Annotated in this window: 56 protein-coding genes and 1 tRNA gene (2 of these 57 only partly in view); 31 read left to right on the top strand and 26 right to left on the bottom strand. The window is 71.9% G+C overall.

Going from position 1 to position 55,391, the window contains the following annotated elements; all coding sequences use genetic code 11:
• On the top strand, positions 1–897 hold the 3' portion of the coding sequence (locus tag CXR44_RS14595; protein WP_101786540.1) for an MBL fold metallo-hydrolase. Its footprint begins 30 nt before the window's first position; 897 of the gene's 927 nt are visible here — the last part of the coding sequence; the start codon falls outside the window, past its left edge; its stop codon occupies positions 895–897.
• 195 nt (positions 898–1,092) lie between these two features.
• On the opposite strand, the gene CXR44_RS14590 is transcribed toward CXR44_RS14595, so the two are convergent.
• From CXR44_RS14590 to CXR44_RS14580, 3 genes are read right to left on the bottom strand one after another with little or no spacing between them, the layout of a single operon-like run.
• The gene (locus CXR44_RS14590; RefSeq protein ID WP_245899143.1) at positions 1,093–3,417 is read right to left on the bottom strand and encodes a xanthine dehydrogenase family protein molybdopterin-binding subunit; all 2,325 of its coding nucleotides are present in this window, start codon (positions 3,415–3,417) and stop codon (positions 1,093–1,095) included.
• Positions 3,414–4,391, bottom strand: a complete 978-nt coding sequence (locus CXR44_RS14585) for an FAD binding domain-containing protein (RefSeq protein ID WP_101786539.1) — start codon at positions 4,389–4,391, stop codon at positions 3,414–3,416. The genes CXR44_RS14590 and CXR44_RS14585 overlap by 4 nt, the downstream gene beginning before the upstream one ends.
• A complete protein-coding gene (locus CXR44_RS14580; RefSeq protein ID WP_101786538.1) occupies positions 4,388–4,900 on the bottom strand; it encodes a 2Fe-2S iron-sulfur cluster-binding protein in 513 nt (170 codons plus the stop codon). Before CXR44_RS14580 ends, CXR44_RS14585 begins: the two co-directional genes overlap by 4 nt.
• A gap of 126 nt (positions 4,901–5,026) precedes the next feature.
• Between CXR44_RS14580 and CXR44_RS14575 the strand changes: the two genes are divergently transcribed.
• From CXR44_RS14575 to CXR44_RS14565, 3 genes are all read left to right on the top strand, one after another.
• Positions 5,027–6,193 (top strand): DUF418 domain-containing protein, encoded by a 1,167-nt coding sequence (locus tag CXR44_RS14575; RefSeq protein ID WP_245899142.1) that lies wholly within the window; start codon positions 5,027–5,029, stop codon positions 6,191–6,193.
• 102 nt (positions 6,194–6,295) lie between these two features.
• Positions 6,296–6,856: a TetR/AcrR family transcriptional regulator gene (locus tag CXR44_RS14570; RefSeq protein ID WP_245899141.1), complete on the top strand. Its 561-nt coding sequence runs from the start codon at positions 6,296–6,298 to the stop codon at positions 6,854–6,856.
• Positions 6,857–6,949: 93 nt separating this feature from the next.
• On the top strand, positions 6,950–8,152 hold the full coding sequence (locus tag CXR44_RS14565) for a cytochrome P450 (RefSeq protein WP_101786536.1): 1,203 nt from the start codon (positions 6,950–6,952) through the stop codon (positions 8,150–8,152).
• A 151-nt stretch (positions 8,153–8,303) separates the two neighbouring features.
• Here CXR44_RS14565 and CXR44_RS14560 read toward each other — a convergent pair.
• Positions 8,304–8,377, bottom strand: a tRNA-Pro gene (locus CXR44_RS14560).
• Positions 8,378–8,438: 61 nt separating this feature from the next.
• The gene (locus tag CXR44_RS14555) at positions 8,439–9,302 is read right to left on the bottom strand and encodes a metallophosphoesterase (RefSeq protein ID WP_101786535.1); all 864 of its coding nucleotides are present in this window, start codon (positions 9,300–9,302) and stop codon (positions 8,439–8,441) included.
• Between the two features lie 89 nt (positions 9,303–9,391).
• Between CXR44_RS14555 and CXR44_RS14550 the strand changes: the two genes are divergently transcribed.
• Complete coding sequence (locus tag CXR44_RS14550; RefSeq protein ID WP_101786619.1) at positions 9,392–9,847, top strand: GatB/YqeY domain-containing protein; 456 nt, start codon at positions 9,392–9,394, stop codon at positions 9,845–9,847.
• Between the two features lie 200 nt (positions 9,848–10,047).
• On the opposite strand, the gene CXR44_RS14545 is transcribed toward CXR44_RS14550, so the two are convergent.
• Positions 10,048–12,258, bottom strand: a complete 2,211-nt coding sequence (locus CXR44_RS14545; RefSeq protein ID WP_342748545.1) for a transglycosylase domain-containing protein — start codon at positions 12,256–12,258, stop codon at positions 10,048–10,050.
• Positions 12,259–12,536: 278 nt separating this feature from the next.
• Between CXR44_RS14545 and CXR44_RS14540 the strand changes: the two genes are divergently transcribed.
• Positions 12,537–12,833, top strand: a complete 297-nt coding sequence (locus CXR44_RS14540; RefSeq protein ID WP_036326687.1) for a WhiB family transcriptional regulator — start codon at positions 12,537–12,539, stop codon at positions 12,831–12,833.
• Between the two features lie 40 nt (positions 12,834–12,873).
• Here CXR44_RS14540 and bagB read toward each other — a convergent pair whose 3' ends face one another.
• On the bottom strand, positions 12,874–14,001 hold the full coding sequence (gene bagB, locus CXR44_RS14535; protein WP_101786533.1) for an ATPase BagB: 1,128 nt from the start codon (positions 13,999–14,001) through the stop codon (positions 12,874–12,876).
• A complete protein-coding gene (gene bagA / locus CXR44_RS14530) occupies positions 13,998–14,999 on the bottom strand; it encodes an ATPase BagA (protein WP_180903398.1) in 1,002 nt (333 codons plus the stop codon). Before bagA ends, bagB begins: the two co-directional genes overlap by 4 nt.
• A 77-nt stretch (positions 15,000–15,076) precedes the next feature.
• On the opposite strand from bagA, the gene sp36 reads away from it, so the two are divergent.
• Genes sp36 through CXR44_RS14515 form a run of 4 tightly spaced genes read left to right on the top strand, consistent with a single transcriptional unit; the run spans position 15,077 to position 17,319 of the window.
• Positions 15,077–15,232, top strand: coding sequence for a Sp36 family protein (sp36, locus tag CXR44_RS40900; protein ID WP_165959776.1), 156 nt, complete (start codon positions 15,077–15,079; stop codon positions 15,230–15,232).
• Positions 15,229–15,687 carry a RidA family protein gene (locus tag CXR44_RS14525; RefSeq protein ID WP_101786531.1) on the top strand — a complete coding sequence of 153 codons (459 nt, stop codon included), beginning with the start codon at positions 15,229–15,231 and terminating at the stop codon, positions 15,685–15,687. The genes sp36 and CXR44_RS14525 overlap by 4 nt, the downstream gene beginning before the upstream one ends.
• A gap of 28 nt (positions 15,688–15,715) precedes the next feature.
• Complete coding sequence (locus CXR44_RS14520) at positions 15,716–16,531, top strand: NUDIX hydrolase (RefSeq protein ID WP_101786530.1); 816 nt, start codon at positions 15,716–15,718, stop codon at positions 16,529–16,531.
• Entirely contained in the window at positions 16,528–17,319 is a 792-nt protein-coding gene (locus tag CXR44_RS14515) for an MBL fold metallo-hydrolase (protein ID WP_101786529.1), read from the top strand. The genes CXR44_RS14520 and CXR44_RS14515 overlap by 4 nt, the downstream gene beginning before the upstream one ends.
• A 9-nt stretch (positions 17,320–17,328) precedes the next feature.
• Here the strand turns inward: CXR44_RS14515 and CXR44_RS14510 are convergent, their stop codons facing one another.
• Positions 17,329–18,009 (bottom strand): Crp/Fnr family transcriptional regulator, encoded by a 681-nt coding sequence (locus CXR44_RS14510; protein WP_101786528.1) that lies wholly within the window; start codon positions 18,007–18,009, stop codon positions 17,329–17,331.
• A 62-nt stretch (positions 18,010–18,071) separates the two neighbouring features.
• Between CXR44_RS14510 and nth the strand changes: the two genes are divergently transcribed.
• Together nth and CXR44_RS14500 are read left to right on the top strand one after the other, a co-directional pair.
• A complete protein-coding gene (gene nth / locus CXR44_RS14505; RefSeq protein ID WP_101786527.1) occupies positions 18,072–18,773 on the top strand; it encodes an endonuclease III in 702 nt (233 codons plus the stop codon).
• 148 nt (positions 18,774–18,921) lie between these two features.
• Positions 18,922–19,458 (top strand): NUDIX hydrolase, encoded by a 537-nt coding sequence (locus tag CXR44_RS14500; protein WP_425437418.1) that lies wholly within the window; start codon positions 18,922–18,924, stop codon positions 19,456–19,458.
• Here the strand turns inward: CXR44_RS14500 and CXR44_RS14495 are convergent.
• A complete protein-coding gene (locus CXR44_RS14495; protein ID WP_101786526.1) occupies positions 19,455–19,982 on the bottom strand; it encodes a HEAT repeat domain-containing protein in 528 nt (175 codons plus the stop codon). The two genes, CXR44_RS14500 and CXR44_RS14495, sit on opposite strands and share 4 nt — an antisense overlap.
• A gap of 82 nt (positions 19,983–20,064) precedes the next feature.
• Between CXR44_RS14495 and CXR44_RS14490 the strand changes: the two genes are divergently transcribed.
• Positions 20,065–21,255: a MarP family serine protease gene (locus CXR44_RS14490; protein ID WP_101786525.1), complete on the top strand. Its 1,191-nt coding sequence runs from the start codon at positions 20,065–20,067 to the stop codon at positions 21,253–21,255.
• Here CXR44_RS14490 and CXR44_RS14485 read toward each other — a convergent pair.
• The 7 genes from CXR44_RS14485 to acs form a co-directional block, all read right to left on the bottom strand.
• Complete coding sequence (locus tag CXR44_RS14485) at positions 21,252–22,163, bottom strand: hypothetical protein (RefSeq protein WP_219601793.1); 912 nt, start codon at positions 22,161–22,163, stop codon at positions 21,252–21,254. The genes CXR44_RS14490 and CXR44_RS14485 overlap by 4 nt on opposite strands.
• Positions 22,163–22,483, bottom strand: coding sequence for a hypothetical protein (locus tag CXR44_RS14480; RefSeq protein ID WP_101786523.1), 321 nt, complete (start codon positions 22,481–22,483; stop codon positions 22,163–22,165). Before CXR44_RS14480 ends, CXR44_RS14485 begins: the two co-directional genes overlap by 1 nt.
• A gap of 4 nt (positions 22,484–22,487) precedes the next feature.
• Positions 22,488–22,718: a hypothetical protein gene (locus tag CXR44_RS14475; protein ID WP_101786522.1), complete on the bottom strand. Its 231-nt coding sequence runs from the start codon at positions 22,716–22,718 to the stop codon at positions 22,488–22,490.
• 69 nt (positions 22,719–22,787) lie between these two features.
• Positions 22,788–23,249, bottom strand: a complete 462-nt coding sequence (locus tag CXR44_RS14470; RefSeq protein WP_101786521.1) for a DUF309 domain-containing protein — start codon at positions 23,247–23,249, stop codon at positions 22,788–22,790.
• A gap of 66 nt (positions 23,250–23,315) precedes the next feature.
• Positions 23,316–24,236, bottom strand: a complete 921-nt coding sequence (locus CXR44_RS14465) for an alpha/beta fold hydrolase (RefSeq protein WP_101786520.1) — start codon at positions 24,234–24,236, stop codon at positions 23,316–23,318.
• Entirely contained in the window at positions 24,226–24,666 is a 441-nt protein-coding gene (locus CXR44_RS14460; RefSeq protein ID WP_101786519.1) for a phage holin family protein, read from the bottom strand. Before CXR44_RS14460 ends, CXR44_RS14465 begins: the two co-directional genes overlap by 11 nt.
• A gap of 282 nt (positions 24,667–24,948) precedes the next feature.
• The gene (acs, locus tag CXR44_RS14455) at positions 24,949–26,922 is read right to left on the bottom strand and encodes an acetate--CoA ligase (protein WP_101786518.1); all 1,974 of its coding nucleotides are present in this window, start codon (positions 26,920–26,922) and stop codon (positions 24,949–24,951) included.
• A gap of 286 nt (positions 26,923–27,208) precedes the next feature.
• Between acs and CXR44_RS14450 the strand changes: the two genes are divergently transcribed.
• From CXR44_RS14450 to CXR44_RS42165, 8 genes are all read left to right on the top strand, one after another.
• Positions 27,209–27,988, top strand: a complete 780-nt coding sequence (locus CXR44_RS14450) for a Fic family protein (protein WP_101786517.1) — start codon at positions 27,209–27,211, stop codon at positions 27,986–27,988.
• A gap of 820 nt (positions 27,989–28,808) precedes the next feature.
• On the top strand, positions 28,809–29,852 hold the full coding sequence (gene ssd / locus CXR44_RS14445; protein ID WP_101786516.1) for a septum site-determining protein Ssd: 1,044 nt from the start codon (positions 28,809–28,811) through the stop codon (positions 29,850–29,852).
• A 59-nt stretch (positions 29,853–29,911) separates the two neighbouring features.
• On the top strand, positions 29,912–31,072 hold the full coding sequence (locus CXR44_RS14440) for a TadA family conjugal transfer-associated ATPase (protein WP_101786515.1): 1,161 nt from the start codon (positions 29,912–29,914) through the stop codon (positions 31,070–31,072).
• 334 nt (positions 31,073–31,406) lie between these two features.
• Positions 31,407–32,117, top strand: coding sequence for a type II secretion system F family protein (locus tag CXR44_RS14435; protein WP_101786514.1), 711 nt, complete (start codon positions 31,407–31,409; stop codon positions 32,115–32,117).
• 175 nt (positions 32,118–32,292) lie between these two features.
• On the top strand, positions 32,293–33,222 hold the full coding sequence (locus tag CXR44_RS14430; protein ID WP_245899140.1) for a type II secretion system F family protein: 930 nt from the start codon (positions 32,293–32,295) through the stop codon (positions 33,220–33,222).
• A 265-nt stretch (positions 33,223–33,487) separates the two neighbouring features.
• Positions 33,488–33,970 carry a DUF4244 domain-containing protein gene (locus tag CXR44_RS41935; RefSeq protein WP_342748544.1) on the top strand — a complete coding sequence of 161 codons (483 nt, stop codon included), beginning with the start codon at positions 33,488–33,490 and terminating at the stop codon, positions 33,968–33,970.
• Positions 33,967–34,344, top strand: a complete 378-nt coding sequence (locus tag CXR44_RS40130) for a TadE family type IV pilus minor pilin (RefSeq protein WP_101786513.1) — start codon at positions 33,967–33,969, stop codon at positions 34,342–34,344. Before CXR44_RS41935 ends, CXR44_RS40130 begins: the two co-directional genes overlap by 4 nt.
• Positions 34,345–34,581: 237 nt before the next feature.
• The gene (locus tag CXR44_RS42165; protein WP_425437415.1) at positions 34,582–34,944 is read left to right on the top strand and encodes an Rv3654c family TadE-like protein; all 363 of its coding nucleotides are present in this window, start codon (positions 34,582–34,584) and stop codon (positions 34,942–34,944) included.
• Positions 34,945–35,238: 294 nt separating this feature from the next.
• Here the strand turns inward: CXR44_RS42165 and CXR44_RS14410 are convergent, their stop codons facing one another.
• Complete coding sequence (locus CXR44_RS14410) at positions 35,239–37,497, bottom strand: DEAD/DEAH box helicase (RefSeq protein ID WP_245899138.1); 2,259 nt, start codon at positions 37,495–37,497, stop codon at positions 35,239–35,241.
• 408 nt (positions 37,498–37,905) lie between these two features.
• Between CXR44_RS14410 and CXR44_RS14405 the strand changes: the two genes are divergently transcribed.
• From CXR44_RS14405 to CXR44_RS14390, 4 genes are all read left to right on the top strand, one after another.
• Entirely contained in the window at positions 37,906–38,256 is a 351-nt protein-coding gene (locus tag CXR44_RS14405) for an STAS domain-containing protein (RefSeq protein WP_101786510.1), read from the top strand.
• Between the two features lie 2 nt (positions 38,257–38,258).
• Complete coding sequence (locus CXR44_RS14400; protein ID WP_101786509.1) at positions 38,259–38,690, top strand: ATP-binding protein; 432 nt, start codon at positions 38,259–38,261, stop codon at positions 38,688–38,690.
• Positions 38,691–39,975: 1,285 nt separating this feature from the next.
• On the top strand, positions 39,976–42,258 hold the full coding sequence (locus CXR44_RS14395; protein ID WP_101786508.1) for a sodium-translocating pyrophosphatase: 2,283 nt from the start codon (positions 39,976–39,978) through the stop codon (positions 42,256–42,258).
• 639 nt (positions 42,259–42,897) lie between these two features.
• Positions 42,898–43,365 carry a SixA phosphatase family protein gene (locus CXR44_RS14390; protein WP_245899137.1) on the top strand — a complete coding sequence of 156 codons (468 nt, stop codon included), beginning with the start codon at positions 42,898–42,900 and terminating at the stop codon, positions 43,363–43,365.
• 13 nt (positions 43,366–43,378) lie between these two features.
• On the opposite strand, the gene serB is transcribed toward CXR44_RS14390, so the two are convergent.
• From serB to CXR44_RS14375, 3 genes are all read right to left on the bottom strand, one after another.
• Entirely contained in the window at positions 43,379–44,596 is a 1,218-nt protein-coding gene (serB, locus tag CXR44_RS14385) for a phosphoserine phosphatase SerB (RefSeq protein ID WP_101786506.1), read from the bottom strand.
• 75 nt (positions 44,597–44,671) lie between these two features.
• Complete coding sequence (locus CXR44_RS14380) at positions 44,672–45,808, bottom strand: S-adenosylmethionine:tRNA ribosyltransferase-isomerase (RefSeq protein WP_101786505.1); 1,137 nt, start codon at positions 45,806–45,808, stop codon at positions 44,672–44,674.
• A complete protein-coding gene (locus CXR44_RS14375) occupies positions 45,805–46,461 on the bottom strand; it encodes an SDR family oxidoreductase (protein ID WP_101786504.1) in 657 nt (218 codons plus the stop codon). Before CXR44_RS14375 ends, CXR44_RS14380 begins: the two co-directional genes overlap by 4 nt.
• A gap of 124 nt (positions 46,462–46,585) precedes the next feature.
• On the opposite strand from CXR44_RS14375, the gene CXR44_RS14370 reads away from it, so the two are divergent.
• The 3 genes from CXR44_RS14370 to CXR44_RS14360 all read left to right on the top strand — a co-directional run bounded on the left by CXR44_RS14370 (position 46,586) and on the right by CXR44_RS14360 (position 48,792).
• Positions 46,586–47,701: a GAF domain-containing sensor histidine kinase gene (locus CXR44_RS14370; protein WP_101786503.1), complete on the top strand. Its 1,116-nt coding sequence runs from the start codon at positions 46,586–46,588 to the stop codon at positions 47,699–47,701.
• Positions 47,698–48,321 (top strand): response regulator, encoded by a 624-nt coding sequence (locus CXR44_RS14365; protein WP_101786501.1) that lies wholly within the window; start codon positions 47,698–47,700, stop codon positions 48,319–48,321. Before CXR44_RS14370 ends, CXR44_RS14365 begins: the two co-directional genes overlap by 4 nt.
• Positions 48,322–48,399: 78 nt before the next feature.
• Positions 48,400–48,792, top strand: a complete 393-nt coding sequence (locus CXR44_RS14360) for a hypothetical protein (RefSeq protein ID WP_101786500.1) — start codon at positions 48,400–48,402, stop codon at positions 48,790–48,792.
• A 54-nt stretch (positions 48,793–48,846) separates the two neighbouring features.
• Here the strand turns inward: CXR44_RS14360 and CXR44_RS14355 are convergent, their stop codons facing one another.
• Complete coding sequence (locus CXR44_RS14355) at positions 48,847–49,575, bottom strand: hypothetical protein (protein WP_101786498.1); 729 nt, start codon at positions 49,573–49,575, stop codon at positions 48,847–48,849.
• Positions 49,576–49,644: 69 nt separating this feature from the next.
• Between CXR44_RS14355 and CXR44_RS14350 the strand changes: the two genes are divergently transcribed.
• The 3 genes from CXR44_RS14350 to CXR44_RS14340 all read left to right on the top strand — a co-directional run bounded on the left by CXR44_RS14350 (position 49,645) and on the right by CXR44_RS14340 (position 51,500).
• Complete coding sequence (locus CXR44_RS14350) at positions 49,645–50,433, top strand: ABC transporter ATP-binding protein (RefSeq protein WP_101786496.1); 789 nt, start codon at positions 49,645–49,647, stop codon at positions 50,431–50,433.
• Between the two features lie 62 nt (positions 50,434–50,495).
• Positions 50,496–51,251, top strand: coding sequence for a sulfite exporter TauE/SafE family protein (locus CXR44_RS14345; RefSeq protein ID WP_101786494.1), 756 nt, complete (start codon positions 50,496–50,498; stop codon positions 51,249–51,251).
• A 30-nt stretch (positions 51,252–51,281) separates the two neighbouring features.
• The gene (locus CXR44_RS14340) at positions 51,282–51,500 is read left to right on the top strand and encodes a hypothetical protein (RefSeq protein ID WP_101786492.1); all 219 of its coding nucleotides are present in this window, start codon (positions 51,282–51,284) and stop codon (positions 51,498–51,500) included.
• 13 nt (positions 51,501–51,513) lie between these two features.
• Here the strand turns inward: CXR44_RS14340 and CXR44_RS14335 are convergent, their stop codons facing one another.
• From CXR44_RS14335 to CXR44_RS14320, 4 genes are all read right to left on the bottom strand, one after another.
• Positions 51,514–52,335, bottom strand: coding sequence for an NAD(P)H-binding protein (locus tag CXR44_RS14335; protein ID WP_101786490.1), 822 nt, complete (start codon positions 52,333–52,335; stop codon positions 51,514–51,516).
• An 18-nt stretch (positions 52,336–52,353) separates the two neighbouring features.
• Positions 52,354–53,244, bottom strand: coding sequence for a Rieske (2Fe-2S) protein (locus tag CXR44_RS14330; protein ID WP_101786488.1), 891 nt, complete (start codon positions 53,242–53,244; stop codon positions 52,354–52,356).
• Positions 53,245–53,307: 63 nt separating this feature from the next.
• Positions 53,308–53,910, bottom strand: coding sequence for an HD domain-containing protein (locus CXR44_RS14325; protein ID WP_245899136.1), 603 nt, complete (start codon positions 53,908–53,910; stop codon positions 53,308–53,310).
• Between the two features lie 28 nt (positions 53,911–53,938).
• Positions 53,939–55,391, bottom strand: partial view of a molybdopterin-dependent oxidoreductase gene (locus tag CXR44_RS14320; protein WP_101786484.1) — the 3' portion only. Its footprint extends 719 nt past the window's final position; the window shows 1,453 of its 2,172 coding nt (coding positions 720–2,172); the start codon falls outside the window, past its right edge; it ends in the stop codon at positions 53,939–53,941.

Raw genomic sequence — 55,391 nt, 5'->3', positions numbered from 1 at the left:
GGACATCCCTTCCGGCAGTGGAAGACATGGGAACTCCCCGGCACCCGGTTGTCTCTCACCGGCTACTCCCGCGCCAACGACAAGACCTTCTTCCACGTCCCCGAACTGAAGCTCGCCCTGGACGCCGGCCTGGTCGAAGGCCGTCAGGTCGACACGGTGCTGCTGACGCACACGCATCTGGACCACTCCAAGGACCTCGACTTCCTGGCGACACGACCGACCGGAGTCGACATCCACGTGCCCGAGGAGGCCTTGCCGTACGTCCGCCACTACCTGCGCGCCACCACCGAACTGAACCAGGTCGCCGCCTTCGACCCGGCCCTCGCGACGGAGGCGCGGGTGCACGGGGTGCGGCCGGGCCAGGAGTTCGCCTTCGGCAGGCACAGGTCGCACACGGTCCGGGTCGTGGAGACCGAGCACAAGGTGCCCAGCGTCGGCTACGCCGTCGCCGAGAACCGGCGAGCCCTGCTTCCGGAGATGGAGGAGCTCAAGGCGACGCTCGACCCCGCCGAGTTCGGCCGCCTCATCGCCGGCCGGCGCAGGGAGGGCATCGCGGTGGACCAGCAGGTCCGGCGGCCGCTGTTCGCCTACCTCGGTGACACCCACGCCGACGCCCTCGGGCGCAGCCCCTGGATCTTCGACTATCCGGTCGTCATCACCGAATGCACCTATCTGGACGATGCCGAACTGGAGCGTGCCCAGCGCGTCGGCCACACCGTGTGGAGCCGGCTCAGGCCGTACGTCCAGGCGCACCCGGACACCCTGTTCGTGCTGACCCATTTCAGCCTGCGCCACTCGGACCGGGAGGTCCTCGACTTCTTCGCACGCGAGAACCTGGCGAACGTGCTGGTGTGGGCCCACCCCGACAGCCACCTGCCCGAACAGCACCAACACTGACCAGCCCGCCGGCGGCGGCCAGGACGCCCCGCGGAAGCAGCCATGCCCAGCGCGCCGGCAGGCGCCGGCCGTCGAGGGTCGCCGCAGTGAAGCGGGAGACGGTTCCTTCGGTGGCGGGGGACATCGACGCTGCCTTTCTCGCACTGCCTGTGGCCCGGGTCGTGCCGCTGCGCGGGGTGTCCCCTGATCGCTGGTTCACCGCACGCCCAGGCGGCCGTCGTGCTGAAGCAGCTTGTCGGCGGTGATGGGGAGGTCCCGGACGCGTGTGCCGGTGGCGTGGTGAATCGCGTTGGCGATGGCCGCGGCCACGCCCACGATGCCCAGCTCGCCGATGCCCTTGGCGCCGAGCGGCGTCTGCGGGTCGGGCACGTCCACGAAGCGCACCTCGATGTCGGGCACGTCGGCGTGGGTGGGAATGTGGTAGTCGGCGAGACCGGCGTTGACGATGCGGCCGGAGCGCTCGTCGAGCAGCGTCTCCTCCATGAGCGCCATGCCGATGCCCTGGATGATGCCGCCGCGCATCTGGCTGGCCGCCTGCCTGGGCGAGACGATGCGGCCACCGTCGAACGCGCCGACCCAGCGCGAGACGCGCACCTCGCCGGTGTCCTCGTCCACCCGCACCTCCGCGAAGTGGGCGCCGTAGGTGCTGGTGCCCCTTTTGACGGTCTGGTACGGCACGGCCGACCTGCCGGTCACCTCGACGTGTTCTCTCCCGGCGCGCTCCAGGATGCGCCAGTAGGTCTCCCCCCGGCCGCCTGTGGTGAAGATGCCCTCGTCACGCGTCTCCACCTCGTCGGGCCGGCGCCCGGCCAGCGGGGAGTCGGTGCCCTTGGCCAGCGTGAGCAGCTCGCGGACCAGGCGGTCACGGGCGTTCCAGATGGCGGAGGCGAGGGTGGTGGTGGCGGCCGAAGCACCCGGGATGCGGGTCCGGGCCACGTCCGAGTCGCCCTGCAGGAACCGGATCCTGTCCATGGGCACCCCGAGACGCTGGGCCGCCGCCTGGGTCTGGGCGGTGGAGGTGCCGGCGCCCAACTCGTTCGTGCTGCTGTGGATGGTGACGGTGCCGTCGGCGTGGAGCCGGAGCCGCACGGCCGCGACGAGCACGGCGTCGGGGTTGATCGCGGCGGCCATGCCCTGGCCCACGAGCCAGTGCCCGTCCCGGGTGGCGCGCGGCGCCGGGGAGCGCTCGTCCCAGCGGAACGCCTCCGCGCCGAGCCGGTACGCCTCGCGCAGGTGGCGGCTGGTGAACCGGCGGCCGGAGACCGGGTCGCGGGCGGGTTCGTTGCGCAGCCGCAGTTCGAGCGGGTCCAGGCCGAGCCGGCAGGCGAGCTCGTCCATGGCCGATTCGAGCGCGAACGATCCCGGGGTCACACCGGGTCCGCGGAAGAAGGCGTTCTGGATGCGGTCCACCCGGGCCACCCGCTGGTGGACGGCGAGGTTGGGGGTGGCGTACAGGTGGCGTGAGGGAACGATGGCGGCCTCGGCGAACTCGTCCGTCGTGCAGGTGGACAGCGCGTCGTGGACGATGGCGGTCAGCCGCCCGCCGGTGTCGGCGGCCAGCGTGACCCGGCTCCGCGTGGGCGCCCTGCCGCCGGTCATGTGGAACGTGTGCGCGCGGGACAGCACGAGCTTGACCGGGCGGCCCGCGAGTCCGGCGGCGGCCACGGTGAGCGCCACGTGCGGCCAGGCCGTGGTCTTGCCGCCGAACCCGCCGCCGATGTACGGCGCCAGCACGTGCACCCGCTCCGGCGGCAGGCCGAACTTCTTGGCGAGCATCTCCTTCACCCCGTAGGGATACTGCGAGGTGTCGTGCACGGTGAGGTCGTCGCCGTCCCAGGCGGCCACGGTGGCGTGGAGTTCGAGCGCGTTGTGATGTTCGGGCGGCGTGGTGTAGACGCCCCGTACGACGACCGCCGCGTCCGCCAGGGCGGCGTGCGGGGCGCCGACCACGGTCTTCGACTCCTCCAGCACCGAATGGGCCGGCGTGTGGGCGGCCTCGTCCGACATCGTCACGACGGCGGGTTCGGCCGCGTAGCTCACCTCGACCAGCCGGGCCGCGTGCTCGGCCTGCTCCTGGGTCTCGGCCACGACGACCGCGACCGGCTGGCCGTGCCAGAAGACCCGGTCCGTGTTCATGATCGGCAGAGTCATGGCGGCGGCCGCGACGGGGGACCTGAGCGTGGAGTACGCCCCGGTGGGCTTCATCGGCGGCGCGTTCTCGTGCGTCATCACCAGCACCACGCCGGGCGCGGCGAGCGCCCGGGAGGAGTCGACGGCGGTGATGCGGCCCTTGGCGATCGAGCTGGGCACGGTGACCGCGTAGGCGAGCCGCGCCGGGACGCGATCGGCGGTGTACCGGATGCCGCCGGACACCTTCGCCGGGCCGTCCAGCCGGGCGATGTCGCGGCCGATCTCGCCGGGCCGGCCGGACAGCGGATCGTGCCGGCCGTCGGGCAGGAGTGCGGACACCCTGCCCACGGCTCGCATGGCGAGGCTGAAACCGCGTGCGGCGACGTTCATGATTGACCTGCCAGTTCGACGAGAGTGCGCCGGACCAGCCGCCGGGCCAGCTCGGCCTTGAAGGCGTTGTGGTCGAGCGGACGCGCCTCGGCGACCGCGGCCGCGGCGGCCCGATCGAACGCCGCCTCGTCCGCCGCCGCGCCGACCAGCTGCTCCTCGGCCGAGTAGGCGCGCCACGGCTTGTGCGCCACCCCGCCGAGCGCGATGCGGGCGGCCACGGTCCTGCCGTGCCGGACGTCCAGCAGAACGGCCAGGCTCACCAGGGCGAACGCGTAGCTGGCGCGATCGCGGACCTTGACGTAGTCCCCGTGCCAGGGCCGCTCCGGCGGCAGGTCCACGCTCGTGATCAGATCGCCGTTCCGTAGCACGGTCTCGACGTGCGGTGTCCCGCCCGGCAGGAGGTGGAAGCCGGTGACCGGGACGCTGCGCTCGCCGTCGGGACCGGTGAGGTTCACGGTCGCGTCCAGGGCGGCCAGGGCCACGCACATGTCGGAGGGATGCACGGCGACGCAGTTCGGGCTCGCGCCCAGGATGGCGTGCGTGCGGTTGAACCCGCCGAGCGCGTCGCACCCCGCGCCGGGCTCCCGCTTGTTGCAGGCGGCGGTGAGGTCGTAGAAGTAGCGGCAGCGGGTGCGCTGCACGAGGTTGCCGCCGACCGTCGCCCGGTTGCGCAGCTGCGGCGAGGCGCCTTTCAGCAGGGCCCGCGCGAGCACGGGGTAGCGGCGGCGGACCCGGTCGTCGGCGGCGACGTGGGCGTTGCGGGCCAGCGCCCCCAGACGCAGCCCGCCGCCCGGCAGGGGCTCGATGGCGGACAGCGGCAGGCGGGAGATGTCGACGACCCGCTCGGGCCGCTCCACCTCCTCACGCATGAGGTCGAACAGGTTCGTCCCACCGGCCAGGTACTTCCCCTGAGGGCCCGCCAGCTCGACCGCCTCGGCCACGTCCGCCGCTCGCAGGTAGGCGAACTCCCTCACGTCCGGGTCACCTCCCTGATGGCGGCCACGATGCCGTTGTAGGCGCCGCACCTGCACAGATTGCCCGCCATCCGCTCCCTGATCTCGACGTCGGTGAGCGGCGCGGGCCCGGTCAGGTCCTCGGTCACGGCGCTCGGCCGGCCGGCGCGGTGTTCGGCCAGCATGGCGACGACGGAGCAGATCTGCCCGGAGGTGCAGTAGCCGCACTGGAGCCCGTCGTGCGCCAGGAACGCGTCCTGCACCCTGGTTCCCAGCTCGTCGTTCGCCATGGCCTCGATGGTGACGATCTCCATGCCGTCGCACTGGACGGCAGGGGTCAGGCAGGAGTTGATCCGCTCGCCGTCGGCGAGAACCGTGCAGGCCCCGCAGGCGCCCTGGTCGCAGCCCTTCTTCGTGCCGGTCAGGCCGAGATGCTCGCGCAGGCAGTCGAGCAGGGTGACACGGGGATCCAGGGACAGGTCATGCGCCTGTCCGTTCACATGCAGCCGGACCGGGATGTGGCCGCTCATCGACACCTCCTATGTCGTACACCCATGTACGACTTAGCGGCCACCATACCCTAGCGGTGTATGCACGGTGACGGGCCGCCGGAGGCGCATTCGGGACCGACGTCCTGGCTCATTACGGTTGATCACGTGGTGAACCATTCGATCCCGGCGTCCACCGCCCGTGATGGCGTGCTCGACAGCTCCGGCCGGGTCCCGGCCCCTGATCTGGCCCGCGGCTTCATGCTGCTGGCCATAGCGTTCGCGCACGCGCCGCTGTTCGTGCTCACCCTCGACCGAGGGAATCCCGTGGCCAACGGCGTGATCAACGTGTTCCACAACCTCTTCGTCAACAACCACGCGCGCCCGCTGTTCGCCTTCCTGTTCGGCTACTCGTTGGTCCAGTTGCTGAACCGGCGGATGGAACGCGGTGACGACTGGGTGACGACTCGCAGGTTGCTGCGCCGCCGGGGATGGTGGCTCGTCGGGATCGGTTTCGTCCACATGGCGGTGCTCGCCCCCATCGACATCCTGGCCGCGTACGGGCTCAGCGCCGTCCTGCTCGTCGGCCTGCTGCGCGCCAAGGACGCGACCCTGTTGTGGACGGCGGGAATCGGTCTGGTCCCGGCGACGGCCCTGGCGGGCTTCGCCACGTGGTACCCGATGGCGCACGACAACTCGCCCTACGGCGCGGGAAGCATCGCCGCCGGGGCCGACGGCGCCTGGGCGTTGCTCGCCGAGCGCCTCCAGGTCTGGCCCTTCGCCCTGGTCACCGGAGTCCTCATGGTCGTTCCCGGTGTGCTCGTCGGCGTGTGGGCGGCGCGCCGGCGGCTGCTGGACGAGCCGGACCGCCATCGCCGGTACCTGCGCAACGCCGCGATCGTCACGCTTTCGCTGTCCGTCATCGGCGCACTCCCCGCCGGCCTGGTGCAGCTCGGAGTGTGGGCCGAGCCGCCGGCGGGCGCCCTGTGGTTCGCGGCGCTCGCACAGCCGCTCACCGGATACGCGGGCGGGATCGGCATGGCCGCCGTCATCGGGCTGATCGCGATACCGGCCGGCCGGCGGCCGAACCGATTCACCACCGCCATCCAGGCGCTCGGCCGGCGCTCGATGAGCCTCTATCTCTTCCAGTCCGTGGTGTTCGTCCTAGTCTTCTACCCGTACGGGCTCGCGTTGCAGGACGACCTCGGGTTGGCCGGCGCCACGGGGGTGGCCGCGGCGACCTGGGCGGTGTCCGTCGCTCTGGCCGAGCTCATGCGCCGAGCCGGTTACCGGGGTCCTGCGGAGATCCTGCTGCGCCGCCTCGCCTACCGATGAGGCGCGGCCCGGCGCCGGAGCTCCTTGCCCTCGCCGGGGCCTCGTGGGGTCCGAAGGGGCGCTCTGCCGCCCGGCTTTCGGGCCTGGGCCTACACTCGGTGCGTGTCCCGCAGAGAAGAGATCGCCGACGTGGCGATCACCGTACTCGCCGCGGAGGGCATGCGCGGTCTGACCCATCGCACCGTCGACAGGGCGGCCGGTCTGCCCGAAGGCTCGACCTCGTACTACTTCAGGACGCGCCAGGCGCTGCTGCAGGCCACGGTGCACCGGCTCGCGGAGGGCACCGCCGCCGACCTGGCGGCACTGAGGGAGGCCTCGGGCTCCGATCTCGAAGGCCTGGTCGAGGCGGTGGCGACCGTGGTCGGGCAGTGGCTCACCACCGGCCGCGATCGCCAGCTCGCCCGGTACGAGCTGTCGCTCGAGGCGGTCAGGCGGCCTGAGCTGCATCGCGTGCTCATGGCGAGCGGCGACCACCTGCGCGAGATGATCACCGAACTGCTGGCCTCCGCCGGCGTGCCCGACGCCCACCGGCACGCCGTCGACCTCATCGCCTTCCTCGACGGGGTGGTCTTCGACCGTCTCGTCGGCATGGGGGCGCGCGCCGACGCCCCCGACCTGCGCGCCACGATACGCATGCTGCTGGCCGCCGCCACCCGATCCTGAGGCTCGCAGGGCCCCCGCGGGGCCGGTTGCCTCAGCGACCCTCTACTGACGTAGAGTCTCTACATCTGTAGAGGACGTATGAGGGAGCTGCCCATGTCCGAGGCTTCGTTCACCCCTGTCACCTTTCCCACCGAGCGCCCTTCCCCCTTCGACCCTCCCGAGGTGCTTGGTCGCTGGCGGGACGAGGCGCCCGTCCGCCCTCTCCACTATCCCGACGGCCACCAGGGCTGGCTGGTGACCGGCTTCTCGGCGGCCAAGGCGGTGCTGACGGATCCGCGTTTCAGCAGCCTGCTGCAGAACCTGCACTGGCCGATCCGCTGGGAGGGGCTCGAGCCGGAGAACTTCGTCCAGCCGCCCGGTTTCTTCATGCAGATGGATCCGCCCGACCACTCCCGCTTCAGGAAGCAGCTGGCCGCGCAGTTCACCGTTCGCAGGATGCGGCAGCTGGAGCCGCGGATCGAGCGGATCACCGAGGAGGTCCTGGACGCCATGGAGCGAGGTGGGGCGCCCGCGGACCTGATCCAGGAGTTCGCCCTGCCGATCCCCTCCCTCGTCATCTGCGAGCTGCTCGGCGTGCCGTACGCCGACAGGGAGCGCTTCCAGTGCGACTCCGCGACCGCGCTGAGAGTCGGGTCGACCAGGGAGGAGGTCGGCGCGGCGACCGGATCGATGATGGGCTACCTGTACGAACTGGTCGCAAGGAAGCGGGCGGAACCGGCTGACGACCTGCTCAGCGGCCTCATGTCCGGCGGCGATCTCTCTCCTGAGGAGATCGCGGGGGCGGGGCTGCTGCTCCTGGTCGCAGGGCACGAGACCACGGCCAACATGCTCGGGCTCGGCACGTTCGCCCTGCTGAGCGACCCGGGGCAGCTCGCGGCCCTGCGGTCGGAGCCGTCACTGATCGAAGGGGCCGTCGAGGAGCTGCTCCGCTATCTGGCCGTCACGCACCTTGGGCCGCTCAGGGCCGCTCTCGAGGACGTCGAGATCGCCGGTCAGACGATCAGGAAGGGACAGGTGGTCACGATCTCGGTGCCGGCGGCCAACCGCGACCCCGAACGGTTCGCCGACCCGGAGACCTTCGACGTCACCCGCCCCCCGACCGTGGGCCACCTGACCTTCGGGCACGGCATCCACCAGTGCCTCGGTCAGCAGCTCGCCAGGATCGAGATGCGCGTGGCCTTCCCCGCGCTGTTCCGGCGCTTCCCCGGCTTGCGGCTGGCGGTGCCGCCCGAGGAGGTGCCGATGCGTACGGACATGAGCATCTACGGCGCGCACCGGCTGCCGGTCACCTGGTAGCCCTGTCCGGCCGTTCCCGCCCGGACCGGGCGGGAACGTGCGCCCACGCCACGAACCCGATCTTCGACGACAAGGGTCCAGGTGCGATGGCAGAAACGGAAAAGGGCCCGACCCGCTCAGCGGATCAAGCCCTCTACCTGGTCAAACTGTGTCGGGGTGGCGGGATTTGAACCCACGACCTCTTCGTCCCGAACGAAGCGCGCTGCCAAGCTGCGCTACACCCCGGTGCACGCCGTCTTGCTCGTGCTTGGGAAAGTCTAGCGGACTTCGGGCGTGCTCGTGACCGTCAGCGCCGCGGAACGAGGGTGAGCAGCGAAGCCTCGGGGAAACAGGCGAAGCGGGCCGGGGCGTACGGCGAGGTGCCGAGGCCGGCGGAGACGTGCAGCCAGGCCGAGTCGTGGCGGCTCAGGCCCTTGACGCGGGCCCGGTCGATGCCGCAGTTGGTGACCAGGGCGCCGTAGAAGGGGATGCAGAGCTGGCCGCCATGGGTGTGACCGGCGAGCAGGAGCTCGTAGCCGTCGGCCGCGAAGCGGGTCATGTTGCGCGGCTCCGGCGAGTGCATGACCCCGAGCCGCAGGTCGGCGTCGGCCGGGGCCGGGCCGGCCACCAGGTCGTAGCGGTCGCGGTCGATGTGGGAGTCGTGGATGCCGGCCACCGCCACGTCGAGGTCGCCGACCTTGATCCGGGCCGTGGTGTTGTTCATGTCGAGCCAGCCCTCGGCCGCCATGCCCGCGCCGAGCTCCTCCCAGGGCAGGGAGGGGACATGCTGGCGCCGGTCGTTCTTGGACGTGCGCCACAGGTAGCGGGCGGGGTTCTTCGGCTTGGGGGCGTAGAGGTCGTTGGAGCCGTAGACGAACAGGCCGGGGCGCGTGAGCAGCGGCTCCAGCGCGTGCAGCAGGGCGGGGACGGCCTCGGGGTGGGCGATGGAGTCGCCGGTGTTGACGACCAGGTCGGGCTCCAGCGAGCCGAGCGAGCGCACCCAGTTGATCAGCATGCTGCGGCGCGGCGTCAGGTGCAGGTCGGACAGGTGGAGGATGCGCACGGGGCGGCTGCCGCGCGGCAGGACCGGCACGTCGAACCGGCGCAGCTGGAACCAGTTGCGCTCGACGACCGAGGCGTAGCCGAGCCCGGCGAGACCCAGGCCCAGCATGGACAGTGGCAGTGCGACGGCTTTCCTCACGTACTCATGATGCCCGACCGTGGACACGGGCCGCCCGCCCAGACGGCAAGATGGACGGCATGAGCGCATTGAAGGACAAGCTGAAGGCCGATCTCACGGCCTCGCTGAAGAGCCGCGACGAGGTACGTCTGCGGACGATTCGGATGGCCCTGGCCGCGGTGAACGTCGAGGAGGTCGCCGGCAAGGAGGCCAGGGAGCTCTCCGACGACGAGGTCGTGAAGGTGCTGACCAAGGAGGCCAAGAAGCGGCGCGAGGCCGCCGAGGCGTTCCGCGGCGCCGGCCGCACCGAGCAGGCCGAGGCGGAGCTGGCCGAGCAGGCCGTCCTGGAGGAGTACCTGCCGGCCCAGCTCTCCGACGAGGAGCTGGAGAAGCTGGTGGACGAGGCCGTCGCCGAGACGGGCGCCTCGGGCCCGCAGGCGATGGGCCAGGTGATGAAGGTGGTCAACCCGAAGGTCGCCGGGCGCGCCGAGGGTGGCCGGGTGGCGGCGGCCGTCCGCGCCCGCCTGTCGAGCTGAGCCGGTTCGAGCGCCATCGAGCCGAAGCCGGTTCGAGCCGAGCCGAACCGGTTCCGGCCGAGCCGGTTCGAGCGCCGTGGAGGGGCTCGGCCGGTGGCGTCTCGACGCAAGGAGGCCTCCGCCGAGTGGGCGGAGGCCTCTCCTGGTGTCTCGCGGCCGGCCGGCGGCGACCCGCGCGGCCGGGCACGGCTCCCGGCCGGTCAGCCGCGGCGGTTACCCGGGTTGTCCTGGCCGGTCCTCTCGCGACGGTTGTCGTTGTTGCCCGGCCGGTCGAACGGGTCGTCGAACTGGTCGAGCTGGTCCACCAGCTCGGGCTCGCCGCCGTCCTCCCTCGGCTCCTCCTGCTTCCGCTTGGGCGCGCAGCCCGAGCCGCAGCCGCCGAAGCGCGACTGGTCGACGGGCGTGAACTCGGCCGCCTCGACGCCCTTGAGCGCCCCGATCATGGAGTCCTTCCAGATGCGGCCGGAGATCGACGCGCCGTACACGTAGCCGTAGTAGCGCCCGCCGATCGTCACGCCGATCAGCTTGTGGCTGAACGCGCCACGCGGGTCACCCAGGCTGACCGCGCTGGCCAGGTTGGGCGTGTAGCCGGCGAACCAGGCCGCCGTGTAGTCGTCGGTGGTGCCGGTCTTGCCCGCGGCGTCCCGGCCGATGCCGCCGACCTCCTGCATCGTGCCCTTGGTGAACACGCCGGACAGGATGGCGCTGACCGCGTCGGCGACCTCGGGGTCCATGGCCTTCTCGCACTGCGGCTTGAACTGCTTGACCTTGCCGTCGCGGTCGGTGTACTGGGTGATCGCCATCGGCTTGCAGTACTGGCCGCGGGAGGCGAAGACGGCGTAGGAGTTGGCCACGGTGACCGGGTCGACCTCGTTGATGCCGAGCGTGAAGGTCTCGTACTCGCCGAGCGGCTTGCCGTCGGCCCGCTTGACGCCGAGCCGCTTGGTCAGCTCGACGACCTTGCACAGGCCGACCCGCTCCTCCAGCTTCATGAAGAACGTGTTGACCGAGCCCCAAGTGCCCGTCTGCAGGGTCTTGAAGCCGCCGCCGCCCTCACTGGAGTTGCGCACCGGATGCTTGGGGTCGCCGACCCGGTTGCCCTTGCAGTCGCGGAAGGCGCTGTAGCTGGGCGCGTAGTAGGTGGAGCCGGTCGAGAGGCCGTCGCCGAGCTTGAAGCCGTTCTCCAGCGCGGCCGCCAGGGTGTAGGCCTTGGCGGTCGAGCCCTGCTGGAAACCGACGCCGCCGCCGTGCTTGGCGTCGGCGACGATGTTGTAGCTCATCTCGTTCTTCTTCTTGCTGCGGCCGAACTCGCGGGATGCGGCCATCGCCTTGATCTCGCCGGTGCCCGGCACGACCATGGCCTGGGCGGCGACCGGCTTGTCCTTGGTGCTGACGTACTTCCTGATCGCCTTCTCGGCGGCCGCCTGCATCTTGGGCTCGATCGTGGTCTTGATGTCCAGGCCGCCGCGCTGCAGGAGCCTCAGACGTTCCTTCGGGGTCTTGCCGAAGCTCTCGTTGTTGAGGATCTCGTGCTGGACGTAGAGACAGAAGTACGGGTACTCGCTCTCCTCGCAGCCACCGCGGACCTCGGTGTCCTTCCAGCCGAGCTTCTTGGTCTTGGCCTCGGCCGCCTCCTGCGGAGTGATCTTGCCCAGCTCGGCCATCCGGTCGAGCACGGTGTTGCGCCGTTCGACCAGGGCCTGCTGGGCCTTGCGGCCGCGGTTGGGGTCGGTGCGGTCGGGGTTCTGCACGGCTCCGGCGAGGGTGGCGGCCTGGACGAGGTTGAGCTCGGAGGCCGGCTTGCCGAAGAAGCGCTTGGCCGCGGCCTGGATGCCGTGGGCGCCGGCGCCGAAGTAGGCGATGTTGAGGTACTTCTCCAGGATCTGGTCCTTGGAGTACTTGTCCTCGACCGCCATCGCGTGGCGCAGCTCCTGGAGCTTGCGGGCGACCGTGGGCGCCTGCGCCGCCTGCACCTGCTCGGGCGTCTCGGCGGCGTTGATCAGCACCTGCTTGACGTACTGCTGAGTGATCGACGAGCCGCCCTGCGCCACGCCGCCGGAGGTCATGTTCTTGACCAGGGCGCGGGCCGTGCCCTCGATGTCGATCGGGCCGTGCTCGTAGAAGCGGAAGTCCTCGATCGAGATCAGCGCCGTGCGCATGATGGGCGCGACCTTGTCGAGCGGCACCGACTCGCGGTTCTCGTAGTAGAACCGCGCGATCTGCTTGCCGTTGGCGTCGCGCAGGAGGGTGCGCTCGGAGAGCGGGGGCTCCTCCAGCGGTTGCGGCTTCAGGTTGAGCTGTTCCATGCCGCTCTTGGCGGCGACGCCGGCGCCGCCGACGGCGGGCAGCGCCACGGCAGCCGTGAGGACGCCTGCGGCCGCTCCGGCGGCGATCAGACGCACGACGTTCACGAACGGAGAGGAACGATCTTTACCCTGAGCTTGCACAGCACCAAGGGTACGTCGAAAGAGTGGTCTTATCGGTAACTGGGCCCCATTTCTCCTTGACTGGTAGGGGTGACTAGTCATTCCCGGTCAACACTGGCGCGAGAAATTGGTCCTCTGGGGTCTGTCGGCCCGAACGTCTCGTTGCGTACGTTCTCCCTGCGGCAACTGAATACGGAGGCTCGGCGCCCGCGCCCGTCGGCCCCAAATGACGACTGACCACCTAAGGGGAGTGGGGTCGAAAAATGTGGATCACGGATTGGACCTCCCGTGCCGCCTGTCGAGGTGCGGACCCGGACGCACTGTTCGTCCAGGGGGCCGCTCAGAACAGGGCAAAGCTGATCTGCCGAGGATGCCCGGTCCGTACCGAATGCCTCGCCGATGCGCTGGACAACCGCATCGAGTTCGGGGTGTGGGGCGGTATGACCGAACGCGAGCGTCGGGCGCTGCTGAGGCGGCGGCCGGACGTGGACTCGTGGCGCGACCTGCTCGAGTCCGCCAAGGAAGAGTACGAACGCACCAATGAGCTGATTGCGGGCTGACGGGCCCGCGAGTACGGCCGGCGTACCCCGCCGGCCGTACTCATGCGCTCGCCAGGAGTTCTCCGATCCGGCGCAGACCCGTCAGGTCGTGGACGTCCTCGGACATGGCGCGGACCTGGACGACCGGGACCGTCGGGTGCGCGGAGACGAAGTGCTCCCGTTCCCGGTGCTCGCGAGCCGCGAGCTGCATCCTGCCGGTGTGTAGCCGCAGCACGGCAGCGGTCAGCTCGTGCTCGCCCCGCGACTCCAGGTCCTCGGCCGCGGCGGCGCTCCGGGCCGCGGACAGCCTCGGCGCGGGTGATTCGTGCACCCGGTTGACGACCAGGCCCGCGAGGGGCATGCGCTCCTCGGCCAGCCGTTCGACGAAGTAGGACGCCTCGCGCATCGCGTCACGTTCGGGCACGGCCACGACGACGAACGCGGTGCCGGGCGCCTGCAACAACTTGTACGTCATCTCGGCGCGCTGCCTGAACCCGCCGAAGACGGCGTCCAGCGCGGAGACGAACGTCTGCAGGTCCTTGAGCACCTGCGCGCCGAGTAGCTTCGTCATCGCGCCCGCCACCAGTCCGAACCCCGCGTTGAGCAGCCGGAACGCGCTGCGCCCGCCCGCCTTGGCCGGAGCGGTCAGCAGGCGGATGAACTTGCCGTCGAGGAACCTGCCGAGCCGTTCGGGCGCGTCGAGGAAGTCGAGCGCCGAGCGTGACGGCGGCGTGTCCACCACGATCAGGTCCCACTCGTCGGAACGGCGGAGCTGGCCGAGCTTCTCCATGGCCATGTACTCCTGCGTGCCGGCGAAGCTGGACGACAGGGACTGGTAGAAGGGGTTCGACAGGATCTGCCGGGCCCGCTCGGGGTCGGCGTGCGCTTCGATGATCTCGTCGAACGTGCGCTTCATGTCGAGCATCATGGCGAAGAGCTGGCCGCCGCTCTCGTGCGAGCTGACCAGGCGCGGCGTGTTGTCCAGCTCGGTCAGGCCCATCGACTGCGCCAGGCGCCTGGCCGGGTCCACCGTCAGCACCACCGTGGACCTGCCTCGCTCGGCGGCGCGCAGGCCGAGCGCCGCGGCCGTCGTGGTCTTGCCCACGCCGCCGGCGCCGCAGCAGACGATGATGCGGGTGCCCTTGTCGTCGATGATCGCGTCGAGGTCGAGGCGGGCGGGCTCTTTCACGCTGCTCCCTGGGTGCGGATGCTCTCGGCCAGCTCGTACAGGCCGGCCAGGTCGACGCCGTCGGCCAGCAGCGGCAGCTCGTAGCGCGGCAGCGCGGCCTGCTCCAGCGCCTCGCGCTCGCCGTGCTCGACCTCGGCCCGGTGGGCGTGCTCGACGACCTCCTCGGCCAGCGCCTCGGCCACCGCGGCGGCGTCCGCCCCGTCGGCCAGCCCGGCCGCCTTGAGCCCGAGCGCCAGCTCCGCCACGTCGAAACGGCCCTTGACAGCCAAGTCAAGAGCGGCCCGCGGGAGCTGCGACTCGCGCACCATGTTGATGAAGACGCCACCGGCCGGCAGGCCCGCCTCGTGCAATTCGGCGATGCCGTCGAGCGTTTCCTGAACCGGCATCTCCTCCAGCACCGTGACGAAGTGGACCGCCGTCTCGGGCGACTTCACCACGCCGCTCACCAGGTCGGAATGGTGCTTGATCGGCCCGACCTTGGCCAGGCCCGCCACCTCCTGGGTGACGTTGAGGAAGCGCGTGATGCGGCCGGTCGGCGGGGCGTCGAGCACGACCGCGTCGTAGACCCGCCTGCCGCTCTTGTCGCGCCGGCGCACGGCCTCGGTCGTCTTGCCCGTGACGAGCACGTCGCGGAAGCCGGGGGCGACGGTGGTGGCGAAGTCGACGACGCCCATCTTGGTCAGCGCCCGGCCGGCACGGCGCATCCCGTAGAACATCTCCATGTACTCGAGCATGGCCTCCTCGGGATCGACGGCCAGCGCGTAGACGTCGCCCCCGGACGGCGCCACGGCGATCTTGCGCTCCTCGTACGGCAGCGGCGGCAGATCGAAGATCTGGGCGATGCCCTGCCGGCCCTCGACCTCCACCAGCAGCACCTTGCGGCCGCCCGAGGCGAGCGCGAGGGCGAGGGCGGCGGCCACCGTGGTCTTGCCGGTGCCGCCCTTGCCGGTGACGACGTGCAACCGCACGCCGTCCCAATCGGTGTCCCGAGACTCCACGTTTCGAGGCTACCGAACGGTCATTTGCGGCAGGCCCACACCTGCCCTTTGACATTGCTCACACTACGCTGAGCCCCATGAAGAAATGGGAGTACCTCACGGCGCCCGTGCTGATCCACAACACCAAGATGATCCTCGACAACTTCGGCGCCGACGGCTGGGAGCTGGTCCAGATCCTGCAGGGCGCCACGCCCGAGCAGCTGGTCGCCTACTTCAAGAGGGAGAAGCAGTGACGCCCGAGCAGAAGCTCGCCGACCTCGGCCTTACCCTGCCCGAGGTGGTGCCGCCGCTGGCCGCCTACGTGCCGGCCGTGCGCACCGGCGACCTCGTCTACACCTCCGGCCAGGTCCCCATGGTGGAGGGCAAGCTGGCGCGCACCGGCAAGCTGGGCGCGGAGCTGACCGCCGACGAGGGCATGGAGATGGCCCGCATCTGCGCGCTGAACGCGCTGGCGGCGCTGAAGTCGGAGGTCGGCGACCTCGGACGGATCGTCCGGATCGTCAAGGCGGTCGTGTTCGTCGCCAGCACCCCCGACTTCACCGGGCATCCGCAGGTCGCCAACGGCGCCAGCGAGCTGCTGGGCGAGGTGTTCGGCGAGGCGGGCAGGCACGCGCGCAGCGCGGTCGGCGTGGCCGCCCTGCCGCTGGACGCCCCGGTCGAGGTGGAGCTCATCGTCGAGGTGTCCTGACCGGTTCCGATCCGCAAACGGAGGTCATGTGACTGGTCTTCCGCTCCCCGGCGAGCTCGGGGAGCACGCGAGGCGGGTCCTCGACGGCAGGGCCCAGCCGGTTCCCGCGCGTGACGCCGCCACGGTGGTGATCCTCCGCGCGGGGCCGGCCGGGGGGACGCAGGTCTACCTGCTGCGGCGCAGGGCCACCATGGCCTTCGCCGCGGGCGCCTACGTCTTTCCCGGCGGCTCGGTGGACCCCCGCGACGCCGACCAGGCCGTGGCCTGGGCCGGCCCGTCGCCGGCCGAGTGGGGCCGGGTCCTCCGCGCCGACGAGGCGGTCGCCCGCGGGCTGGTGTGCGCGGCCGTGCGGGAGACGTTCGAGGAGAGCGGCGTGCTGCTCGCCGGGCCGGACACCGGCTCGGTCGTCGCCGACACCACCGGAGACGACTGGGAGGCCGACCGGATCGCGCTCGTCGACCGGAGTCTGGCCTTCGCCGACTTCCTGGCCCGCCGCGGGCTGGTGCTCCGGTCCGACCTGCTCAAGCCGTGGGCCCACTGGATCACCCCCGAGATCGAGACGAGGCGCTTCGACACGAGGTTCTTCGTCGCGATGCTGCCCGAGGGGCAGCGCACCCGCGACGTCGGCGGCGAGGCCGACCATGTCGTCTGGCGCCGGCCCGCCGAGGCGCTGGAGCTGGCCCGGGCGGGCTCGATCTTCCTCATGCCGCCCACGTACCGGACGCTGTCGGAGCTGGCCGGCTACGACGACGCCGGCGCCGTGCTGGCGGCCCGGCGGGAGATCGTCACGACGATGCCGGCGGTCGTGGAGGTCGACGGCGAGCTGCGGCTGGTGATCCCGTGAGCGGCCTGCGCATCCCGGCCGGGGGCGGGCCCGACGGCGCGGGCACCGCGCACGCCGAGAACGTCCTGGCCCCCAACCCGTCGCCGATGACCCTCGACGGCACCAACACCTGGATCATCGGCACCCGAGACGCCGTCGTCGTCGATCCGGGACCCGACGACGAGCGTCACCTGCGCAGGCTGGCCGGCCATCTCGAAGGCCGGCGCGTCACCCACATCCTGCTCACCCACGGCCACCACGACCACAGCGGCGGCGCCCGGCGCTTCGCCGAGCTGGTCGGCGCGCCCGTGCGGGCGCTCGATCCGCGTCACCGGCTGGGCGAGGAGGGGCTGGACGACGGCGACGTGGTGACCGTCGACGGCATCGAGATCCACGTGCACGCCACGCCGGGGCACTCGTTCGACTCGCTGTGCTTCTGGCTGCCGGCCGACCGCGCCATGCTGACCGGCGACACCGTGCTCGGCCGGGGGACCACGATGATCGCCCCCGACGGCCACCTGGCCGACTACCTGCGCAGCCTCGACCGGTTGCGGAGCATGGCCGAGAGCCTGGCGGCCGTGGCGCTGCTGCCGGGCCACGGGCCGCTGCTGCCCGACCCGATCGGCACGCTCGACGGCTACCTCGCCCACCGGCGCGAGCGGCTCGACCAGATCAGGGCGGCTCTGCGGCAGGGCGCGCGCACGCCCCGGGAGATCGTGCGGATCGTGTACGCGGACGTGGACGAGACCCTCTGGCCCGCGGCCGAGATGTCGGTGCGGGCCCAGCTGGACTACCTGGCCGAGCCGTAGCGGGCCCGGCTACCTGGAGCGGTTGTAGAGCCGGTCCATGTCGAGGATCACCACGGCCTTGGCCTCGATGCGCAGCCAGCCACGCTGCGCGAAGTCGGCCAGGGCCTTGTTGACCGTCTCGCGGGAGGCGCCGACGAGCTGCGCCAGCTCTTCCTGGGTGAGGTCGTGGTGGACGCGCATGCCGTCCTCGGTCTTGGTGCCGAACCGCTCGGCCAGGTCGAGCAACTGCTTGGCGACCCGGCCGGGAACGTCGGTGAAGACGAGGTCGGCCAGCACGTCGTTGGTGCGGCGCAGCCGCTGGGCGAGCGCGCGCAGCAGGTGCAGCGCCACCTCGGGGCGGCCGGTCAGCCAGGGGCGCAGGTCGTCGTGGCCGAGCCCGGCCAGCCGGACGTCGGTCAGCGCGGTCGCCGAGGCCGTGCGCGGCCGGGGGTCGAAGAGCGACAGCTCCCCGAACATCTCGCTCGGGCCGAGGACGCTGAGCAGGTTCTCGCGGCCGTCGGGGGACTGGCGCGAAAGCTTGATCTTGCCTTCCAGCACGACGTAGAGCCGGTCGCCCGTCTCGTTCTCGTGGAAGAGCGTCTGTCCCTTGGCCAGTTGCACCTCCGTGATGCTCGTGCGCAGCGCCGCGGCGCTCTCGCGGTCGAGCGCGGCGAACAGGGGGGCCTTGCCCAGGACATCGTCGGTGTTCACTCTGCCTCCTCTGCTGCCATTGTGACGCACCGCACTTCAGGCGGCGCACTTAGGCTAGGGGAATGCCCCAAGAGTCAAGGCTCGCCCTCGTGCGTCGCGCACGCCGGATGAATCGCATCCTGGCGGAAACCTATCCCGACGCCCACTGCGAGCTCGACTTCGGTACCCCCCTCGAGCTCCTCGTCGCGACCATCCTGTCGGCACAGTGCACGGACAAGCGGGTCAACATGGTGACCCCTGTCCTGTTCGCGAAGTATCCCACCGTGGAGGACTACGCCGCCGCCGACCCTCGCGAGATGGAAGAGATCATCCGCTCGACCGGGTTCTTCCGGGCCAAGACCAACAGCATCATCGGCATGGCGCGGGCCGTGTCCGAACGGCACGGCGGCGAGGTGCCCGGCAGGCTGAAGGACCTGGTCACCCTGCCCGGCGTGGGCCGCAAGACCGCCAACGTCGTGCTCGGCAACGCCTTCGGCGTGCCGGGGCTCACCGTCGACACCCACTTCCAGCGCCTGGTGCGGCGCTTCGGCTGGACCGACGAGACCGACCCGGTCAAGATCGAGCACCTCGTGGGCGAGCTGATCCCCAAGCGCGAGTGGACGGTCTTCTCCCACCGGGTCATCTGGCACGGCCGCCGCATCTGCATCGCGCGCAAGCCCGCCTGCGGCGCCTGCCCGCTCGCCGCCCTGTGCCCCTCCTACGGCACGGGCCCCACCGATCCCGCCGAGGCCGCCAAGCTGGTGAGATCGGGTCCTTTCTCGTGACCGGGAAGCCATGGCCGGGCCCGCGCGTTGCAGATGGCGTGATCGTGGTGCCCGACTGGCTCGACAGACTCGCGGCGCAGGCCGCACGCATCTCAGTCCCCCCGGTGCTGCGCCACCCGCCGGCCGCGGCCGGGAGGCGGCGGTGCTGATGCTGTTCGGAGAGGGGCCGCTCGGGCCCGACGTGCTGCTCATCCAGCGCAGCACGCGCGGGCGCAGGCACGCCGGTCAGCCCGCCTTCCCCGGCGGCGGCGTGGACCCCGGCGACGGCGGCCCGGTCGGGGCGGCGCTGCGGGAGGCCGCCGAGGAGACCGGCCTCGACCCCGCCGGGGTGACCGTGCTGTCCGCGCTGCCCGAGCTCTACCTCCACCACAGCGACAACCGGGTGACCCCCGTCGTCGGCTGGTGGCACGAACCCTCCGCCGTGCACGCGGCCTCACCCGACGAGGTCGACTCCGTCGAACGGGTGCCCGTCTCCGAGCTGGTCGACCCGGTCAACCGGTTCACGCTGCGCCATCCCGCCGGGTTCGCCGGGCCCGCGTTCCGGGTGCGGGGGATGCTGGTGTGGGGGTTCACGGCGATGCTGCTCGACCAGGTGCTGCGCGAGGGCGGGCTGGACCTGCCCTGGGACCCGAGCCGGGAGGAGGACATGCCGCCCGACGTGCTCGACCTGGCGGCGCGCGGCTAGCTCGGCTCCAGATGGCCGCCCGTGGACAGGGCGAGGCCGAGCGCGGCCCAGTCGGCCACGTCGGCGTCGCTGTCGGCCGCCAGCCTGCGCAGCGCCTCCAGTCCCGCCCGGTCCGGCGGGGCGCCGAGCACGTGCTGCAGCGCGTACGCCGCCCCGTACCTCACCCGGGCGTCCTCGTGCGCGGCCAGGTCGATCACCGACGGCAGCGCCCGCGGGTCGCCGAGGTGGCCGAAGGCGATGAGCACCGAATAGAGCACCATCGCGTCCCGCTCACTGGCCGCGAGGTAGCGCAGGACGGGCAGCGTGCGGTCCACGAACGCCGCGAGCATGCCCATGATGTCGACGCCCAGCAGGCGTTCCTCCACGGAGTCGGCCGCGCACAGCCGCCTCGCCTCGATGAAGGTCTCCAGGTCGCCGCGCTCGCGCAGCAGCGAGATCATCTGCCACCGCACCGGCCCGTCGGGATCGGTGTCGGCCAGGGCGGCCTCGACGAGACGGCGCACTGATCCCTCGGCTGGCGGCATACGGCCCAAGGTAGCCAGCGGGGTGACGCCGTCCTGGCCGAAGACGTGCACACTTGACCCTATCGCTGGTTACCTTTGAAGCGTGCGCGGTGATCTGCTCGACCTCATCCTGATCGGCCTCGTGATCGCCTTCGGCATCTCGGGCTACCGGCAGGGGTTCATCATCGGGGTCATGAGCTTCGTGGGGTTCGTCGGCGGGGCCGTGCTGGGCGTGTTCATCGCGCCGCCCATCTCCAAGGCCGTGGTCGACGGGGACACCCCGCAGTCGCTGCTCGCCATCGTGATCGTCTTCCTGGCGGCGACGATCGGCCAGTTCGCCTCCTCGACCATCGGCGCCGTCGTCCGCAGCCACGTGACCTGGGAGCCGGCCAAGGTCGCCGACGCCGTGGGCGGCACGTTCGCCAGCGCGCTGTCGGTGCTGGTGATCGCCTGGCTGATCGGGTCGCTGGTCGTCTCGACCTCGCTCACGCCGCTGGTCGAGCAGGTGAAGAACTCCATGCTGCTGACCACGGTCGACGAGGCCGTCCCGCAGGCCGCGCGCGACTGGCAGACGCCGTTCAAGAAGTTCATCGACCGCTCGGAGTTCCCGCCCGTCTTCGACGCCATCGGCGCCGGCACGCTCATCGACGTGCAGCCGGCGCCGCGCAGCATCCTGCAGGGCGCCAAGCTGGGCCGCGCGCAGCGCGCCATCGTCAAGGTGCAGGGCAACGCCCAGAGCTGCAACAAGCACATCGAGGGCACCGGCTTCGTCTACGCCCGCGAGCGGATCATGACCAACGCGCACGTGGTGGCGGGCGTGACGCGCGACCTGCAGGTCATCGACTCCCGCAACAGGCGCCACAAGGCCACGGTCGTCCGCTACAACCCGCAGCGCGACATCGCCGTCCTCTACGTCCCGGGGCTCGACCTGCCGCAGCTCACCTTCCAGCACGACGGCGAGAAGGGCGACAACGCGATCGTCGCCGGCTTCCCCAAGGGGCAGGGCTTCACCGCCGAGCCGGCCCGCATCAGCAGCCGGCTCGACGCCGAGGGACCCGACATCTACCGCAGCACCAACGTCAGCCGCCAGGTGTACGCCATCCGCGGCAAGGTGCTGCCCGGCAACTCCGGCGGGCCGCTCCTCACCGTCGACGGCCGCGTCTACGGGGTGATCTTCGCGGCGGCGATCAGCAAGGAGGAGACCGGCTACGTGCTCACCGCCGCCGAGGTCAGGCCCGACGCCGACCAGGGCCGCACCGACACCTCCCCGGCCAGCACCCAGGGCTGCGACTAGCGGCGCCGCCCTCGGAGGCTGAGGTCGACGGCCGCGCGGACGACCACGCGGTCCTTCTCCTTCTCCTCCTCCGACAGCTCCCGGTAGGGCAGCCGCTGCTCCGGAGGGGCCCACGCGCCGTTGCGGTCCAGCCAGGCGATGTGCACCTGCTCGCTGGCCTCCTCCATGAACTCGACGCTCGTCAGGTCGGCTCCGCGCCTGCGCCCGTCGTCCACCAGCCGGACGCCCACGGCCGCCGAGTCCCTGTTCTCCTTCTGCCAGTCGGCGGGCAGGTCGCGGTAGCGGGTGTTGGCGATGTCGACCTCGTCGGTGCCGTGGCGCCGGATCCAGGCCGGGTCCTTGGTCGTCTTGAGCCGCGGTTCGTAGCCGCCTCCGGGCAGCCAGCGCGGAGCCCGCCAGATCTCGTGCAGGCGCGCGGCCACCGTGTCGATCCGGCGGGCCCGCCGCGTCCTGAGCAGGGCCGCGAAGAGGCGCCCGACCCGGCTCAGGGCCTCGCGGAGCATGGTCAGAACGCGCCGGGCCAGGGCGCTGACGCGGGGCAGCAGGTGGGGCGCGAAGGCGACGGCGGCGACGGCGGCCACAGCGGCGCCCGCGAGCAGCGTGCCGATCCACTCGACGAGGTGCTGGGAGATGACCAGCCCGGCGGCCGCCACCGTGAAGCGGTCGGCCAGATCGGCGCTCTGGTGCGGCGGGCCGCCATCGCCTGTCAGGTAGGCGTGCGCCGCGTCCGCCGCCGGCCCCCGGTTCGCGCCCGCCAGCCGGATGGCGGGGCCGCTGTCCTGCAGCAGCAGCCGATGGTGGCGCGCGGCCCCGCCGAGCACGGCGGCGTGCTCGGAGAGCAGGGCGGTGTCAGGCAGGGGAGGGATGCCGAGAATGCCGAGGCCCGTGACGACCACCGGGTCGCTCATCAGGCCCATGCCCGGCCCTCCCGCGCGGCCTCGACGCCCGCCTCGGCGGCGTGCTCCGCCATCGTGTTGATCTCGGCCATGACGACCTGGCCGTCGCCGGAACGGCGCAGGTGCTCGCCGAGCCGGTCGCAGTCCTCCAGCAGAGCGCGCCTGAACTCGAGATAGGGCACCGCGAACTCCTCGTAGGGGAGTGGGCTCGCCTCGGTCCAGCCGCTCCGAAGGGCGGCGCCGAAGGCGGCGTACTCGTCCGCCAGCATCCCGAAGCGGCGCCCGGCGGCGTGCCGGCCGCCCGCGTCGATCGTCACCTCGTTGGGCTCCACCGGCCTACCTGCTTTCGCGTCGGGGCAGCGTCTCGTCCAGTGCCGGCATCAGGCGGTCGACGCCGCGAACGGCCTGGAGCTCCATCTCGTCCGGTCGCACGCGTGCGGCGAGGTCGTACGAGCCGTGCCGCGGCACGCGGGGGTCGAGGCGCGGAGTCTCCGGCAGTCCCTCGTCATCGACCGTCGCGACCACCAGTTCGCCGGCCGACGCGGGGGAGGAGCACCGCCGAGGCATGTGACACCTCCCGGCCTGTCCGATCATGGTCGCTCCGCAGGATACGCGAAGCGTGATCGTCGCCGCAGGCTAGCCCGGAAGCTCCTTCAGGATCAGCTCGACGGCCTGTCCGGGGTCGGCGTCGGGGCCCAGCGCCGAGGCCGCCCGGCCCACACCGTCGTACGGGCCGCCGTACGCCTGCACGCGGGCGGCGCCCCGGCTGAAGAGGGTCAGCGCGCCGCGCCCGTTGCCGCGCTGCAGGTGCGTCAGGCCGACGCAGATCTGCGCGAGGCCCTGCCACAGCTCCCGCTCGTCCTCGGGGGCGCACTTCCAGCGGCCCTCGAACACCTCGTGGGCGTTGAACGGCAGTCCCTCGCCGAGGAAGCGGCGGCCGTCGGCCAGCGCCTGCTCGGTCGTGGGGGCGTAGTCGTCGGGGACGCGGGGCATGCCCGGCGAGCCGTACGGCAGCGGCCTGCCGTAGGCGTCGCGGGGCCTGGCGTTGCGCGGCCTGCCCTCGGGATCGCGGTCTCTCGTCGGCTCTGAGGCGCTCATCGGTTGGGCTCGTGGTCTCTCGTCGGCTCGGGAACGCTCATCGGCCGGTTCGTCGGCTCGAGGCGCTCATCGGTCGGGTTCGGGGTCGGCCAGCCAGCCGATCAGCTCGGCGTCGAACGTGGCGGCCTGCTCCTCGTGCGGGAAGTGGCCGGCGCCTTCGAGCAGTTTCCACCGGTACGGGGCCGCCACGTAGCGGCTCGACCCCTGGGCGGTGCGCGGCAGGATGCAGGTGTCGAGCGCGCCGTGCAGGTGCAGGGTCGGCGCCTGGATCTCGGTGCGCATCACCCGGGCGTAGCGCGCCCCGTCCGGCCGGAGCTGGGAGCGGCCGAGCCAGCGGTGATACTCCAGCGCGCAGTGGGCGACGGTGGGGATGCGGAACGCCTCCTGGTAGACGCGCGCCGTCTCGGCGTCGGGCCAGCTCGGGCCGGACCACTGGTCGAGCAGCCTGCCGACCATCGCGCCGCCCTTGCGGGTCAGCCGGTGCTCGGGCAGCCACGGAAGCTGGAATCCCAGCCGGTGGACGCTGGTCCTGAGCTGGCCGAACAGGTCGGTGCGCAGGGCGCTGCGCAGCCGTACGGGATGGGGGGCGGAGACCGTGACCAGGCGGCGCACGCACTTGGCGTCGAGCACCGCCATCGTCCAGGCCAGCAGCCCGCCCCAGTCGTGGCCGACCACGATCGCCCCGCTCTCGCCGAGCGCGCGGATCAGCCCGCTGGCGTCGGCCGCCAGCGTGGGCAGGTCGTAGCCGCGCGGCGGCTTGTCGCTGCCGCCGTAGCCGCGCAGGTCGACCGCGACCGCCCGGTAGCCGGCCGCGGGCAGCGACTCCAGCTGGTGCCGCCAGGTCCACCAGAACTGCGGGAACCCGTGCAGCAGCAGGACCAGCGGGCCCTCCCCGGCCTCCACGACGTGGAAGCGGGTGCCACCCGCGTGCACCTGCCGGTGCCGCCACGGGCCATCGATCTGGACGACCGACTCGTCAGGCGCCATCACGGCCCACCGGCTCCCGGTGCCGCCCCACCACGCCCGCTCCGGGCTGCTCCGGTGTGGCGATCTCCTTGAGTCCCTTGATCGACCGGGTGGTACGGCGCATGCCGGCCAGACCCTTGAGCCTGCGGATCCCGACGAGGACGAGCACGCCCGCGATCACCAGGTAGAAGACGGTCACGATGAGGAAGGCGGCCCAGGTGGGCAGCCACTGGGCCAGCACGTAGGCGAAGGAGAAGGAGGCGAGGATCAGGCACAGGTGCGCCATGAACGCGGCGGCGGCGAACAGCCCGCCGGCCGTGCCCACCCGCTTGGCGTCGAACCTGAACTCGGCCTTGGCGAGCTCGATCTCCGAGCGGACCAGGGTCGAGATCTGATCGGTCGCCTGCGCGACCAGTGAGCCCAGAGATTCTTCCTCGGGAGTCTGCGGCATGAACGTCTCCTATCGAGGCCCGGTGGCCCTGTCAAACATCATCCTGCGCATTCGCGCCGAATGCGTACCCGTGCGCCCCGTTCGCACGTCCTGGAGTGCCGCTGCCAGGAGCGAGCGCCTGCCGGAAACGCCGCGGCCTGCGGGCCCTGGACGCCTACGAGAGGGTATGCCGGGAACTTCCCGAGCGGGGATGCAGCCAAACGACCATCGCGGCCCGCTCGACCACAAGGGCCGCTCAACGCCGAGATCCTCGGGTTGACGCGGCCCTGGGTTCGCCGGTGGTCAGTCTTCGGACTTGGCGCTGGGGAGCTTCTCGGAGATGAGGTTCATCACTGTGCTGTCGGCCAGGGTGGTGACGTCGCCGATGCTCCGGTTCTCCGCCACGTCACGCAGCAGGCGGCGCATGATCTTGCCGGAGCGGGTCTTCGGCAGCTCGGGCACCACCAGGATCTGGCGCGGCTTGGCGATCGGGCCGAGCGTCTTCGCCACGTGGGCGCGCAGCTCGGCCGCGATGTCCTCGCCCTCCTCCGCGCTGCCGCGCAGGATCACGAACGACACGATGGCCTGGCCGGTCACCGGGTCGGTCGCCCCCACGACGGCGGCCTCGGCCACCTTGGGGTGGCTGACCAGCGCGCTCTCCACCTCGGTGGTGGAGATGTTGTGGCCGGAGACGAGCATGACGTCGTCGACGCGGCCGAGCAGCCACAGGTCGCCGTCCTCGTCCTTCTTGGCGCCGTCGCCGGGGAAGTACATCCCCTCGAACCTGCTCCAGTAGGTGTCGATGTAGCGCTGGTCGTCGCCCCAGACCGTGCGCAGCATCGCCGGCCACGGCTCGCGCACCACCAGGAAGCCGCCGCCCCCGTTGGGGACGCTGTTGCCCTGGTCGTCCACCACGTCGGCGACGACGCCCGGCAGGGGGCGCATCGCGGCGCCCGGCTTGGCGTGCGTGACGCCGGGCAGCGGGCTGATCATGATGGCGCCGGTCTCGGTCTGCCACCAGGTGTCCACGACCGGGCAGCGGTCGCCGCCGATGTGCTCGCGGTACCAGACGTACGCCTCGGGGTTGATCGGCTCGCCGACGGACCCGAGGACGCGCAGGCTCGACATGTCGAACTTCGCGGGGATGTCGTCGCCCCACTTCATGAACGTCCGGATCGCCGTCGGGGCCGTGTAGAGGATGGTCACCTTGTACTTCTGGACGACCTCCCAGAACCTGCCCCGGTGCGGCGTGTCGGGCGTGCCCTCGTAGATGACGCTGGTCGCGCCGTTGGCGAGCGGGCCGTACACGATGTAGGAGTGCCCGGTCACCCAGCCGATGTCGGCCGTGCACCAGTAGATGTCGGTGTCGGGCTTGAGGTCGAAGACCGCGTGGTGCGTCCAGGCCGTCTGCGTCAGGTAGCCGCCGCTGGTGTGCAGGATGCCCTTCGGCCTGCCGGTCGTGCCGCTGGTGTAGAGGATGTAGAGCGGGTCCTCGGCGTCGTGCGGCTCGGGGGTGTGCTGGTCGCTCTGGCCGTCCACCAGGTCGTGCCACCAGACGTCGCGCCCGTTGACGGCGACGTCCTGGCCCGTACGCCGGACGACCAGGACCTTCTGCACCTGCGGGCACTCGGCGACGGCCTCGTCCACCGTCGGCTTGAGCGCGCTCGGCGCTCCCCGGCGGTAGCCGCCGTCGGCGGTGATGACCAGCTTGGCGTCGGCGTCGTCGATGCGGCTCTTCAGCGCGCTGGCCGAGAAGCCGCCGAACACCACCGAGTGGATGGCGCCGATGCGGGCGCACGCGAGCATCGCGATCGGCAGCTCGGGGATCATCGGCATGTAGATCGCGACCCGGTCGCCCTTGCCGACGCCCAGCGCCTCCAGGGCGTTGGCCGCCTTGCAGACCTCACGCTGCAGGTCGGCGTACGTCAGCGTGCGGCTGTCGCCCTCCGGCTCGCCCTCCCAGTAGTAGGCGACCTTGTCGCCCCGGCCGGCCTCCACGTGCCGGTCGACACAGTTGTAGGCGACGTTGAGCGTGCCGCCCACGAACCACTTGGCGAAGGGAGGGGTCCACTCCAGCGTCGTGTTCCACCGTTCGGCCCAGGTCAGCCGGTCGGCGGCGTTCTCCCAGAACGCGAGACGGTCGGCGGCCGCCTCGCCGTAGGCCGCCTCGGTCACGTTCGCGGCCGCGGCCAGCTCTGCCGGCGGCGCGAACCGGCGGTTCTCCTGCAGCAGGTTCGACAGCGCCTGAGGCTCGGTGCCAGGTGTCTCCGGGGCCACCTCGTGCTCCTTCTTGGCCGGTTTGGATAGGTCGTGTCCCACTTCACCAGCTCACAGGCTCGCTCCACAAGAGGTCTAGACAGGTCTGTACCGAGATCCGCGGACCGGACAGGCCTCTTACCGGATCGGCGTGGGAAAGCTATGGAACCGTTGCCTTTTCGAAATGCGGCAAAGGTGGAACGGGCCAATTGGCGGCCTTTATGAGGCTCTTGGTTCGCCGAGCCGTACCAGTTGTTCTCCCACCCCTGCCGGGTGGTGGACGTACCGGCGGGTAAGGTCGGGTTCCGTGAGCGACCCCTTGGCCGTCATCGCACGGCTTCCCGGCGTACCCGAGGCGGTGGAGGAGGCCCGGCAGGCCGTCGACAGGCTGTACCGGCACCGCGTGCTGCGGCGCTACAGCCCCGCGGTCTCCGCCGAGTCGTCCCTGCGCGGGGCGCGGGCGTCGGCCGCCCTCGAAGGCGCCGACGTGCCCCTCGACGTGCTGCGGCGGGACGAGTCGCACGACCCGGTCGTCCAGGGCGCGCTGCGCGCCTCGGCCGAGACCGGCCGGCTCGGGGCCACCTGGCGGCGGGCGCCGCGGCAGGTGCTGGCCCGGCTGCACACGGTCGCCGCCACCGGCCTCGCCGACCAGGCCGGGCTGGGCCGCCCGCGAGCCGGCGACACGGCGCCCGACCCGTTCGGACTCGGGCCCGCCCCGGGCGCCAAGGAGGCGGCGGCGCGGATGGACGCCCTGGTGGAGCTGCTGGCGACGCCCACGAAGGCGCCCGCGCTCGTCCTGGCCGCGGTGGTCCACGCCGAACTGGCCGTGGTGCGCCCGTTCGGCACGGCCGACGGGGTGGTGGCTCGGGCGGCCGAGCGGCTGACGCTGGTGGAGTACGGGCTCGACCCCAAGTCGCTGGCCGCCGTCGAGGTGGGGCACCTCGAACTCCCGTACGCGGAGGGGCTTCGGGCCTACCTGACGGGGGCCGGCGAGGGGGTCGGACAGTGGGTCCGGCAGTGCGCCTCGGCGGTGACGCTGGGGGTCCGCGAGGCGACGGCCATCTGCGAGGCGCTGCAGCGGGGCTGAGCTCCCGCCTGCTCGCGGGCGTGTCCCTGACCTGGCGGACGGCGCCTGGCGTGTCCCTGACATAGCGGACGGCGTCTCGGGGACGAGACGCCGTCTGCCGGCGCGTCACGCCGGGTTACCAAGCGTGCACCTGTATTCGCCGGACGGGTCAAGCCCGTCTCGGCGCGCCTCCCGCGGCTGGTCGCGCGTGGGTACCCGGCGAACGCACCCGGACAAGAGGTCCGTGACACCTTTGTACGTCCGATCCGCCCTGTTGGGAACCCCTGTGACCAAGACCTTTGCCAGATCGGGCCGCCCGCTGCGGGGCCCGCGCAATGATCACGCAGTGTTACTGGCTTTATGTGATTGTTATGAGGGGGCGAAAAAACTTGGCGGAAATACGAGTTTTCGCCTCGACGGAACTCGAGTGGATCGGGCAGCATACGGGGGTATCTCTTGAAAGAAGAGTGATGCCGCACGGGATTGCTTTGCCAGTCCCTTGCCATGCTCCGGTCAAGTGATGAAAGCTTTCTTCTGAAACGGGACCGGCTCTACCCCCCCGGAGCCGGACCGGTTAGGCGACCCCCGCTCTCCCCCCCGGCGGGGGTCGCCCCTTTTCCCTCAGCGGTCGGCCAGGTCCCCGCCGGCCACGCCCCGCCCTCGCGCGCCGGCACCCCGGGGTTGCCCGCAGGCGGGGCTGTCCGTAGGGAGGGTTGTCCACAGGCGGGGTTGTCCACAGGCGCGCACGCGAGAGCCGGCGCCATCCCCAGAACGCCGTTCGGCCGGACGCCGCACCACCCCACCGCAGCAACGTGGAACCTCCCGACGTCAGGGAGGACAGATGCACCGCCCGCTGGTCATCACCGAGGACCGCGACCTGCTCGACGACCTCGTCCGCATAGCCGCCGCGGCCGGCGCCCAGCTCGACGTGGCCCACGTTCCGGCCCATGCCCGCCCGTTCTGGAACCTCGCACCCCTCGTGGTGGTCGGCGGCGACCTGGCCGACGCCCTGGCCGCCACGGCGCCACCGCCCCGCGACCGGGTTCTCCTCGTGGCCCGTGAGTCCGACGATCCGGAGTCATGGCGCCGGTGCGTCGCGGTGGGAGCGCAGGCCGTCGTGACCCTCCCGGCCGAGGAGCGCCGCCTCGTCGACGAGTTCGCCGACGCGATGGAGCCGGAGCCCCGCGCAGGGACGGTGCTGTGCGTGATCGGCGGGCGAGGAGGCGTCGGCGCCAGCGTCCTGGCCTCCTGCCTCGCCCTGCGTGCCTCCCACGACCGCCTGCGCACGCTTCTGGTCGACGCCGACCCGCTGAGCGGTGGCATCGACGCCCTGCTCGGCCACGAGGACACCGCCGGCGCCCGCTGGGGAGACCTCGTGGCCCGCGAGGGGCGCGTGGGCTCGGCCGCCCTCCAGGCGGCCCTCCCGGCGTTCGGAGACCTCAGCGTCCTGTCGTTCCACCGCGGCGAGGTGCATCCCATCCCGGCCCAGGCCATGCGCTCGGTCCTGGAGGCCGGTCACCGCGGTTTCGACGTGGTCGTCGTCGACCTGCCCCGCCACCTCGACCCGGCCGCCGCCGAAGCCCTGGGCCGGGCGAGCAGCACCTTCCTCGTCACCGCCGCCGACGTCCGCGGCGTGCTGGCCGCCACCCAGGTCCTCGCCGAGGCGCGCCGCCACACCTCCGACGTCCGCGCCGTCATCCGCCCCGGAGTCCTGGACGACGACGTCGTCGCCAGGTCACTCGGCATCCCCGCGGCCGGTCACCTTCCCGACCAGCCCCGACTCACCGCCACCCTCAACCGCGGCGAGCTGCCCCGGCTCGGCCCCCGCACCGTTCTCGGCGCCCTGTGCACCATCCTGCTGCGCGACGCCCTGCCTGCCGGCTAGGCCCCAGTCCGCCGGCGCGGCCTCCCGCTCCCGGCGTCCCCGACAGTCAAGGAGTTCATGTGACCACCACCGTGTCCCCCGAGCTGGTCGAAGCCGTTCGCGTACGGCTGGCCCGCGCCGGCGTGGAGCCCAGCGCCGCGCAGGTCGCCGTGGCGCTCCGCGCCGAGAGGTCCGTCTACGGCGACGCCGAGATCCTCGCCGTCGCCCGCGCGTTGTGCGCCGACCTGATCGGAGCGGGGCCGCTGGAGCCGCTGCTGGCCGAGCCTGACGTCACCGACGTCCTGGTCAACGGCCCGAGGGAGGTGTGGGTGGACGACGGCCGAGGGCTGCGTCGCACATCGACCGCGTTCACCGACGACGGCGCCGTCCGCCGGCTGGCCCAGCGCCTGGCCGCGGCGGCCGGCCGGCGACTGGACGACGCCTCGCCCTACGTGGACGCCAGACTCGCCGGAGGCGTTCGCCTGCACGCCGTCCTCCCGCCGATCGCCTCGGGCGGCACCTGCGTGTCCCTGCGGCTTCCACCCAGACGCACGTTCACGCTGCCCGACCTGGTCGCCGCGGGCACCGTCCCGCCGCCCGCGGTCCCCGTGCTGACGTCGCTGGTCGCCCGCAGACGCGCCTTCCTCGTCACGGGCGGCACCGGCACGGGCAAGACGACGCTCCTGTCCGCCCTGCTGTCGCTCGCCGACCCCGGCGAACGCCTCCTCCTCGTCGAGGACTCCGCCGAGCTCCGTCCTCTCCATCCCCACGTCGTCCGGCTCGAGTCCCGTCCCGCCAACCTCGAAGGCGCGGGCGGCGTGGGGCTCCGAGACCTCGTACGCCAGGCACTGCGGATGCGTCCGGACCGCGTGGTGGTCGGAGAGGTCAGAGGCGCCGAGGTGGTGGACCTCCTGGCCGCGCTCAACACCGGCCACGAAGGCGGCTGCGGCACCCTGCACGCCAACACCGCCGCCGACGTCCCGCCCCGGCTGGAGGCGCTCGGCTGCGCGGCCGGCCTGAGCAGAGAAGCCGTCCACAGCCAGCTGGCGGCCGCCCTCGACGTGGTGGTCCACCTGGCCCGAGACCGCCGCGACGGCCGACGGCGGGTCGCCGAGGTCTGCCTCCTGTCCCGCACGCCCTCAGGCCTCGTCCAGGCCGTACCCGCCCTCACCTTCGACGCCGACGGCCACCCCCACCACGGCCCCGGCTACGAGGCCCTCGCAGACCTGCCACCCTCATGACCCGACCCCCCACCCCGCACCCCACCCCCGCCCGCAACACGCCCGACCGCGCCACGTCCGACCGCGCCACGTCCGGCCCTGCCACGTCGGGCCCTGCTACGTCGGGCCCTGCTACGTCGGGCCCTGCCACGTCGGGCCCTGCCACGTCCGGCCCTGCCACGTCCGGCCCTGCCACGTCCGGTTCCATAGCGCCCGGATCCATAGCGCCCGGCTCCATAGCGCCCGGCTACGTCGCGCCCAGACGGATCGGTGCTGCACCTGACCCCAGCGCGCCCGCCAGTGCCGCACCCCACCCCGCAGGGACGGACTTTCCACGCCCCCTACGGACGTCGCCATGACCACGGCGATCGCAGCGGCGATATCCACAGCCGTAGCCGTATGGCTGTGGATAACTCCCGATCCGGCGACAGCGCGCCTGATCCGGCTGACCTCCAACGAGCACCCCGTCCGATGGCGAGCCCTGCGTAGCAGACTCACCCGCCCCAACCCGGCCCACGGAGCCGACGCCTGGAGCCGCGCGACGATCGAGCTCTGCCAGGCACTCTGCGCAGAGCTCACAGCGGGACGAACCCCCGGCGAGGCGCTGACACGCGCCGTGGCGGCCGTCGACTTCCCCGACCCCGAGGCGCTACGACCGCTCGTCGCCGCGGCCAGAGACGGCGGCGACGTGCCCGCCGCCCTCACTGCCGTCGCCCCAGCGCACGGCGGCGACGGACTACGTCGCCTTGCCGCCTGCTGGGAGGTCAGTGTGACGGCGGGCGCGGGACTGGCCGCCCTCGTGGAGCGCGTGGGCACCACGCTGCGCGCCTCCCAGGCCCATCGCCAGGACGTCGCCGCCCAACTGGCCGGCCCGCGCGCCACCGCCCGCATGCTCGCCGTCCTCCCGGCGCTCGGCCTGCTCATGGCCGGAGGGCTCGGTATGCGCCCGCTCGCCTTCCTCCTCGGCAGCCTTCCGGGCCTCGCCTGCCTCACCCTCGGAATGGCGCTGGACGCCTGCGGCCTGTGGTGGACCAACCGCATGGCCTTACGTGCCCAGTCCCACTGACCCGACAGGGTCGCGTACCGCCGGGCACAGGCGGCCACGGTGCCTGTGAAAACCCGTGCACCTCCAGTGAACGGACCTGGTCCATACCAGCAGGCCCAAACCTCGTGAACCGACCCTGCACACCCTCTGCCCACCCTCGGAGAGGCCCACGACCTGCCCACGCTCGGAGAGGCCCATGACCGATCGGACCAGCATGACCACAACCTTGATCCACATCTGTTCGGCAGCCTGCATCGGCCTGGCCGTGCGGATGATCCTTCCGCCCACGAGCGCGGCCGACCGCCTGACCCGCCTGCTCTACCTGTCCGAACCGTCCACGATGACCGCCGTCCCACCATCCACGGCCGATGCCGGCCCCCACCCAGATCAACAAGGCATGCCCGATGCCCGCCGCCGCGCAGGGCAGCAAGCGGCGGCCGGGGACGGCCGCCGCTCGGGGCAGCAAGGGGCGGCTGAGAATGGCCTCCCCGACTGGCTACGGGACCACACGGTCCCACGTCGCCGTCTGGACCGTCGCACCGTCATCTCCGCCACGGCGGCGGGCCTAGTCTGCGGAGTCCTGGTCGGAGGGATCGCAGGAACCATGACAGCTCTCCTCGTCGCTCTCGCTGTAGGTCTCGTCCTGTACCGGCGCGAGGATCCGGCCCTCAAGGAGACGCGGGCCCGGATCGCCGCCGACCTGCCGTTCGCGGCCGACCTGATGGCTGCCTCCCTGCTCGCCGGCCGGCCCGTCAGCGCCGCCACAGAAATCGCCGCGGCCGCGATCGGAGGCCCACTCGGCCGGCGCCTCACCTGGGTCAGCGGCCAACTCCGCCTCGGCGCCGAGCCCGAACCCACCTGGGCCCACCTGGCCAGAGATCCCGCGACGGGACAGCTCGCCCGAGCCATGAGCCGAGCCGCCCAGAGCGGCGCCCCTGTCGCCGACGTGCTCACCCGCGTGGCCGATGACGCGCGAGAGGCCGCGCGGGCCGCTTCGGTCGCCGCCGCACGCAGCGTGGGTGTGAAGGCCGTGGCGCCACTGGGACTGTGCTTCCTGCCGGCCTTCGTCCTTCTCGGCATCATCCCGGTCGTGGCCGGTCTCGCCGCCACGATCGTCCTTCCCTAGCCGAAGAGTGGCATGGCCGAAGGACAGACAGCACGGCCTCACGTTTCCGCATTAGAGCCCCCATGGCCGTTCTGGCGCTCCCAGCGTCGCCACACCAGCCTGCCAGGTGTCGGCCGGACGGCACGGCCCGTTATCCACAAGCCCTCTCAAGCCCCTCCGCGTTGTCCACAGAACCCCGCTCGGTCCCAAGCTCGTACGCCCGGCTGCGCGACGCTGACATTCCCCACGCCGGATGCGAGGTCCGGCGTTGAGATCTGGAGGCACGATGACTGACCCCCTGGCCACCCCGCATGGTGCCGGTCGCCCGCAGGCGAGCGCGCCCGGTGGCGCCCCTCTCATGAAGGGCTCCACCGGAAGCGGCACCACGGACGTCGTGACGGCGACAAGCGCCGTCACGAGCACCGCCTCGGCCGTCATCGCCACGGCCGCCACCACCGTCATGGACACGGTCGCGGGCTTCCTGCACCCCGCACCTGGCCGCACCGAGGCCGCTGCGGCGGCTTCACGCCGCAGCGCAGCCGCCACGGCCGCCCCTGACCGACGCCGGGCGTTCGTGAGCCGGGCGTTCGTGAGCCGGGCGCTTCTCGCGGCGGCGAATCGCGAGCGTGGCATGTCCACAGCCGAATACGCGGTGGGCACCATAGCGGCCTGCGCCTTCGCCGCCATCCTGTTCAAGGTCGTCACCGGCACCGAAGTGCAGGAGATGCTGTCCTCGCTCATCGACCGGGCACTCAAAACAGCGGGATGAGCACGCCAAACCTGCACTTTTCGAGGGCTGCTGCCGGGTCGTCCAGGGGCTCGGTGACCGCAGAAACGGCGGCTGTGCTCCCTGCTCTCATGGTGGTGCTCGCGGCGGCGCTGTGGGTCATACAGGCGGTGGGAGCGCAGCTCGAATGCGTGGACGCAGCTCGGGCGGCCGCACGGGCCGCTTCGAGGGGGGAGCCGCTCGACCAGGTGCGCGACCTCGCGCGCTCGGCGACAAGACCTGATGCCTGGGTGAAGGTGAGCCGCGACCGCGCACGCACAAGGGTGGAGGTCTCGGTGGAGGTCCACCCACCGTGGGGAGGTTCCCGGCCATCGGTCCGGGTGTCCGCATCCGCCTCGGCGGACACCGAATCCTGAAGCTGAACCCAGAGAAGCCGAACCTGGAGAAGCCAGCCCACAGGAGCGGGCCACAGAAGCCGGCCCAGAGAAGCCGGCCCAGAGAAGCCGGCCCACAGGAGCCGACCCGCAGAAGCTGGACCTGGGGAAGCCGGACCCACTCCACAGGCCCGTGCGGGCGAGCCCAGGCGTCACCTGGGTGTCGATCATCCATCCCGGCCAGGCGTCGATCTGCGCGCGAAGGGAGCAAGATGCGTTGTGGTCAGAGATCGTGGATCAGCGACGCTGTGGGGCGTGGCGCTCATGGGCCTCCTGATGGCTGTGGCGACGGCTTTGGCGATCGTGGGGTCCGTACGGGTCGCCCGTCACCAGGTCAACGACGCCGCGGATCTCAGCGCGTTGGCGGCGGCCAGGCTGGCGATCGCCGACCCTGATGGCGCGTGTGCGCGGGCGGCGTCCCTCGCTGTGGACAACGGTGTACACCTGGCCAGGTGTGAGATCAACGGCGAAGTGGCTGACGTGTGGACGTCAATGTTGATCGCCGTGCCTCTGATAGGAACACGCGAATTGATCGGGAGAGCCCGTGCGGGTCCAGCGCAGCCCGGTGGTCCGAGACGATGAGCGCTCCCGGCTCAGAAGCACGGATCCCAGGTAGGGGCCACGTTGCCGGCGCTGACCGCGGGATGCCCGGTTCGTGGGCGGCGAAGGTGGATCCTGCGGCCAGAACGAGGCTGGTCCATTGGCCAGAAGGACGAAGGCTGGTCCTGTGGCCAGAAGGACGAAGGCGGGTCCTGGTGCGAGAGGAGGGACCAAGCCCTGCCTGGGCAGCCAGCCCGGCGGGAACTCCCACCGGGCTCCGCTCTGTGACGCGTCCACGCCGGCCGGAAAGAAGCCGGACGTGGCGACAGCCCCTGGTCACGAACCCAAGAGGGTGTCCAGGAGGCGGATGGCGCCTTGCTTGTCCAACGGCTCGTTGCCGTTGCCGCACTTGGGCGACTGGATGCACGAGGGGCAGCCACGTTCGCACTCGCAGGAGGCGATGGCTTCACGGGTCGCCGTCAGCCAGTCGGACGCGCGGGCGTAGCCGCGTTCCGCGAAACCGGCGCCGCCCTCATGGCCGTCGTACACGAACACGGTGAGGAGGCCCGTATCAGCATGGAGTTCCGTGGAGACGCCACCGATGTCCCAGCGGTCACAGGTGGCGAAGAGAGGGAGCAGGCCGATGGAGGCGTGCTCGGCGGCATGGGCGGCGCCGCCCAGGTCGAAGCCCTCGTCGGCCAGTGCGGTGAGTTCCGCTGCCGGGAGCGTCCACCAGACGGCGCGGGTGCGCAGAGTACGCGGAGGGAGGTCCAGGGGCTCGTCACCCAGCATCTCACCCGAGTGGAGGCGCCGCTTGAGGTACGAGACGACCTGCCTGGTCACCTCCACCTCACCGAAATGCAGATGGCCTCGGCCGAGGGGATGCGAGCGGAGGGACTCCAGTACGGAGATCTCCGTCACGTCTCTCGCGAACGTGGCGTAGTCGGGTTCGGCGTCGCTGACCAGGGCGACTCCTGCCTCCAGGTCGAGCGTCTCCACCAGGAAGCTCTCGCCCTGGTGCAGGTAGACGGCGCCCGTGTGGACCGTGGTGTGCGCGGACGGCTCGTCCACGCTGCCGAGCAGCCGGCCGGTGGCCGCCTCGACGACCTGGATGGGCGCGCCGCCACCGCCCCGGATGTCGGCGAGGTCGGTCGCCCGTTCGCGACGGGTCCAGAACCAGCCCGCGGGCCGCCGCCTCAGCAGTCCCTGGGAGACGAGGCCGTCGAGGACGTCCGCTGTGGTGGGGCCGAAGGTGTCGAGGTCGTCCTCGGTCAGCGGGATCTCCGCAGCGGCCGCGCAGAGATGCGGGCCCAGCACGTACGGGTTGTCCGGATCGAGGACGACCGCCTCCACAGGCCTGCCGAACAGGGCCTCGGGATGATGCACGAGATAGGTGTCCAGGGGGTCGTCCCGTGCGATGAGGACGGCCAGCGCGTCCTGGCCCTCACGTCCCGCCCGGCCCGCCTGCTGCCAGAGGGAGGCGCGGGTGCCCGGCCATCCGGCGATCAGCACGGCGTCGAGTCCGGAGACGTCCACACCGAGTTCGAGGGCGTTCGTGGTGGCCAGACCCAGGAGGGAGCCTGAGCGGAGTGCCCCTTCGAGCAGCCTCCGGTCCTCTGCGAGGTAGCCGGCGCGGTAGGCGGCGACCCTGTTCGGCAGGTCGGCCCAGCCGTTCGCGCTGGGAGGATCTGACACCGCGGAGGCGGTGGTCTGCTGCGTCACGGCTCGGTGCGGCTCCCCGCCGGTTGTGCTCGCCGGCAGGTGTGGGCTGGTGGCCGAGGCGGGATCGGGGTGACCGGCCGGCGTCGCGGAGGCGGTGTGGGGGCGCGGGCGAGGTGAGCCGGAGTGGGCGGACAGCGAGAAGGCGACGTCGGACAGCTTGGCCCGGGCGGACAGGGAGACGGTTTCGGCTCCGCGGCGCGAGCGCACGAAGGCGAGCGTGCGGACGTCCGCGAGGACGAGGTCGGCGAGCAGGTCCGCGGCCTCGGCCGTGGCCGTGCGCCGCACCGGGGCTCCCCGCTCACCTCGAAGCTCCGTCAGCGGCGGTTCCCACAGGGCGAACGTGGTCGAGCCTCGTGGCGAGGCGTCTACGGTCACCTCGTCCATCTCCAGCCCCGTCAGCCGCTTGGCGAACGCGCCGGGTTCGCTGGCCGTCGCCGAGGCCAGCATGAAGACCGGGCGCGAGCCGTACCGCGAGCAGATCCGGCGCAGACGCCGCAGGATCTGGGCCACGTGGGAGCCGAAGACTCCTCGGTATCCGTGGCACTCGTCCACCACGACCATGCGCAGCCGACGAAAGAACGACGACCACTGGGCGTGACGAGGAAGGATGCCACGGTGCAGCATGTCGGGATTGGTGAGGACATAGTTGGCGTGCTGGCGCACCCAGGTACGTTCCTCGAAGGGGGTGTCACCGTCGAAACAGGCGGCACGCACCTGGGCGATGCGCAGCTCGCGCAGCGCCCGAAGCTGGTCGGCGGCCAGCGCCTTGGTCGGCGTGAGATAGAGGACGGTGCCCCCGTCGAGACACGAGGCGACCGCCGGAGTGAGGTACGCCAGCGACTTGCCCGAAGCCGTGCCTGTGGAGATGATCACGTTTCGGCCACGATGCGCCAGGTCAGCCGCCTCGTACTGGTGCGGCCACAGTCCTGTGACGCCTCGGTTCGCCAAGCGCGTAACCACGACTTCAGGGGTCCAGTTCGGCCATCTGGCTTGACCGGCCTGACGTGCAGGAACATGCTCCACATGGGTGACACGCTCGTGACGTGCGGGAACGCCGAGCAGGTGTTGGAGGAGTGGACCTGGCCGGTGTGGGGAGGAAGCGGTGGAAGTCACTGTTTCCAGTCTGCATCCGTGGGCAAAGTCGCCGGGAATCGTGATTTCGTATAGACACAAGCCAGACGCATGGTTGAATGCCGCGCGTCAGGGTCGGACGGTCCGGAGCATGGCTCCGGACAGCTCGACTCATAAGGGTACTTTCGCAGGCGAGGCGCTGGAGGATCTGTGGATCTGAAGTTGGATCACCGCACCGAAGACGGACTCACCATCGTGGAGGTCGAAGGTGAGATCGATGTCTACACCGCGCCGAGATTGCGTGAGCTCCTCATCGACCTGGTGAACAAGGGTAACTTCCACCTTCTCGTCAACATGGAGAAGGTCGACTTCCTCGACTCGACCGGGCTCGGCGTCCTGGTCGGGGGGCTCAAGCGGGTTCGGGCGCACGACGGCTCGCTTGAGCTGGTGTGCACGCAGGAGCGCATCCTGAAGATCTTCCGGATCACCGGTCTGACCAAGGTCTTCGGGATCTACGCTTCGGTCGACGAAGCCAAGGAAGCTCACGGCAAAGACAAGTAGTCATGGCTACTGTCGAGCTGACGTTCAGCGCACTCCCCGCGCATGTGCGGACCGCCCGGCTGGTGGCCACGGCGATCGCCCGGCGCACCGGCGTGGAGGAGTCGCTGCTGGACGAAGTCAGGCTCGCCGTGGGTGAGGCATGCTCTCGGGCGGTGGAGGCTCACCGTGCTCACTGCCCGGGCGAGCCCATCCGCATCGAGCTGCGTGACGACTCGGGACGTTTCGAGGTCACGGTCAGTGACCAGGCGCCGAGTGACGAGACGCTGCAGGAACAACCCCTCGATCTGGGCATGCTCTCCGACTCGTTCATGTCAGGCTTCGGCATCGCGGTCATCGCGGGCCTGGCCGACGACGTCGAAGTCTTCCCCAGCCCCAAGGGGATGCGCATCCGCATGAGCTGGCCCGCCGCGATGAACGGCCATCCGTCCTTCTGAGCGCGGGTCGTCTCGCGGGGTTCTCCTCCCTGCTGTACGGCGGGCACGGTGTGCCCCATCCTCCGCACGTGGCCGGTCTCTGTCCAGGGGAACGCTCCTCTGGTGGAGACGGCTGCGCGCCGTGACGTGCGCGCCGAACCCATGGCTTCCGTCTACGGCGACCCGCGCCGAACTCTTGGCTTGCGTCTTCAGCCGCCCGTGCCAGGCCCGACGTTTCCGTTCGCCTAGTCCGCAGCGCATCCTGCCGTTCCGCTGCCCTGTGAGCCGCAGAGCCAGGGGGGCGATCGCGGGCGCGACGGGAGGTGGCGGCTCATGTCCGCATTCGTGGTGGCTCCCAGGGAAATGGGCTGAGGCCATAGGGCGCGACGGTTCTCGTGGAAACGGGTAAGGCCGCCTTCCCGAGCGGCTCAAGTGGGCAGATAAAGATCACAATTGCTCGGTGACGCTTTTGGCCGGGGTGGGAAGTGATGCCTCCAGCGGTCTACTGGAAATGATCAATGCCTTGTGGTGGCGGTTCGGGGCTCGCCAGGTTGGGTGGTCGGACCGTGCGGGCGGTTGTGGAGGCCGGTAAAGGGTGAGTGGGGCGGCACCTCGCCGGTGACCATGATGGTCGGCGCGTCTCCTGATCATGGGGTGGCCGCTTCCGGCGGGGGTTTTGACGATCCGTTTCGTTGGGTCCGGTATGGGCGAGCAGGGGGCGGTGCCTTTGTGGGCGTGGGGACTCGCCCTCTGCCATGTCCGCCTCCGTAGCCGCCGAGCGGGCCAGGGTGGGCTGAGCGGGCCACGGTCAGCTGTCTTCTGGGCGTAGGTGGTGCGGGGGTCGTAAGGGCGTGGTGGGGTGAGAGGTGGGGCGGGACCTGGCCCACGTCGGCCGACCTGCCGCGCCTGATCGCCGCGGGCCGCCGGGCCGCCGGGCCGCCGGGCCGGCCACGGTCAGGGGCGAGGAGTGCTGGGGGCGGTGGGTGCTGAGGGGTCGTTGGGGTGGGCGGGTTTCGGGCGTGTCGACTTGGGAGGTTGTCATGGCCGTAAACGGGGGGAAATATCTCTTGTCAGAGCCCAAATCCCCTCGCTGTCCGGGGATTACTGGACGCACGCACAAATAGGCGGCTAGAGAGCCTTCATATCCGGGCAGACGCTGCGTAGACTCCCGGCACCGGCCAAGGTGATCCGGAGAAACTGCGGACTCAACCGGAAGCGGCACCCACAACCCGGATGGTGCCGCACCGCCCGCCGGTGTTCGCGGCACCGCCCGGGCAGGACGACCGGTCTTGCCGAGGAGAAACCGATGATCAGGCACGTGCTGGCACTGGAGCCAGCGTCCAATCTGGCCCTGAACGGTAGCAATCTCACCATCGTGATCGTGGTCGCCGCGGTCGCACTGATCGCCCTGGCCGTCGCCGGCGGCCTGGTGCGCGAGGTGTTGCGCGCCGACCAGGGCACCGAGCGCATGCAGAACATCGCCCGCGCCGTGCAGGAAGGCGCCGCGGCGTATCTGACACGGCAGTTCCGCACGTTGGCGATCTTCGTCGTCGTGATCCCCCTTCTGTTGTTGCTGCTGCCGGGCGAGACCGACGTGCGCATCGGCCGCTCGATCTTCTTCGTGGTCGGCGCCGTGTTCTCCGCGCTGACCGGGTTCATGGGCATGTGGCTGGCCGTGCGCGGGAACGTCCGCGTCGCCGCCGCGGCGCGCGACTCGGGCGAGAAGCGGGCGATGCGCATCGCCTTCCGCACCGGCGGCGTGGCCGGCATGTTCACGGTGGGTCTCGGCCTGCTGGGCGCGGCGGTCGTCGTGCTGCTCTACCAGGGTGACGCGCCGGGCGTGCTTGAGGGCTTCGGCTTCGGCGCGGCGCTGCTCGCGATGTTCATGCGTGTCGGCGGCGGCATCTTCACCAAGGCGGCCGACGTCGGCGCCGACCTGGTCGGCAAGGTCGAGCAGGGCATCCCCGAGGACGACCCGCGCAACGCGGCGACGATCGCCGACAACGTGGGCGACAACGTCGGCGACTGCGCGGGCATGGCCGCGGACCTGTTCGAGTCGTACGCGGTCATGCTGGTCGCGAGCCTCATCCTGGGCAAGGTGGCGTTCGGCGAGCAGGGCCTGATCTTCCCGCTCATCGTCCCGATGATCGGTGTGCTGACGGCGATCATCGGGATCTTCGTCACCGGGATGCGCGACCGCGACCGCAACGGCATGGCGGCCATCAACCGCAGCTTCTTCATCTCCGCCGCGATCTCCGCGGTCCTCGTCGCCGCCGCGGCGTTCTGGTACCTGCCCAGCAGCTTCAGCGGCCTGAGCGGCGCCAGCGTGCAGTCCGACGCCGACCCGCGGATCATCGCCCTCGGCGCGGTGCTCATCGGTCTGGTCCTGGCCAGCGCCATCCAGCTGCTGACCGGCTACTTCACCGAGACGAACCGCCGCCCGGTCCGCGAGATCGGCGAAAGCTCCGCCACCGGCCCGGCGACCGTCATCCTGGCCGGCATCAGCGTCGGCCTGGAGTCGGCCGTCTACACGGCGCTCATCCTCGCGGGCGCGGTCTACGGGGCGTTCCTGCTCGGGTTCGGCAACGTGACGATCGCGCTGTTCGCGGTGGCGCTGGCCGGCACCGGCCTGCTCACCACGGTCGGCGTCATCGTCTCCATGGACACCTTCGGCCCCGTCTCCGACAACGCGCAGGGCATCGCCGAGATGTCCGGCGACGTCGAGGGCGAGGGCGCCCGCGTGCTGACCAGCCTCGACGCCGTCGGCAACACGACGAAGGCCATCACCAAGGGCATCGCGATCGCCACGGCCGTGCTCGCCGCGACCGCGCTGTTCGGGGCGTTCCGGACGGCTGTGGAGAGCGAGCTGGCGCAGGCGTCGGCGTTCAGCCTCAGCATCGACCAGCCGAACGTGCTCGTCGGCCTGATCATCGGCGCCGCGGTGGTGTTCCTGTTCGCCGGCCTGGCGATCATGGCGGTCGGCCGGGCCGCGATGCGGGTGGTCTTCGAGGTACGCGACCAGTTCCGCAACAACCCGGGCATCATGGACGGCTCGGTGAAGCCGGAGTACGGGCGCGTCGTCGACATCTGCACCCGCGACTCGCTCCGCGAGCTGGCCACGCCGGGACTGCTGGCCGTCATGACGCCGATCGCGGTCGGTTTCGCCTTCGGGTACGCCCCGCTGGGGGCCTTCCTCGCCGGCGCGATCGCCTGCGGCACGCTGATGGCAGTGTTCCTGGCCAACTCCGGCGGCGCCTGGGACAACGCGAAGAAGCTGGTCGAGGACGGCCACCACGGCGGCAAGGGCTCCGAGGCGCACGCAGCGACCGTCATCGGCGACACCGTGGGCGACCCGTTCAAGGACACCGCCGGTCCGGCCATCAACCCGCTGATCAAGGTGATGAACCTGGTGGCGCTGCTGGTCGCCCCCGCCGTGGTGCTCTACGCGGACAACGTCGCGCTGCGCGTCGGCATCACGGTCGTCGCGACGGCCGTGGTGGTGGGGGCGATCATCGTCTCCAAGCGCCGCTCGGTCACGACCGCCCCGGCCGGCGACAAGAAGCGCGAGCAGACGCCGGTGGCCTCGTAACGGGTGAGGCGGCGGCCTGGGCACAGCGGCGCCCGGCCCGCCGCCTGAGCTCGTGGTACGTCGCGAGCCGTACGTGTGGAGCGTCCGTCCGTTCCCGGCTACACCGGGAGCGGGCGGGCGCTTCGTGCTATCCGGGGTGGGTGCGGCCGGCCGTGCTGGTGCCCTGCGGATGAGGGGGCGCGTGGCAGGGCGCGCAAGGGGGCGCCCGTGGTGGATGGCGGCGCGTTGCAGGCGGTCCCCATGGTGGTGCGTGCATGGAGTGCCCGTGGTTGATGCGGTGCGTCATAGGGCGGGTGCCCGTGGTGGTGCGTGCACGGAGGTGCCCGTGGTGGTGCGGTGCGCTACAGGGCGGGTGCCTGTGGTGGTGCGGTGCATGCAGGCGGGTGCCTGCCGTGCTTCGGGGCGTGCGGGGGCGGGACGGCCGTGCTCGGAGGGTTGTGGAAAGGCTGCCGGAGGCTCGGTGACGGCTTGCTCCGAGCCGGGGCTGGGGGACCTCCGGGGGCTGGTGGGAAACTGTTCGGATGAACAAGAAGCGCCCCTCCGGAGGGAAGACGCTGGCCTTCATCCTGCTGGCGATGCTGGGCATCCTGGCGGTCATCATCGGCCTGGCCCTGTGGGCATCGAGAGGGGTGTGACCGGTTGCGCACTCTTATCGTGCTCCGGCACGCCAAGGCCGCCCACGTGGCCGGCCTGGCCGACAGGGAACGGCCGCTGACCGAGCGGGGCGAGCGCGACGCCGCGCTGGCCGGCGAACGGATGCGGGCCCTCGGGCTGGCCCCCGAGCTGGTGCTGTGCTCGCCGGCCGTGCGTACGCGCCGCACCGCCGAGCTGGCGTTCCCCGGCGTGGAACCCAGCTACGAGCGGGACATCTACGAGGCCTACCCCGACGAACTCCTCGAACTGGTCAGGAGGACCGAGCCCGAGCTGCGGACCGTGGTGCTGTGCGGGCACAACCCGGGCGTGCACGAGCTGGCGCTCGGGCTGGCCGGGGGCGACTACGGGTTCCGGCCGGGCTCGTTCGCCGTGATCGAGACCGGCTCGGAGTGGAGCGAGCTGTCTCCGGGCGAGGGGCGCCTGGTCACGCTGTGGGACCCCAAGGAGGACTGACCGGCCCGGCGGGTCAGCGGGTGAGGACGCCGTCCTCGGCGTCGGCGGCCTCCACCTCGTCCCTGGAGATGCCGAGCAGGTACAGGATCGAATCGAGGTACGGCGTGTTGACCGCGGTGTCGGCGGCCTCGCGGACGACCGGCTTGGCGTTGAACGCGATGCCCAGCCCGGCAGCCGCGATCATGTCGAGGTCGTTGGCGCCGTCGCCGATGGCCACGGTCTGGCTGATCGGCAGGCCCGCCTCCTTGGCGAACCGCTCCAGCGCCCGCGCCTTGCCTGCCCGGTCGACGATCTCGCCGACGACCTTGCCGGTGAGCCGCCCGTCGGCGATCTCCAGCACGTTCGCGGCGGAGTAGTCGATGCCCAGGTCGTCGACGAGGGCGTCGGTGATCTGGGTGAAGCCGCCGCTGACGATGGCGAAGCGGTAGTCGAGCCGCTTCAGCGTGCGGACGAGCGTGCGGGCGCCGGGCGTCAGCACGACCTCGCGGCGCACGTCGGCCAGCACCTCGGCCGGCAGCCCTTCGAGCAGCGCCACCCGGCGGCGCAGCGACTCGGCGAAGTCGATCTCGCCGCGCATGGCCTCGCCGGTCACCCGGGCGACCTCCTCCAGGCAGCCGGCGTGCGCGGCGAGCAGCTCGATGACCTCGCCCTGGATCAGGGTGGAGTCGACGTCCATGACGACCAGCCGCTTGGCCCGGCGCGACAGGCCGGTGCGTTGCACGGCCACGTCCACCTGGAGGGCGGCGGCCTCGGCGGCCAGCTCGACGCGCAGCGCGTCGGGGTCGGCGCCGGAGACGGACAGCTCGATGCAGGTGACCGGCCACTGGGCGAGCCGTTCGATGCGGTCGATGTTGGCGCCGGCGGCCGCGATGCGGCCGGCGATGCCGGCGATGGCGGCGGGTTGCAGGGTCGCGCCGAGCACGCTGACCGACAGCCGGCCGCGGCGGCGCTTCTCCTTGGCCTGGGAGCCGGTGGACAGCTCCACCTCCATGCCGAGGTCCTCGGCGACGCTCTCGACGGCGGTCCACATGGCGCCGAGCGTGGTGCCCGTGCCGGTCGACGGGCCGCCCGCGTAGGCGACGAGCACGCCGAGGGTGAGCCTGCCCCGGATGACGACCTGCTCGATGTCGGAGACGGTGACGGGGAAGCTCGACAGGACGGAGAAGAGCCGGGAGGTGACGCCTGGCCGGTCGGGGCCGGTGAGGGTGATCAGGAGCGTGCGCTGGTCCACATCGTGCCACGCTACTGCGCCGTACGGGGTGCTCGGGCGGCAGGGTGGCCGTTCGAGGTGTTCCGCCTGATGGATTCAGCCGGCCTCGGAGAGGATGAGATGCGTGTCGCCGAACTCGTGCCACAGGTACCCCTCCCGCAACGCCTCCTCGTAGGCCCTGGCGAGCGGCGCCGCCCCGGCGATCGCCGTCAGCATCATCAGGTGGCTGGAGCGCGGTTCGTGCAGGCCGGTGATCAGGCCGGTGACGGCGCGGACCCCGGTGTCCGGGGTGACGACGTGCCGGGTCCAGCCGGCCGACGCATACACCAGCCCGTCGCCGCCCGCCGCGGTCTCCAGGGCGCGGACCACGGTCGTGCCGGCCGCCACGACCTGCCCGCCGCTCCGCCGGGTCAGGTTGACCAGCCGTGCCGTGGCCGGAGGGACGGCGTAGCGCTCGGCGTAGGGCGGTTCGTCCTTCTCCGGCGAGGCGACGCCGGTGTGCAGCGTGATCGGCGCGATCTGCACGCCACGCGCCACCAGCGCCGTCACGAGGTCGGCGCTGAACGGCCGGCCGGCGCTCGGCATCTCCGCGCTGCCCGGCACGGTCGCGAACACCGTCTGGTACGTCTCGATCGGCCAGTCGCGGGCCACGTACGAGTAACGGATCGGCACCCCGTACGCCCGAAGGTACGGCTCCACGTCGCGGTCGAGCCGGGCCCGCCACAGCCGGGGCGTCTCCCGTTCGATGAGCCGCAGCGTTGCGCGGCCGGGCAGGGGCAGCCACTCGCCGGGTTCGCCGCCGCCGTACGGCTCGGACGCCTTGGCGGTGCGGCGGCGCAGCTCGACCAGCCAGGTGCCGTCGTCGCGGGCGGTGGAGAAGTGCACGGCGAGCCGGTCGAGGCGGACGGCGGCCGGGAGGGTCGCCGAGTTGTTCACCACGATGAGGTCGCCCGGCTGCAGCAGGGCGGGCAGGTCGGTGAAGCGGTGGTGTGCGGGCGGCCGGCCGCCGCGGCTGACGAGCAGGCGCACCCCGTCGCGGGCCAGGCCGCGCGCCTCGGGCGGCTCGTGCGCGGCGAGCGCGGGCGGAAGGACGAACTCGAGCGCCGGGTTGGTGGGTGGTGCGGCTCCGGGCGTCGGGTCGGCGGGCGGTGCGGCTCCGGGCGTCGGGTCGGCGGGTGGCACGGCTCCGGGCGTCGGGTCGGTGGGCGGTGCGGCTCCGGGCGTCGCGGTCATTGCAGGCTCACCCTGCCGCCGGCCGGACGGGACCGGACGAGGTCGTGCAGCGCGGCGGCGACCTTGGCCGGGTCGGCGGCCGCCGCGGCCTCCTCGGCGCCGACGGCGTCGGCCAGCATGCGGGTGTTCATCTCGCCCGGATCCACCCACCAGACGGCGAGGTCGGGCTCCTCGGCGGCGAGCACGTTCGACAGCTGTTCCAGAGCCGCCTTGGTGGCCCCGTAGCCGCCCCAGCCCGGATAGGCGCCGGTGGCGGCGTCGGAGGTGATGTTGACGACGGCGCCGCGCCTGGCGCGCAGGGCGGGCAGCACCGCCTGGGTGAGCGCGAGCGGAGCGGTGACGTTCGTCTCCAGCAGCAGCTTGAACGCCTCCAGCGGGTAGCTGCCCAGCCTCGGCAGCGGCGTGACGCCCAGCCCGCTCGCGTTGTTGACGAGCAGGTCCAGCTCGGGCACGGCGAGCGACAGCCGTTCGACGTGCGCGGGGTCGGTCACGTCGCCGGCGATGGCGGTCGCGCCCAGCTCGGCGGCCGCCCGCTCCAGGTCGTCGCGCCCGCGTGCGGTCAGGACGAGGCGCCAGCCCGCGTCCGCCAGCGACCGCGCGAGGGCCAGGCCGAGACCGCGGGAGGCGCCGGTGATGAGTGCGGTGTTCGTCATGGTTCGACGGTAGGAACGCGGCTCGTCACCGGCATCGGTCGCGAGGCCGGGCCCGGCGTGGGCACTTCGTCCTAGGACCACCGGCCCTGGCGGGCCCGCCGGGGGACCCTAGAGTGGTGGCGTGATGTCGGACGATCGGGAAGAGATCCTGCAGGCGGTCAGCTCGGCCGTGCTCGCCGTGACCCGGCACCTCTCGGTGCGCGAGGTGCTGCAGGTGATCGTCCGTTCGGCGCAGCGGCTGCTGGACGCCCGCTACGCCGCGCTCGGGGTGCCGGACGACGACGGGTCGTTCGCGGAGTTCGTCGCCGAGGGCATCACCGACAAGCAGTGGGAGGCGATCGGGCCGCTGCCCAGGCAGCACGGCATGCTGGGCGCGATGCTGCGCGAGGGCGCCCCGGTGCGGCTGCCGGACCTGTGCCAGGACCCCCGGTTCGAGTACTGGCCGAAGGCGCATCCGGTGATGAAGGACTTCCTGGGCGTGCCGATCCGCGACGGCGACGAGGTCCTCGGCATCATCTTCCTGGCCAACAAGCGCACCGAGGGCGGCTTCACGCTCGCCGACCAGGACCTGCTCACGCTCTTCGCCGCGCACGCCGCCATCGCGCTCACCAACGCCCGGCTGTACGAGCGCGGGCGCGAGCTGGCCATGCTGGAGGAACGCAACCGGATGGCCCGCGAGCTGCACGACGCGGTGACCCAGAAGCTGTTCTCGCTGCGGCTGACGGCCCAGGCCGCCGCGACGGTGCTGGACCGTGACCCGGCCCGGGCCGCGGCCGAGCTCGAACGGGTCCAGCGGCTGGCGGGCGAGGCGCTGGCCGAGCTGCGGGCCGTGATCGTCGAGCTGCGTCCCGCCGAGCTGGACCGGCACGGCCTGGGGGAGACGCTGCGCAAGCACGTCCGCCTGCTCGAACGGCTGCACCCGGTCCGGGTGGCGTTCGACTGCGGGGAGCTGCCGCCGGTCGAGCCGGCCGTGGAGGTGGCGCTGCTGCGGGTGGCGCAGGAGGCGCTGCACAACGCGCTGCGGCACGCGGACGCCACCGAGGTGTCGGTACGCCTCGGCCACGCCGGCGGCAGGCTGGTGCTGTCGGTGCGTGACGACGGCAAGGGCTTCGACCAGACGGTCTCGCGCGGCCTGGGGCTCGTGTCGATGCGCGAACGGGCCGAGTCGGTGGGCGGGGTCATGACCGTGGAGTCGGCCCCCGGTGAGGGGACGGCGGTCAGCGTGGAGGTGGACGTGTGATCCGGGTGCTGGTGGCCGACGACCATCCGGTGGTGCGGCAGGGGTTGCGTTCCTTCCTCGACCTGCAGGACGACATCACGGTCGTGGGGGAGGCCCGCGACGGGGCGGAGGCGGTCGAGCTGGTCGGGGAGCTGGCGCCGGACGTGCTGCTGCTCGATCTGAAGATGCCGGTGCTGGACGGGCTGGGCGCCCTGGAGCGGCTGTCGGGGACCTCGACCCGGGTGGTGGTGCTCACGTCGGTGAGCGACCGGTCGGACGTGGGCCCGGCGATGCGGGCCGGAGCCGCGGGGTTCCTCTACAAGGACGTGGACCCGACCGCGCTGGTGCAGGCCGTCCGGGCCGTGCACGGCGGGCAGGTGCTGCTCGCGCCGGAGGCGGCCGAGGCGATGCTGACCGGCGGCGGAGACGGCGGGGCGCGGCCCGCGCCGGTGCCGCTGACCGAGCGGGAGCGGGAGGTGCTCGTGCTGATCGCCGCCGGCCGGTCGAACCGCGAGATCGCCCGGAGCCTGCTCGTCGCGGAGAAGACGGTCAAGACCCACGTCTCCAACGTGCTGATGAAACTGGGCGTCCAGGACCGCACCCAGGCCGCGCTGTACGCGGTCCGGCACGGCCTGGCCTGATCCTGGGACATCCGTTCCTGTCGGCTCCGACTGATATCGATCAGCTCGCAATGTTCCGCTGACTTATGGAGCTGTGGGATGGCGACGGTCACCTTTCGAGACGAGACGGCAACCGGGAGATCGCTGGGCGAGTTCGCCCTGCCCGATCTGCCGGAGAGCATCTCGGCGCGGGAGCTGGTGCGGCTGCGTGTCCGGGAGGAGGTCGCCCGCTTCAACGCCGCCCCCTCCGCCCGGTTCACCGGCCTGGTCCGCCCCACGGACGCCGAGGCGGAGCTGAACGGCCACCGGATGGGCGCGAGGCGGCGGATCGACTGGGAGAAGCAGGCGGACATCGCCGTGCGGGCCTTCCAGCGCAACGGATTCGTGCTGCTGGCCGGGGATCGTCAGGTGGAGGACCTGTCCGAGGTGATCGACCTGACCGGCGATCCGGTGGTGTCCTTCATCAAGCTCGTTCCGCTGGTCGGCGGCTGACGTGGGCGTCCCCGCCGGCGTGGGAAACCGCGCCCGGTGGGCGACGACTCCCCGTCAGGGGCTGCGGAGGGGCTCGAAGATGGCGTGGTGGGCGGCCACGGTCGCCCGCCGCACCGCCCGGTCCAGCTCGCGCAGCGACTCGGCACGGGCGGCGAGCTGCGCCGAGGTCAGCCCCCGGTCGTCGGCCAGCCGCAGCACCGTCGCCAGGCGGGCGGCGAGCGACGCGACGCGGTGCGCCCGCGCCGGGTACCCGGGTGCGAGACCCGCGCCGCCGGGGGCGTCGCCGGGCAGCCGCTCCGGCCGGCCCTGTGCCGGGCCGTCGACGGAGGCCAGCGCCTCGGTTGCCGACCGCATCACGGCCGACAGCCCGTGCTCGGCCTCGGCCAGCGAGGGCAGGTCGTGCCTGACGGGCCCGGCCTCGTACACGGTCAGGCGTACCCCGGCGTAGGAGGAGCCGCGCCGGTCGGGTGCGGGCACCAGCCCGAGACGCCGGTCGGCGAGCACGGCGATGACGGCCTCGCCCGCGTCGACGGCGGCCGAGTTGAACTCCGGCGGCCCGGAGAGGCCGAGCGGGTCGCCCGGCGCCGGCAACGCCAGCCGGAACTCACTGAGGCCGTCGACGCGCAGGCCGGCGAGGTATCCGCGCAGCGGCACCTCCCCGGCGACCGTGGGTCCGCCGGCCGCCTCCACGCGGTCGGCCGCCTCGTCGAGGCCCACGTGGCCGGCCAGCCAGGCGTTGCCCCAGGCGACGAGGACGGGAGAGACAGTCGATTCAGGGCGCACCGGTCCACGATATGCGCTCGCGCTGCAATAGGTTTGACCCCGAGCGTTCTCCTGAAGGAGGGATCCGGGATGGGTGGTCAGGTGCTGCGGCTCCAGGACGTGGTCGTCAGGCGCGACGGAGCGGCCCTGCTGCGCGGCATCGACTGGGAGGTCAACGCGGACGAGCGTTGGGTCGTGGTCGGGCCCAACGGCGCGGGCAAGACGACGTTGCTGCAGGTGGCGAGCACGCTGCTGTACCCGACGGAGGGGGTCGTCGAGGTGCTCGGCGAGCGGCTGGGGCAGACCGACGTCTTCGACCTCCGGCCGCGCATCGGGCTGGCGAGCGCGGCGCTGGCCGAGCGCATCCCGCCCGAGGAGAAGGTGATCGACCTCGTGCTCACCGCGTCCTACGGCGTCATGGGCCGCTGGACGGAGGAGTACGACTCCAACGACGTCACCCGGGCCGTCGAGCTGATCGACATGCTCGGCGCCGCCCACCTGATCCGCCGGCGCTTCGGCACGCTGTCGGAGGGGGAGCGCAAGCGGGTGCAGATCGCCCGGGCCCTCATGCCCGACCCGGAGGTGCTGCTGCTCGACGAGCCGGCCGCGGGGCTCGACCTGGGTGGGCGCGAGGACCTGGTGCGCCGTCTGACGGTGCTGGCCCAGGACTTCCGGTCGCCGACGCTGGTGCTGGTCACGCATCACGTGGAGGAGGTGCCGAGCGGGTTCACGCACGGGCTGCTGCTGCGCAACGGCTCGGTGGTGGCGCAGGGGCCGCTGGATCAGGTGATGACGGCCGACAACCTGTCGCGGACGTTCGGACTGCCGCTCTCGCTCGACCGCAGCGCCGAGGGTCGCTGGTACGCCCGCGCGCTGTGAGAGCCGGTGACCGGCCCGGGCCGCTGTGATGGCGGCTCCGGGCGGCGTCTAGGCTACGGCGGGTGACGATCTGGGAAGCGCTTGCGGTGTGCGTGGCGGGGGTTGCGGCCGGGGCCATCAACGCGGTCGTCGGCTCGGGCTCGCTGATCACCTTTCCCACGCTCGTCGCGGTGGGTGTGGACCCGGTCGTGGCCAACGTGTCCAACAACATCGGCCTGGTCCCCGGGTCGTTCACCGGCGCCTACGGTTACCGGGCGGAGCTCGTGGGGCAGCGTGACCGGCTGGTCCGCCTGGGTGCGGCCTCGTTCCTGGGTTCCGTGATCGGCGGGCTGCTGCTGCTCTCCCTCGACCCGGGCGTGTTCCAGGTCGTGGTGCCGGTGCTGATCGCCGCGGCGTGCGTGCTGGTGGTGGTGCAGCCCCGGTTGAGCGCGCGGCTGGCGGCCGGGCGCCCCCACGCGGACTCCCACGGCGGGGTGGCGCTCTGGCTGGGCGTGTTCGGCGCCGGCGTCTACGGCGGATACTTCGGCGCGGCGCAGGGCGTGCTGCTGATCGGGCTGCTCGGCAGCTTCCTCAGTGAGCACCTGCAGCGGGTGAACGCCGCCAAGAACGTGCTGTCGCTCGTCGTGAACTCCGCGGCCGCGCTGCTGTTCGTGCTGGTCGCCGAGATCGACTGGTGGGCGGTGCTGGCGGTGGCGGTGGGGGCGATGGCGGGCGGCTTCGTCGGGGCGAGGCTGGGCCGGCGCATCCCGGCGCCCGTGCTCCGAGGGGTGATCGTGGTGGTGGGGGTCGTCGCGATTGTCAAACTGGTGTACGGATAAATTCCCGCTCTTATGGGTATGAATCTGTACATGAAGGGTGATCGGGTGGAGATCGTCATCGACGCGGGCGGCACCCCGCGCACCTACGAGGTCACCGCCACGCGAGCGGGCCGTCGCGTCGAGGTGGCCACGCGCCGGGGGCTGGTCGAGGTGAGCGAGGTGACCCGCGGCGGCGCCGCCGTACGGACCGCGCGGTTCATGTCCAGCCGCATCCTGGCCCTGGTGGAGCATCCCGCCGACGAGCACTGACGCGACCGGCGTCCTACCCGAAGTCGGCGGCGTGCTCGCCCGCCCACTGGCGGAACGTCAGCGCCCGCCTGCCCAGCAGCCGCCACACCGTGTCCGTGACGGGCTCGGGCGTCGCCACGAACGACGCCCACCTCGCCAGCGCGCCGTCCACGGCCACCGGGTCGCCCCAGGCCGCCAGCAGCTCCTCCCGGGCCCTCCGCGCGGGTGGCTCCTCCCAGCGCACCTCGCGGCCGACGGCTTCGCCGATGATCCGCGCCTGCCGCGCCCGCGTCAGGGTCTCCGGGCCGCTGATCGTGTACGTGGCCCCGCCGTGCCCGGCCGAGGTGAGCACGTGCACGGCCACGGCCGCGACGTCCCTCTCGTGGACGGGGGCCAGCGCGGCCGCCCCGTACGGCCGGCGGACCACGCCCTTGCGCACCTCGCCCGCCCACTCCAGGGCGTCGGTGGCACAGCCGGTGGGGCGCAGGAACGTCCACGGCACCCCGGCCCACCGGATGGCCCGTTCGATCTCGCGGTGCGGGCCGAGGCCGCCGGACAGGTGGACGATCCGGCGGGCGTGCTTCGCGATGGTCTCCACGGCGGTCTCCGCCACGGCCTCCACGGCGGCCGCGGCGCGGTCCGGCCAGATCAGGAACACCGTCTCCACGCCGCGCAGCGCCGGCTCCAGCGTCGCGGGCGCCGCCAGGTCGCCGCCGGCCACCTCGACGCGAGGGGGCAGCCGGACCCGGGACGGGTCGCGGACCAGCGCGCGGACCCCGAGGCCCGCCTCGGCCAGCTGCGAGACCACGTGCCTGCCCACGTCACCGGTCGGTCCGGTCACGAGAAACTCGCCCATGACCCCGACCGTAGAACCTCACGTCAACTTGAGGTCAAGCCCCGGGCGTACCTGGATGATCCCGTCCCGCCGGATGCGGGTCTCGAAGGTCGGCGCCGGAGCGGTGGCGGGACCGTGCTTGACCGACCCGTCGCCGAGCCGGAACGTGCTGCCGTGCCAGGGGCAGACCACGCACGCCTCGCCGTTCTCCACCACCAGCCTGCCCTGGTGCAGGGGGCCGGCGAGGTGCGGGCAGCGGTCGGCGAGCACGGTGACGTGATCGCCCCGCCGCAGCACGAACAGCTGGATGTAGCCGAGCCGCCGGGCCACGGGCCTGCCGTCGGGCAGGTCGGTGAGCGCGCACAGGTCGTGCCAGCCCAGAGGCACCAGATGGGCGATCTGGGGAGCGTGGTTGGCCCCGGCCGCCTGCCGGTAGGCCATGTGGCCGCCCAGGTAGGCGCCCATGCCGCCGACCCCGACGCCGGCGAACGACAGCAGCCGGCCGGCGCGTTCCCGGCCGGACAGCCGGGCGGCCAGCGAGGCGGTGAACAGCCCGAGCGCGGTGACGTTCGTCAGCATGTGCACGAAGCCGACGCGTTGCTGCTCCCGGTGCAACGACGACCAGTCGGTCAGCCCCGCCGCGGCGGTGGGGAGCGCGCTGCCGATGCCCACGGTCAGCAGCAGCCGCGACGCGCGCGGGTCGATGCGGGTCATGTCGAGCACGGCCGCGGAGAGCCAGCAGCCCAGGGTCACGTTCGCGAGCGGTGGATGGGCCGGCTTGCCCACGGGGACCCCGTGGAGCAGGTCGCGTAGCAGGCCCGGACGGATCGTGTCACGGACGGCCTTGGCCAGCACCCTGACGGGCTTGTCCATGGCCTTGGTCTTCTCCAGCTGTTCCGCGAGGTTGACGGGCCCCCCGAAACGGCGCAATTGCTTACGTCTCGGTCGCACTATCTCTTTCACGAAAAGTCCCCTACCCCCGGCATGAGGGCATCACTCGGGCAGGTACCCCATCGACACCGACCGTCTGACCAGGTCGATGGCGTACGCGCCCAGGGAGGGGGAGCCCTCCTCGATCAGGCGGACGTTCCGCATCACCTGGTCCGCCGTGACCTTGAACAGCGGCCAGGTGCCGCCCTGGGTGTTGTGGTTGGCCAGCAGCGGCGCGAACCGGTCGAGCGCGCGGGCGAACCTCGCCTCGGGCGTCTCCCGCGCCTCGAACTCCTCCCACAGCTGCCGCAGCCCCGCCGCCTGGTCGGCGGGCAGCAGCGCGAAGATGCGGTCGGCCGCCGCCCGCTCCGCCTCCGCCTGGGCGGCCACGGCGACGGCGTCGTGGACGAAGGTGTCGCCCGCGTCGATCTCGACCAGGTCGTGCACCATCAGCATGGCGACGACCCGCTGGATGTCCGTGCCGGGAGGCGCGTGCTCGGCGAAGACCATCGCCAGCATGCTCACGTACCAGGAGTGCTCTGCGTCGTTCTCCCGCCGGGAACCGTCCATGAGGAGGTTGCGGCGGATGATCCGCTTCAGCTTGTCGATCTCGACGGCGAAGGTGATCTGGGCGTGGAGGCGGTCCTTTTCCGGCACGGTAGTCACGCGCGCCACCCTAACGGCCGATGATCACTTAGGTGGGCAGAACGGTCACCGGAACGCCGTTGAACACCGCGTTGCCCGACGGGACGTCGATCGCGGCCTCGTCCGTCAGCACGTTGGCGCTGACCCCGGCGTGCGCGGCGGCCACGGTCTGGGAGCTGCCCGCGTGCCCCCAGCCGTGGGGGAGGGAGACCACACCGGGCATGATCGCCTCGGTCGGTTCGAGCGGCACGGTCAGCTCGCCCGTGGCCGAGCGCACGACCGCCTCGCCGGCCAGCCCGAGCCTGGCCACGTCGGCCGGGTTGATCTGCAGCGTGCAGGTGTTGCTGCCGCCGACCAGCGGGGCGACGTTGTGCAGCCAGCTGTTGTTGGACCGCAGGTGGCGCCGCCCGATCAGGACCAGCTCCGGCGGCTGCTCCTCCAGGGCCGCGCGCAGCCGTACGACGTCCTCCAGGAGCAGCGCCGGGGCGAGCTCGACGACGCCCGACGCGGTGCGGAGCAGGCCGGGCAGCCGAGGCTCCAGCGGGCCGAGGTCGATGCCGTGCGGATGGGCGAGCAGCGTGCGCAGCGACAGCTCGCCCTTGCCGGACCACTCGCCGTACGGGCCGAGCCGCAGCATCAGGTCGAGCCGGCGCTCGGCGCCCGTGTCCCCGTCGAGCGCGGCCTGCAACGCGGCCGGGTCCCGCCCCTCGACGCCGGAGCCGGGCGTCCCGACAGCCTTGGAGAGCATCTGCCCGATGACGAACGCGTCCAGGTCGCCCTCCAGGCCGGAGGCGATCCCGGCCAGCCGGCTGAGGATCTCCGCCTCGGACGGCCGCTCGTCCAGCGGCAGCGACGGCCGCGAGTAGCGCGCGAAGTTGCGCACGGCGAAGCCCTGCAGGGCGAAGTCGAAGTGGCCCGACTGCAGCATCCGCGGCGGCGGCAGGATGACGTGCGCGTGCCGGGTGGTCTCGTTCAGGTACGGGTCCACGCTGACCATGAAGTCGAGCCCGGCGAACGCCCGGTCGAGCCGCGCCCCGTGCGGCGCCGACAGCACCGGGTTGCCCGCCACGGTCAGCAGCAGCCTGATCTGCCCGTCACCCGGCGTCTCGATCTCGTCGGCCAGCGTCGCCACCGGCAGCTCGCCGTTCACCTCGGGCAGGCCGCGCACCCGGCTCGTCCACCGCCCCACCGTGTACGGCCGGCGCGGCCCGCCGTACTCGGTGGCGGGCTTGGCGAACATGGCGCCGCCCGGCCGGTCGAGGTTGCCGGTCAACACGTTCAGGACGTCGACCAGCCACTGCGCCAGCGTGCCGAACTCGGCCGTGCAGGTGCCGATCCTGGCGTACACGGCCGCGGCCGGCGCCGCCGCCAGCTCCCTGGCCAGCCGCACGATCACCTCCGCCGGGACGCCGGTCCGGCGGGCCACCACGTCGGGCGGGAAGTGCTTGGCCGCCTCCCGCACCTCGTCGAGCCCGGCCACCTCGACCGACACCCGGTCGAGG

This window comes from Nonomuraea indica (assembly GCF_002850745.1).
GTDB classification, from domain to species: domain Bacteria; phylum Actinomycetota; class Actinomycetes; order Streptosporangiales; family Streptosporangiaceae; genus Nonomuraea; species Nonomuraea indica.
This window is presented reverse-complemented; position numbering and strand designations above follow the sequence as displayed.

What these genes read in the sequence shown, in the direction of transcription:
- CXR44_RS14590 (WP_245899143.1), bottom strand. Translation starts at nt 3,417, where the DNA reads ATGAACGTCGCCGCACGCGGTTTCAGCCTCGCCATGCGAGCCGTGGGC.
- CXR44_RS14580 (WP_101786538.1), bottom strand. Translation starts at nt 4,900, where the DNA reads ATGAGCGGCCACATCCCGGTCCGGCTGCATGTGAACGGACAGGCGCAT.
- CXR44_RS14565 (WP_101786536.1), top strand. Translation starts at nt 6,950, where the DNA reads ATGTCCGAGGCTTCGTTCACCCCTGTCACCTTTCCCACCGAGCGCCCT.
- CXR44_RS14555 (WP_101786535.1), bottom strand. Translation starts at nt 9,302, where the DNA reads ATGCTGGGCCTGGGTCTCGCCGGGCTCGGCTACGCCTCGGTCGTCGAG.
- CXR44_RS14550 (WP_101786619.1), top strand. Translation starts at nt 9,392, where the DNA reads ATGAGCGCATTGAAGGACAAGCTGAAGGCCGATCTCACGGCCTCGCTG.
- CXR44_RS14540 (WP_036326687.1), top strand. Translation starts at nt 12,537, where the DNA reads ATGTGGATCACGGATTGGACCTCCCGTGCCGCCTGTCGAGGTGCGGAC.
- sp36 (WP_165959776.1), top strand. Translation starts at nt 15,077, where the DNA reads ATGAAGAAATGGGAGTACCTCACGGCGCCCGTGCTGATCCACAACACC.
- nth (WP_101786527.1), top strand. Translation starts at nt 18,072, where the DNA reads ATGCCCCAAGAGTCAAGGCTCGCCCTCGTGCGTCGCGCACGCCGGATG.
- CXR44_RS14500 (WP_425437418.1), top strand. Translation starts at nt 18,922, where the DNA reads ATGCTGTTCGGAGAGGGGCCGCTCGGGCCCGACGTGCTGCTCATCCAG.
- CXR44_RS14495 (WP_101786526.1), bottom strand. Translation starts at nt 19,982, where the DNA reads ATGCCGCCAGCCGAGGGATCAGTGCGCCGTCTCGTCGAGGCCGCCCTG.
- CXR44_RS14485 (WP_219601793.1), bottom strand. Translation starts at nt 22,163, where the DNA reads ATGAGCGACCCGGTGGTCGTCACGGGCCTCGGCATTCTCGGCATCCCT.
- CXR44_RS14475 (WP_101786522.1), bottom strand. Translation starts at nt 22,718, where the DNA reads ATGCCTCGGCGGTGCTCCTCCCCCGCGTCGGCCGGCGAACTGGTGGTC.
- CXR44_RS14470 (WP_101786521.1), bottom strand. Translation starts at nt 23,249, where the DNA reads ATGAGCGCCTCAGAGCCGACGAGAGACCGCGATCCCGAGGGCAGGCCG.
- CXR44_RS14465 (WP_101786520.1), bottom strand. Translation starts at nt 24,236, where the DNA reads ATGGCGCCTGACGAGTCGGTCGTCCAGATCGATGGCCCGTGGCGGCAC.
- CXR44_RS14460 (WP_101786519.1), bottom strand. Translation starts at nt 24,666, where the DNA reads ATGCCGCAGACTCCCGAGGAAGAATCTCTGGGCTCACTGGTCGCGCAG.
- ssd (WP_101786516.1), top strand. Translation starts at nt 28,809, where the DNA reads ATGCACCGCCCGCTGGTCATCACCGAGGACCGCGACCTGCTCGACGAC.
- CXR44_RS14435 (WP_101786514.1), top strand. Translation starts at nt 31,407, where the DNA reads ATGACCACGGCGATCGCAGCGGCGATATCCACAGCCGTAGCCGTATGG.
- CXR44_RS14430 (WP_245899140.1), top strand. Translation starts at nt 32,293, where the DNA reads ATGACCGATCGGACCAGCATGACCACAACCTTGATCCACATCTGTTCG.
- CXR44_RS41935 (WP_342748544.1), top strand. Translation starts at nt 33,488, where the DNA reads ATGACTGACCCCCTGGCCACCCCGCATGGTGCCGGTCGCCCGCAGGCG.
- CXR44_RS40130 (WP_101786513.1), top strand. Translation starts at nt 33,967, where the DNA reads ATGAGCACGCCAAACCTGCACTTTTCGAGGGCTGCTGCCGGGTCGTCC.
- CXR44_RS14400 (WP_101786509.1), top strand. Translation starts at nt 38,259, where the DNA reads ATGGCTACTGTCGAGCTGACGTTCAGCGCACTCCCCGCGCATGTGCGG.
- CXR44_RS14395 (WP_101786508.1), top strand. Translation starts at nt 39,976, where the DNA reads ATGATCAGGCACGTGCTGGCACTGGAGCCAGCGTCCAATCTGGCCCTG.
- CXR44_RS14380 (WP_101786505.1), bottom strand. Translation starts at nt 45,808, where the DNA reads ATGACCGCGACGCCCGGAGCCGCACCGCCCACCGACCCGACGCCCGGA.
- CXR44_RS14375 (WP_101786504.1), bottom strand. Translation starts at nt 46,461, where the DNA reads ATGACGAACACCGCACTCATCACCGGCGCCTCCCGCGGTCTCGGCCTG.
- CXR44_RS14370 (WP_101786503.1), top strand. Translation starts at nt 46,586, where the DNA reads ATGTCGGACGATCGGGAAGAGATCCTGCAGGCGGTCAGCTCGGCCGTG.
- CXR44_RS14360 (WP_101786500.1), top strand. Translation starts at nt 48,400, where the DNA reads ATGGCGACGGTCACCTTTCGAGACGAGACGGCAACCGGGAGATCGCTG.
- CXR44_RS14350 (WP_101786496.1), top strand. Translation starts at nt 49,645, where the DNA reads ATGGGTGGTCAGGTGCTGCGGCTCCAGGACGTGGTCGTCAGGCGCGAC.
- CXR44_RS14340 (WP_101786492.1), top strand. Translation starts at nt 51,282, where the DNA reads ATGAAGGGTGATCGGGTGGAGATCGTCATCGACGCGGGCGGCACCCCG.
- CXR44_RS14335 (WP_101786490.1), bottom strand. Translation starts at nt 52,335, where the DNA reads ATGGGCGAGTTTCTCGTGACCGGACCGACCGGTGACGTGGGCAGGCAC.